This is a genomic window from Singulisphaera sp. GP187 (genome assembly GCF_900129635.1).
Lineage (GTDB): Bacteria > Planctomycetota > Planctomycetia > Isosphaerales > Isosphaeraceae > Singulisphaera.
This window is the reverse complement of sequence record NZ_FSRB01000001.1, coordinates 1-57,671: the sequence shown is the minus strand read 5'-3', so window position 1 is coordinate 57,671 and position 57,671 is coordinate 1. Positions and strand designations below refer to the sequence as shown.

Here is a 57,671-nt window from a genome sequence, read left to right as displayed (position 1 = left end):
TTGAACTCGAAGTTCAGCCGGAGGCTGCGCGGGTCGAGGTTCGCCGAGCCGATGAACGCCCAGCTCTGGTCCACGATCATCAGCTTCGTGTGGTCGAACGGGGGCGGCGAGGACCAGACGCGGCACCCGCCCTCGACGACCTGCCAGAGCTGCGCGGTGGAGGCCCACTGGACGAGCTTGTGGTTGTTCGCGCTCGGCAGGAGGATGTCCACCTGCACGCCCCGAAGGGCGGCGACCTCCAGAGCCGAGCTCAAGCGGGCATCGGGCAAGAAGTAGGGGGTCGCAATCTCCACGGAAGCTTTCGCGCAGGCCAGGCCGCCGAGAATCACGTTGAGCAGGTTATCCCGATCATCATCGGGGCCGTCGATCACACCGCGGGCGAGAACCTCGCCCGCGGCTTCGATCGGCAGGAACCAGCGATCGCCTTCGAGGATCTCCCCTTTGCAGAAGGCCCAATCGTCCGCGAAGACCTGCTGCAAGTAGGCGACGGCCGGGCCCTGAATCCGGAAGTGCAGGTCGCGATTCGAGTCACGCAAACACATTTCCTGATGATACTCTTCAAGAATATTCATGCCGCCCGTGAAACCGATCGTGCCGTCGACGACAAGGATTTTGCGGTGATTGCGTAGGTTGAAGTAGGGCAACCAAACGGGGACGAGCGTGGGGAGAAACTCGGCGGTGGGCACGTGCACACGTCTCAGGGAACGGGCCACCGACCGCCAGGAATGCTGGGCCCCGACGCCGTCGACCAAGACGCGAACCTCGACACCGCGGGCGACCGCTCGTGCCAGGGCGTCGATGAACAGACGCCCGGTCCGGTCGTTGTCGAAGATGTAGGTACACAGCGCGACCGACCGCGTGGACGCCTCGATCGCATCAATCATGGCGGGGTAGGCCTGGTTGCCACCGTCGAGGATCGCGAACTCGTTCCCGGCCAGCAACGGCCACTGGGTCACGCGATCGCCGAGCTCGACCAGCGAACTGAGCGGCGAACCTTCCAGCGATGGGATCGGGTCAAGGATGTCGGGGAGATACGGCCCCACGGCATGAGTGACGAGATGCCCGGTGCCCCGGAGCATGTATTGGGCCCGGCGATTGATCCGGTTGATCCCGAGCAACACATAAACGACCGTGCCGAGAATCGGCGAAAGCCAGATGAGCCCGATCCAGCCGATCGCCGATTTCGTGTCGCGTTTGTAAAGGATCACGTGCACCGAAGCCAGCACACTGACAACGAGATCGAACACGGTGATCAGGAACGGGAGCAGAGCGGAGCGGAAGTCGAGCATGGTCCTGACGGCCCCAAAAAGAAGGGTGGAGACCAGACTGTCGGGATACAATCGAGGCCAGTCGCCGGCTTGACAGGCGGTTTCGGTCGTAAGGCAGAGGGAGTCGGAAGGATCGCGATTCGTATTGCAACATCGATGCCGACCGTTGTGGAGTCGTATGATAACGAAAGCGCCTCCCTGCTTGGACCCGAAAGCTTGGCCAACGGCGTCCGGATGAGGGATGATGCGGTGAAGTCTCACCCGCGGGGAGCCGACATGACGGAAGAGGAATTGAAGGGGCCCGGTGTCGTGCCGAACCTGGTCGTCCTGCAATCGCGACGTCAGCCGCTCGATGCCATCTTCGCGCCGAGGACGATCGCGGTGGTCGGCGCCACCGAGCAGGCCGGAAGCGTCGGCCGGACGATCCTCGAGAACCTGTTCCGCAACCCGTTCGGGAGGACCGTCTTTCCGGTCAACCCGCATCGGGCCGAGGTCTTGGGGGTCCAGGCCTATCCACGGCTATCGGACGTGCCCACGCCGATCGATCTCGCGATCGTCGCGACGCCGGCGGCGGCGGTGCCGGAGGTGATCGGCGACTGCGCCTCGGCCGGGGTTCGGGGGGCGATCGTGGTCTCGGCCGGCTTCAAGGAAGTCGGGGCCGCGGGCGCGGAACTCGAGCAGCGGGTCCTCGAGCAGGCGAGGCGCGGGCGGGTCCGGCTGATCGGACCGAACTGCCTCGGCGTGATGCGGCCGTTTAACGGGCTCAATGCCACATTCACCAAGCGGATGGCGTTGCCGGGAGGCGTCGGGTTCCTCAGCCAGAGCGGCGCCCTGTGCGACGCGATCCTCGACTGGAGCCTGCGTGAAAACGTCGGCTTCAGCGCGTTCGTCTCGGTCGGCTCGATGATCGACGTCGGCTGGGGCGACTTGATCGACTACCTCGGCGACGACCCGCACACCCAGTGCATCGTGATCTACATGGAGTCGATCGGCGATGCCCGCGCGTTCCTCTCGGCGGCCCGTGAGGTGGCCCTGACCAAGCCGATCATCGTGCTCAAGGCGGGGCGGAGCGAGGCGGCGGCCCGGGCCGCCGCCTCGCACACCGGGTCCATGGCCGGGAGCAACGACGTCCTCGACGCCGCGTTCCGCCGCTGTGGCGTGCTCCGCGTCGACACCCTGGCGGAGATGTTCGCGGTCGCGGAAATTCTCTCCAAGCAACCGCGCCCCCGTGGCCCTCGCCTGGCGATCGTCACCAACGCCGGGGCTCCCGGGGTGCTCGCCACCGACGCCCTGCTCAAAGCCGGGGGCGAGCTCGCCCCGCTTGCGCTCGAGACGATGGCGACCCTGGACGCGTGCCTGCCGGCCCCCTGGAGCCATGGCAACCCGATCGACATCCTCGGCGATGCCGATGCCGACCGCTACGCCAAGGCCGTGGAAGCCGCGGTTCAGGACCCGGCCACCGACGGCCTGCTCGTGATCCTGACGCCCCAGGCGCTGAGCCAGCCGACGCAGACCGCCGAGTCGTTAAAATCTTACGCCCGCGTGGAAGGAAAGCCGGTCCTGGCGAGCTGGATGGGCGGAGCCGACGTCGCGGCGGGGGTCGAAATCCTCAACCGGGTGGGGATTCCCACCTTCGCCACCCCCGACACCGCCGCTCGTGTGTTCCACGCGATGTGGCAGTCGAATTACAACCTCCGCGGACTCTACGAAACGCCGACCTCGACCGACGATTCCCACGATAATGCCGTGGCCCGTGCCGCCGTCGAGGCGATCGGCACCGCGGTGCGCGGAGGCGACCGGACGATTCTCACGGAGCTCGAGTCGAAGACGCTACTCACCGCTTACGGGATCCCCACGGTCGAGACCCGATTCGCGCACGACGAGGACGAGGCAGTCGCGACGGCCGACGCCCTGGGCTATCCCGTGGCGCTCAAACTCGCCTCGGAGACGGTCACCCACAAGTCCGAGGTCGGCGGGGTCCGTTTGGACCTCCCCGACGCCGACGCGGTCCGGCACGCCTTCGCCGAGATCGAAGCCTCGGTGCGCGAGCGGGTCGGCGTGGGCCCTGGGCACTTCCGAGGTGTGACCGTCCAGCCGATGATCCGCCGCGGCGGCTACGAGTTGATCGTCGGCAGCAGCCTCGACCCCCAGTTCGGCCCGGTCCTGCTCTTTGGCTCGGGAGGCCGGCTCGTGGAAGTCTTCCACGACTGGTCGCTGGCTTTGCCGCCGCTCAACTCGACCCTGGCGCGGCGGATGATGGAACAGACCCGGGTCTACTCCGCCTTGAAGGCCCAGGAAGGCCGGGACGCGATCGATACCGCTCGCCTGGAGCAACTGCTGGTGCGGTTCAGCCGGCTCGTCGTCGAGCAACCTTGGATCAAAGAAATCGACATTAATCCCCTGCTCGCTTCGAACGAAGGTTTCCTGGCTCTCGACGCCCGAGTGATCGCGCACGGCCCCGAAGTCCGTGACGGCCAATGGCCCAGGCTCGCGATCCGCCCCTACCCAACGCAGTACGCCGTCCCCTGGACCGCCCCGGACGGAACCGCCTTGCTGATTCGCCCGATCCGTCCTGAGGATGAACCTTCGTTTATTCAATTCCATGAGAGACTCTCCGAGCAGAGCGTCTCGTTCCGCTACTTCCATGCGATGAAGCTTGGCCGGCGCGTCGCGCACGACCGCCTGATCCGGATCTGCTTCAACGACTACGACCGCGAGATGGCGCTGGTGGCCGAGTTTCAAGACCCGGCGACCGGAGCGAGCGAGATCCTCGGCGTCAGTCGCCTGATGAAGCTGCACGGCCGCAACGAGGCCGAGTTCGCCCTCCTCGTCGTCGACCGGTTCCAGGGCCGAGGGCTCGGCACCGAACTGCTCCGCCGACTGGTGAAGGTCGGTCGCGACGAAGGACTCGACCGGCTCAGCGCCGATATTCTCCCTCAGAACCGCCCCATGCAACTGCTCTGCAAGCGACTTGGCTTCCACCTGGCCCGGAAACCAGGCGACGACGTCGTGAAGGCCACCCTGGACTTGCGTGCGACCGATCCGGGCGGCAGTCTGCCCCTGGCGTAGACCACGGATTGAGGAAGCCCGCCCCTTCGCGTTCCTCGGGCGAGCGAAAAAAAAGATGCCCGAGGATGAGCGGGGGGGTCCTATTTCGTCGTTCCGGTTGAGCGCACCAGTTCGACGCCGGTGGCCCGAATCGAGACCTCGGCGGGGAGATAACGGAGATCGGTGTAGCTCAAGGTCAAAGAGTGGAGACTCCCTTTTGAAAAGAAGAGCAAGCCGCCCGCGTCATCCAACCGGCCCGGCTTGGCTTCCCAGCCGTCCTTGACGAACTGCGCTCGCCACATCTCGGCAACCGGCTTGGCCCGCTTGGCGGCGACCTGGAACTCGATCTTGGTCTTCGTCTGTTTCACATTTTTCGCCTCTTCAGGCAGAATCAAAACCAACTTCGGCAAGGGCTTCTTCTTCTCGATCTCGAGTTGCTCGGCCTCGGCCTGGATTCGCCGGTCGATCTCCGCAACCTCGGCGGCGGATTGATGCTTGAGGATGATCCGGTTCTTCCCCGTCCCCTTGATTGCGTCCAGCTCCAGAGTCAGCAAGTCCTTTTGCGGATTCCTAAATATCATCACGTTTTTGAATCCCGCTTGAAACGGTGCCTCCGTGGTGGCCTCCCAAGCCGACTTGGCGAGCGTCCGGCGATAATAGTCGACCACGTCGTTCCCGGTCGCCTGGGTATCGAACAGGAGTTGCTTGGTCACGTCGGCGTATTGCAGGCCGTCGGTCTCGACGGGGGCGGGGAGGTCCACCGACATCAGCAAGGTGCTGTAATCGATGACGGTCTTCCCCCCTTGGGCGGGCGCGGAGCTGACTCGGGCGGCGAGCCGGACGGCGTTCTGCTTGAAGAACCGGGTGTCGCCCGCCTCTCCGTAGGGTTCCCAACCGCTTCCGAGGAGCAACTTGCGACACGCTTCGACCGTCTCCGCCACCGGGGAATCGGTCAGGTACGAGGTGCTCACCGGTCCGCCGTAGAACGGCTTCACACCGGGAGGAACAGGAAGCTTGCCGAGTTCGACATTCCCATGGTTGAGGAGCGAGACATTGACCATCCCTGGCTTCCCGGGAGGATAGATCATCAACGAGAGCGAAAAGCCGTCCCGGGTGAAGGTTGCGCTGGCCGACTGGTCCGAGACATAACGGTTCGGCAGCTCGGTCCAGCTCCGATCGGCGAGCTGTTTTTGTTGGACCTCGAAAACGCGCTTCACCGAGCCCGGAACGTTGTAGGAGAGACCGGCCAGCCTGCGACTCGTCAGGGGTTCCGCCTGATCCATGAGGGGGAACGTCGCCAGATCGAGCGTCTTGGCCGCCTCGACCACGGTCGCCGGGGGACGCGGCGGTTTGTCGGCCCCTTGAGTCGACCCGGCCGAGAGCATCAGCCCCACCACGACCGTGAAGCCGCGGGCGAACGCTCGACCCGACCCGAGCCGGTGAGTCAGCCAATCCTGAACGGAATTTTCTATCTTCATGTTTTGGTTTCCTGGCATCGCCCACCCCCTCAGATCCGCCTCAGAACGCCGACAAGGGGAGCACCGGCGGGATGCTGCTTCTTTCGGTGAGAGCATGCCATGAGCGTGACACATTCTTGCCTGAGCCCTGATCCCGTCGATCCGATTGCAGTCCGTGGCCAAACCTTGCGTCGAGTTGACCTCTGTGCGATCAATTGAGCCGCGTGACCGCGGATCAGACCCCAACCGTGGGAAACGCAGTCGACGTTGCCGGGAATCGCCCTGGTCGTCTGCTTCGGACTTGTTCCGGTTAAGACGAATCTCAGAGCGGTTTGTGACCGGTGGGCACGCGGACACGCGGAGGATTCTGATCCCATGACCAACGTTCGTGATTTCGGGGCCGTCGGCGACGGCCGGGCCGACGATACCAAGGCGCTTCGGCATGCGGTCGAGCAAGGCGGAGGCCAGCTCGACTTCCCCCGCGGGACGTATCGCCTGACCGCCCCCTTGGAGATCGACCTCGACCGCTCCGGGCCAATCGCGCTGGCCGGCCAGGGGGGGACCGCCCGCCTGCTGATGGATGGCCCTGGGCCGGCCGTCCGGCTCGTCGGCACGCACGGCAAGTCGGCCGATCCGACAACCTTCGAGCCTCGGGTCTGGCAGCACCAACGGATGCCGACCGTCAGCGGCCTGGAGATCGTCGGCAATCATGACCAGGCCGACGGGATCGAGATCGAAGGGACGATGCAGCCGACGATCAGCGGAGTCTTGATCCGCCGCTGCCGCTACGGCGTCCACGTGGTCAAGCGGAACCGCAACGTCCTGCTCGCCGACTTGCATATCTATGACGGCCGAGGCCCGGCCATCGGTGTCTACTTCGACGGCGTCAACCTCCACCAGGCGATCATCACCGGCAGCCATATCAGTTACTGCAAACATGCCGGGATCAAGATTGCCCGAAGTGAGATTCGCAACATCCAGATCACGGGCTGCGACATCGAATACAACTTCGATACGGGCAACCCCGAGTCGGCCGACGTCTGGGTCGACGCCCGCGAGGCCACGGTGCGGGAAGGTACGATCGCCTCGAACACGATTCAGGCCAAGGGAAGTCCGCGGGGGGCCAATATCCGGATCGAAGGCGCGGAACGCGACGATTCCGGCGGCGCCGGGCTCTGGAACATCACGGGCAACGTCCTCCAAGACCAGCAGATCAACGTCTGGCTCCGCTATTGCCGAGGAATCACCCTGACGGGCAACACATTCGCAAGCGCCTACGAACGATCGATCGTGATCGAGCACTGTCGCGACATCGTCGTCGGGTCGAACGTCATCGACCACAACCCCGACTACAAAGGCCCGTCACTCGGCGGCATCCGGGTCGTCAACTCCGCCGGCATCAACCTCCAAAACCTGATCATCGACGGCTCGCGGGCGGGAGGCCCCGACGAGGGAGGAGCGATCGAAGTCGTGGATTCGAGCGAGATCCTGATCCTCGGCTGCCAACTGCTCGACTCCGAGTTCCGCGGCGTCGACCTCCGGAACTGCCGTAATGCCAAGGTGAGTGAATGCGTGATCGTCGACCGCCGCCCCCAGCCAACCATGCGCGAGCCGGTTCGGCACGTCTGACTTTCCTGACCGACCATAGGCGCCTCTAGTCGCATCGGGACCAGACACGTACGATAGAGCTCGAATCCGCTTGAGGGGCGACCGCCTTGTGCGTGGGGAGGGGCGTCCTTGGATGAGTGATACCGACATTGAGCATGACCCGCTCGGCGGCCTTGCCGACGAATTCCTGGACCGTTATCGCCGGGGCGAGCGGCCTGCGCTCAGTGAATACACCCGGCGCCATCCTGATCTGGCGGAGCGGATCGAGGATCTCTTCCCTGCCTTGGTGATGTTGGAGGAGGTGCGCCCCGACGCCGACTCGCCGGCGCCTCCGCTCGAGCTGATCCGCGGCGGCAAGCCGCTCGAACAACTGGGCGAATATCGGATCGTCCGCCGAATCGGTCGCGGCGGCATGGGGATCGTCTACGAGGCCGAGCAGGAATCCCTCGGCCGGCGCGTGGCGCTCAAGGTCCTTCCGCCGGAATCGCATCGAAACCCTCATCAGATCGAGCGGTTCCGGCGCGAGGCCCGCGCCGCGGCCCAGTTGCACCATACGAACATCGTGCCCGTCTTCGGGGTCGGACAGGATGGCGAGACACTCTACTATGTGATGCAGTACATTGAGGGAAGCCCTCTCGACGTCGTCCTGGACGAGTTGCGGCAAATCCGCGGCGAGTCCGGCGCGACCTCACGGTCCTCCCGGAACTCGGCGCGGCCGCGGAAAAACGAAGGTGAGTCGAAAAGCGACTCAAACGCGCAGCGGCGGGAGCTCCATGATCCGCTCTCCCCCCACTCCCTCCCCCCGACCGACGTCGCTCGTTCGCTCTGGGAGGGCCGGTTTCGGCTGGGGAGCCGGCACGAGGGTTCCGAGCCGTCGGGGCGGGGCGTTGAGGAACGAAACGAGGAAGACGAGGCCCTGCGGTCGCGTGCGCCGAGCCCGCTGACGGGATCTTCGGCCAGCGTCTCGGCGATGAACGCGTCTTCGGGATCGCTTTCGGACCCGCGAAAGCCATACGCCTGGAGCGTGGCCCATATCGGCGTGCAAGTGGCCGACGCCCTGGAGCACGCCGACGGCCAGGGGATCTTGCACCGCGACATCAAGCCGTCAAACCTGCTCTTGGACTTGTCGGGAACCGTCTGGCTGACCGACTTCGGCCTTGCCAAGACGAACGGCTCGGCCGACTTGACCCACACGGGCGACTTGCTGGGGACGCTACGTTACCTCGCCCCCGAACGATTCCAGGGGCGGACCGACGTCCGGGGCGATATCTACGCGCTCGGCTTGACGCTCTACGAGCTCCTGGCCTTGCGCCCCGCGTTCACCGACCATGGCGAGGAACGGCTGATCCGACAGATCACCTCGGGCGACCCGCCGCGGTTGGACCTGGTCGACCCCGACCTGCCCCGGGATATCGTCACGATTGTTCATAAGGCGATCGCCAAGGACCCTTGCGATCGCTACCAGACCCCGGGCGCCTTGGCGGAAGACCTGCGGCGGTTCCTTGAGGACCGGCCGATCGTGGCCCGTCAGACCGGCGCAATCGAGCGAGCCTGGCGGTGGTGCCGGCGAAATCCGGGGATCGCGATCTCGGCCGGCTCGGCGGCGATCGCGCTCATGACGGCGGCCTTTTTGGCCTTGCTCTACGCCAACTCACAGGCGAAGGCGACGGCGAAAATCACCGGCCTGGCGCACCAGATCAGTCATTCGCTCAACGAATCGAATCATCGCCTGGCCGTCCTCGACCTCGAACGCGGTCAGATCGCCTGCGAGCGGGGCGAGATCGATCGCGGACTGCTCCTGATGGTCGAAAGCCTCCGCGCGGCCACCGCGGTCAACGACTCGGCCTTGCGGCATGCCGCGCGGGCGAACCTCTCCGCCTGGAGCCGGTACCTCCCCAAGCTGATCGAAACCTTCTCGCATAGCGGCCTCGTCACCCAGGTCGCCTTCAGCCCCGACGGCGCAACGGTCGTCACGGGCTGTGGCGACGGCAAGGCGCGGTTCTGGGACGTCGCCACCGGCCAACCCACCGAGATCAGCCTGACTCATCAAGGGGCGATTCGCGCCTTGATCTTCAGCCCGGACGGCAAGCGAATCCTGACCCTCAGCCAGGACGGCGCGGCCCAGCTCTGGGACGTCGCCACCGGTCGCCCCACCGGCCCCTCCTTGGCTCAATACGGATTCGTCGAGGCCATCGCCCTCAGCCCCGACGGCAAAACGATCCTGACCGGAACGGAAGACAACACCGTGCGACTCTGGAGTGTGGCCACCGGCCAGCTCGCCGGCCCCCCGCTGACTCATTCTAAAGTCGTCCGGGCGTTGGCCTTCAGCCCCGACGGCAAAACGATCCTGACCGGAAGCCAGGAGGGCGTGGCCAGTCTCTGGAACGTGGCGACCGGCCAGCTCGCCTGCCCCCTGCTCCGCCATCAAGGGTCGATCGACGTCGTCGCCTTCAGCCCCGACGGAAACACGGTTTTGACCGCGGGACAGGACAGCACCGCCCGGCTCTGGAGCGCGGAGACCGGTAAACCGCTCGGCGCTCCCCTCCGCCATCAGAACTGGGTCGAGGCCGCGGCCTTCAGCCCGGACGGCAAGACCGTCCTCACCGGCAGTCAAGATAGCACGGCCCGACTCTGGGACGCCCGCTCGTCCGACCCGATCGGCCAGCCCCTCCTGCATCAAGGCCCGGTGCGGTCGGTCGGTTTCAGCCCCAACGGCAAGACCGCGCTCACGGGGAGCGGCGATGGCTCGGCACGGCTCTGGGACGTCGCCACCGGGCGCCCCGCCGGTCCCCTGCTCCGCCACCAAGGACCCGTGGAAACCCTTGCGTTCAGCCCCGACGGCAAAACCGTCCTCACCGGAAGCCACGATCGCACCGCTCGGCTCTGGGACACGACCGTCAAGGAACCGGTCGGTCTCCCCCTTCAGCATCAGGAACCGGTCAGCGCCGTGGCGTTTCGCCCCGACGGCCAAACCGCCCTGACCGGAAGCGGGGACGGCACGGCTCGACTCTGGAACGTCGCCACCGGCCGACCCGCCGCCCCCCCGTTCCAACACCGGAGCTCGGTCACAGCCTTGGCCTTTAGCCCCGACGGCACGACCGTCCTCACCGGGACCGGCGACGGCTCAGCGCAACTCTGGGACGCCGCCACCGCAAAACCACTCCTTCCTCCGTTCCAACACTTCGGGCCGGTCCAAGCCGTCGCCTTCAGCCCCGACGGGAAGCGCGTGCTCACCGGAAGCCAAGATCGCACGGGCCGGCTCTGGGAGGTGGCGTCGGGCCGGGCCGTCGGCGAGCCGCTCTGCCATCAAGGCCCCGTCGTCGCCGTCGCCTTCAGCCCCGACGGCAAAACCGTCCTCACCGGCAGCGAAGACAACTCGGCCAGGCTCTGGGACGTGCCGACGGGCCGACCGGTCGGCTCCCCCCTGCTCCATCAACGCGGGGTCAGGGCGGTCGCCTTCAGCCCCGACGGCAAAACCGTCCTCACCGGCAGCGACGACACCACCGCCAGGCTCTGGAACGTGTCCACGGCCGAACCAGTCGGGGGCCCGTTCCGCCACCAAACCTGGATCAGGGCGGTCGCCTTCAGCCCCGACGGCAAAACCGTCCTCACCGGCAGCGACGACACCACCGCCAGGCTCTGGAACCGGGCCACGGGCGAATCGGTCGGCCCCCCGCTCCGCCATGAAGGCCTCGTGCGGTCCCTCGCTTTCAGCCCCGATGGCGCGAGGATCGTGACCGGAAGCGGGGACGGTGCGGCTCGCCTTTGGGACACGGCCACGGGCCGACCGATCGGCCCCCCACTTCGCCACCAGAAATGGGTGGTGGCCATCGCCTTCAGCCCCGACGGCAAGACCGTCCTCACCGGAGCCCAGGACCACGTCGGGAGACTCTGGGGGGTCGCGGAGTGGCCGGATGATTTTTCGTGGATCGAGGCCTCGATCCAGGTCATGACGGGCCTCAAGATCGATGACCAAGGAATCATCCACCTCCTCGACGACGCCACCCTGCGACTCGCCAAGGAACGGCTCGAATCCTCGGGCAATCCGTCCGCGGCCGCCACCGATCGCAGCCAGGCCCCCCCCAGCCTCGCCGTATTGGCCGCGGCCCCAAGGGCTGGCGGCGGCAGCACAGCCGACGCCGACCGAGGCCACGACCCGATTCTCTTCGGCCCCGATCCAACCGCGGCCGCCCGGGTCTGGATCGAACGGAAGCGGTGGGACGACGCCGAAGCCGCGTTCGCCGCGGCCATCGAAGCGCGGCCGCTGAACGGCTCGATCCGGGTGGAACGCGCCCGCTTCTTCGCCTCACGGCTTCGGGCGGACGAGGCGGACGCCGATTTTACCCGCGCTTACCTCCTCGGTTCCCGCAATCCCGAGCTCGTGGCCGAGGTCTGCAATCGCGAGCCCACCTTCCGGCGCCTCGTGGCCCTCCAACCCGAAGGGGCGGCGGAACTCTGGCGGAAACGTGGCGAGTTGCTCGTGAAACAGAAGCGCTGGGCCGAGGCCGAGGCGATCACCACCGAAGCCCTGGTCACTTTTCCCGACGACCCCTGGTCCCGAATCAGTCGAGGACGAGCGTACCTCGGACTCGGTCGTCGGGACCTCGCCGACGCGGACTTTTCGCGGGCCGCCCCACCAACCTCAGCCAGCCCAAGCGACTATCGAAGTCTGATCGGTGAATTCGCACGTCAGGCGCTCTGGGAAAAGACCGCCCTGACCGCCGCCAAGCTGATCGAGCTCAATCCCGCGGATCACGACACCACCTATTACAGTACGCCGCTCTATCTCCAACGGGGCGACCTGCCCGGCTACCAACAGCACTGTGCCCGAATGCTCGACCGGTTTGCCGCGACGACCGACACCTCGATCGCCGAGCGAACCGCCAAAGCCTGTCTGCTCGCCCCGTTACCCGAAGCCGAGCGCGAACTCGCCTGCCGGTTGGCCGAACGATCGGTCGCAGCCGCCGAGGCCAACGGCTTATCGCTTCTCCCCTACTGCCGGTTGGCCCAGGCGCTGGCCTACTATCGCTCCGGCCGCTTCGCGGACGCACTCACCGAGGCCGAGAAGTGCCCGGCGCAGAGCACCGGATCGTGGAACCGCGATATCCCGGCCAACCTGGTCCGAGCGATGTCGCTCGCTCGGCTTCGCCAAACTCCGCGGGCCCAGGCGGCCATGAAGCAAACCACCGAGCTCATCAAAGCGAAACTGCCACGCTCCGACCTCGAGACCGGTTGGCATGACTGGCTCATCTGCACCTTGCTCCAGCGCGAAGCCGAGCAACTGATCCTCGACGCGACCTTCCCTACCAACCCAATCGCTAAGTAGGGGGGCAAGGAAAACCGTCACTTCCAGTCGATCGTCAACAACTCGCCCCCACAGCCTCCGATTCCCAACTTGGCAAAGAACAGCCAAACGCACCGGATTCGATTGCGCGGCCATCTGAGACCGAAACGCTCTGCGAGGGGGGCAATACCCAAAATTCTTGGCCTCCCTCCACTTTTGGCTTTCGAATTCCGCGGGTGAGCCGTACCCGCCATTCCCCCCAACATCACATACCAAGATTACGATTTCCAAAATCACATTTACTTTGCAAGCTCGACGTCGTATGTCGACTCTCCTACCGGAGCGTTGTAGACAAACGATGCCGAGGCAACACTGAAATCTTTCTTCGAAAGTTCGGGGAGGGTGAAACTGATTGTGTTCTCCCCCTGAAGGGTCTTGATGGTGTATGTGCCGTCCGGCCCGATCGGCGCACTCACAGCCTTGGCATCCTTGCGTTGAATGTTGGCGGGGTCGAACCGGATGCTCCCGTCCTTGACGGGTTGTCCCTTATACTTAACGGTTCCATGGACAGCCACCTCGGTAGTCGACGAGGAAACCGAGGGAGCCCCCTCACCGCAGCCAACCAAAGCCAGTACGGTCATCAATGCCGTAACCTTCACCGCAATTCCATCGCGCCACACGAATCGCTTCATCTCTAGCAACCCTCGACCGGAGAAACTGGGCAACAGTCAATTCACAAGGATGATGACCCGAGTGTGTAGGGCCGCAAACGGGCCCCTCGCGTTATGGACTTCTGCAAGGGGCGTAGACGATCGACCTTCAAAGCCCGGGAACCTGGGACGCGGGACTCGCGTGTGAGACCCGCGCCAGGGACATGAAACTCAGTACGCGTCAGCCGAGATCACTTCACCAGTAGCCATCGTACCGACCGCCCACCAGGTAGGGGGAGAGATGGTATTCTTGACGGCGCGGACGGTGCCGTCCAGGAATAGAACGTTGACAACCCCCGAATGCCGACTCGTAGCGGTCAAGGCACCCTGGGGATGGTTCCTGTCAGTACCGGCCGGATAGACACAAGTCATGGCGTTCGGCGTCATAACGTGGGTATAGCAGGTGTCTCCCATCAGCACCTGGTGCCACATCCCGCCAGGGATTCCTGTGTTGGAGATGTTGGCAGCAATCGGCGCAATGGCCTTACAGCTATTATAGTACGTTTGCGCAGTACCGTCGCTGGACGCATCATTCGGCCCAGTCACCGTGAATGGAGTGGCCGAAGGTTTCGTCGGGTCAAGGTCCATTGTTAGCTGGAGCGCACCGCCGTTGCCGATGCCTTTGACTCGCTCGCTGAAACCCGCCGTGTTGCTCGTCCCGTCCAAGATCGAAGCGAGAGAGATTGGCTTCGGAATCCCACCTGGCTGGCCACCGAGACTGGTGAAGTTGGTTGTAAAGAACGGGCCATTGGGATTCGAGGTATAACGATACGGCTTCGACCCCCAATTGGCGCAATAATTGAAATGCCCTTCGACGTTCGTGAGCCGGTCGACATCAGAGGGGCAGTTAAACACATTGACTGACGAACGGAAGCCCGTCGTATTCGCAGCACTCTGAGAGCATGCCCCGCCAATGTTGTAGTAGTTCATCGAGTTGTAGATGGCGGTTTGCTCCAAGTAGGGCAACATCATCGCCAACGGCGACCATTGCTGGCAGCCGCGAGTCATATCGAATGCCCCCATCGGCAGGCTGCCCACGGTGTCATGGTAGTTATGAAGAGCAATGCCGAGCTGCTTCAAGTTATTGACGCACTGCGACCGCCGGGCCGCCTCACGCGCTGCCTGCACGGCCGGCAGCAAGAGGGCGATGAGAACCGCGATGATGGCGATCACCACCAAAAGCTCGATCAACGTGAAACCAGGACGAGTTCGACGCACCATGGCACACTCCTCAACTCTGATGAACGTAACAATCAAGAACGAGGAAGGAGAATCGGCAGCGGCCTCAATCGAGGCCGAGATTCGGGAATAACGCCATCGATTCAGCGAGCCAGAAAGCGCCGTCGCCAACAATAAGCGTTGACTGTGAACCCCAAACACTCCAGCAACACTAAACACTTATTTTCCACAATTGTCAAATTTTGCGATCTTTTAAAACCAGCCCATTTGCACGGTATTCCTATAAGGGATAGAGCGAAATGAAGAAACCCGCCTCCCATCAGACTTGTGGCCCACGTCAAAGGGGATATCAAATCGTCAATTTCCAGAAGGACCGACCCCGATGCCTCGGTTTGAATGGGACGGATCAGCGCAAGCTGCCACGCGATTCGTCCGTTGAGCGAACGTTCCGCGAAGCGACGGTCTCGCCTGGCCAAGGTGTCGCACGAATCCGCATTGAACGACGTTTACAGACCCCACTAAAGAATAGATCCGTCGAGCCAGGCCTCGCCAACACCGGTCACTCCCAAAATAATTCCCGATTCGTTCGAGACACCGCGGTTCTCTTGGTTTAGACTTGTCGAAAACGACCAACCATTCGATTCATCATGTCCGCAAAAGCCAGCGGACTGCCGGACATGCCGTCGTCCCCGAGGCCAAACGCCTGTTTGCTTGATTCCGTGCTGACCGCCTCGACACTCAGACTTCATCGCGATTCGTCACGGCCCCAACGATCCATCGATCGCGGGAGAGGGAGATGCCTGTATCGATCTCGAACTCGAGTGAAACCGATCGGCTCCTGGCATTGGCGGCGGCCGGGGACAATCGGGCGTTGGCCGAGCTGTTCGAGCAATACCGGGGACGACTCGAGCAGATGGTCCGACTCCGGCTCGACCGACGGCTCCAAGGTCGGCTCGACCCGGCCGACGTGCTTCAGGAAGCGTATCTCGAACTGGCCAAGCGCTACCCGGAATACGCGGCGGATTCCACGCTGCCGTTCTATCTCTGGCTCCGTCTGCTCACCGGCCAGAAGCTCGTCGACCAGCACAGACGCCATCTGGGAACGAAGATGCGCGACGCGTGCATGGAGGTCTCCCTCCATCGCGCCGGGATGCCCCAGGCCTCCTCGGCGTCACTGGCCGAGATGCTGCTCGGACGTCTGACCTCCGCAAGCCGGGCCGCGATTCGGACCGAGACGCGGCTCCGCGTTCAGGAGGCGCTCAACACGATGGATCCGATCGACCGGGAGGTCCTGGTCCTCCGCCACTTCGAGATGCTGAGCAACGAGGAGACCGCACAGGTGCTCAACCTAAAAACCTCGGCCGCCAGTAACCGCCATCTCCGGGCCTTGAAACGGCTCAAGGAGATCTTGGCCGAGACCACCTTGGTCGATGACCAATCTCCCGCCTGATAAGCGGCACCCGGGCAATTTCGCTCTCCCGGCCCGCAAGGGAACAGGCGGCCCGCGGGCAGAACATCGCCAAGTGACGCCCAAGGCGGCCCGACGCGTGTCACTCGTCCAGCAACCGCGTCGAGGCCCAGCGCCGAAGCCGCGACAGAACGAGAAAAAGGAGCGAGAGGCTGGCCAGCACCCCGGCCGACTCCGAGACGTCGGCAGGCCCGCGAGCCAAGGCGAAGACGAGCGCCAGGAAGACCAACGCTTCGACCACCACGATCGAAGCAACCATCACACGCCTGGTTGAGCTCAAACTCAAGCTCGCCGCATCCTCCCCGTTCCGATCCAGCCCCCACACAGCCTGCGCGGGTCGCACGGAAACGCGGGCCGAAATGCCCTGCGGTGCCTTGAGCCGACCGAAAGGTACGACGTGAGGGCGAGGCAGCATCAGAAGCTCCGTCGTCAGGGCACAGCGAGCCCAACGCAAGGACCTGTTACATCGCCGGTTTTCCATCAACTCATTTAATATTTTTCAATCAAAAAAATCAATTGATCAACAAAAACCAGTCTGTCCAAAACCATCCCAAAGAGCCGGACCCGAGCCAATCGCAAAAACGCAACAGTCAACCCAGGAGTTTAACACGTCTTTTTTTAACAACGCGGACACATCGGCTCGTTTATAAGAACGGCTACTAAAGCTTATAGAGCGACGAATCGGCTCGGAAGTTCCAAGGAAAAAGAAAAAAGAGACACTGTCACCACGTGACCGGGTTTTCCGCCCGGGTCCGCCAACCCGGTGGCGTTGCCATGGTGTCAAACCAGCCAGTCCATGCGAAGGCCCAAAACCAGGGAGCGATCAGCTCCCCGCTCACCTTTGCAAGGCGAGCGAAGACCAACGACCAGGGACAGCACCGATCGTGGTGCAATGGATTTCGCTCGCCTGAAAGGCGAACCGGGAGCTGATCGCTCCCTGGCTTCCGACGGACGAAGCGCCCCCGGTCACGTGGCGATCGTCTCGAAAAAAACCTCGGACCCGGGAAGGGACTCCCGGGCCCGAGGCCCAAGTCATCCTGGCGTGGACGGTGAACCACGACCAAGAGGGCTTAAAACGGGGACAATACGATCGCCGACCGCCGCCAGCGTACAGCTCACGAGTCATCCCTGCCTCATGAGTACGAACCGCATGACCTCAATCTAACAGGTGCCGTCGACGCAGGTCAAAAATGCGAACGCTCACCCCCGTGGCGGGAGAACCCCGGCGTGAGCTCCGTCGCCAGGATCAGGCCTGTCGAAGCCGATCAAGGGCGAGAAGCACACCGCTTCGCCCGGAACTCCCCGGCGCATCAGCCGACGTCCGCGTCATCCAAGCTCCGTCCACCAGATGCTCAAATGTTCCGTAAAAGGCATAACGAAACCCGGCGGCACGGGAGCCGATCTCAGCGCACGATCATGCCTCGTTCGCTCCATTTAATATTGCACAAGAAAGCCCTCCTCGCTCAGACCGGCGATGCGAAGGGCATGCGGCTTGGGGTTCCGCCGGAGTTGAGAGGGAGAGAAAAAAAAGGGGGGGGGAAATCGATCGACCTGAGCGATCGTCGAGCCTTGCCGAGGTGTTGAAGTGAACCCAAGGGTGTGGGGAAGTCCGGCCGCCGAGGCAACCTGAGCATTGGGGTAAATCGACCGCGAGGGAGCACGGCCTACGCAAGCCGCTCAGTAACAAATCGACGTGCTCCTCAGGCGGCCCAATTCGAGCCCCGTGCTCGGACAAGCTGCCGCTCGTAGCGAGCGTCCATGCTCAAATCCGCGAACGGCTTCGCCCGAGTCCTGGGAATACCTAGAGAGCAGCATTACTTCACCCATCAACCCATTCAAGAGGTCATGGACCGAACGACTTTGGCCAGAATTTCACCGGTTTCGGTCAGGCTGTAGTAGTTATTCTTCCCCTGGCGGCGTGGAACGACGATTCCCCCGTGCCGCATCAAGGCAAGGTGGTGGCTGACGGCGGGTTGGCTCTGATTCAGGGATTCGCTCAGGTCGCCCACATGTCGCTCTCCCTCGGCGAGGAGCAAGATGACCTGAAGCCGGGTCGCATCGCTGACATGTTTCAGGAGAATCGAGGCGCGCTGGGCCCGTTTGAACCGCTGCTCGGCCTCTTTTTTGCCCCGGGCCACCGCGGCGGTGGAACGAGTCTTCGGCATCAGAACTTCCGCACGAGTATCAGTCGCTGCCATCGGAGGTGCCTCCCCATTCGTGGCCCGACCTCGGCGAGACCGCGGATACGTCTCCGCTTTAGCCCCATCTCGAAGGTTCAGGGCCAAACTCAAGGTCCCTTCCACGCAGTCGAAGCCAGGACACCGGGAATGGATCCCCGGAACCTTGGCCCCCCGACCTGACGTTGGCTCGCAGCGCACCGGCCGGAGTTTCCGCTCGCGTGAAACCTTAATCTATCATGACCTCGTCAGATAACACGATCATTTTTTTCAAGAGTCTATGAATTGCAACACCTTTATTACGCGTCTTTCCTGGCATATTCTAAGTTTTGCCAGCGCGTGGCCTGGGTCCGACTCGCAACCGGAGGGGTACTTCAGAGCCGCCAAGCCGGACAATTCGAGAACCGACAAAAAACTGTCAAGCTCCCATCCGAGCGAGCCGAGCCTGCCATAGATTGCAGAGATCATGGCTTTCCGGAACCTCTCCGCTCAACTCTTACGGTCGACTGTTCCGATCATAACGGCAGGATTTGCTCGCTGCGTGACTCCCGACGTTCCAGCGGGCTCGCGCATCAAGGTCGACGTCAGGAGCCGTTTCATGGGAGCGACAGTGCCCCGTCACGCCTTGATTTTTCGAGTGCACCGGCTTGCCCTGGCCGGAACGACGGGAGCCTGGCTCATGGCCGGGATGCTCGGGACCGGATCGGCCCGAGCCGGGGAACCTGTCGGAGCACGCCCAAAGCGTACCGAGGCGAACGCGTCCGCACCGGTCCCCACGGCCCGCGGAGCGCATCAGGCCTATCGCTTTTTTCCCGGTGACCGACGCGCCACCCCGCTCCCGGAGGCGACGGGCGCACGAGCCAACGCCACGCCCACCTCCTCCCGTCCCGCTGTCCAGCCCGGTCGCTCCTACCTCTTCTTCAGTCCCCAAAAAACGAGCGGCCCCAAAACGTCGGCACCCGCGGCCAGACCAGCCCCTTCGGTTCCGAAATCGCCGATCGTGAGCGCCAAGGTCGCCGACGAAGAAGGCCTCTCTCTTGCGCCGAGCCGACCGAGCCTGATCTTCTTCTCGCCAAAGCGCGTGGAGGCGAATTCGGGACCTTCACCCGTACTTGTAACGAATCTTAAAACGCGGACCGAGGGCCGCAATTTGACCGCGCTGGCGTCGATGGAACGAGTCCCGGTGCGACTGCCCGGCCCCCCGACGCGGCGACCACCGCCTTATCTCATCTTCCAGCCGAAGCAAGTCCGCGACCGGCTCTCCCCAGCCCCAAGCGCAGCCCCGAGAGCCCGTGGAACGCCCCCCTCGGTCACCACGCCGCCGATCCGGGACGTGACCACGATGGTCCCCAAGCCTGGTTCTCGGTGGTTTGCCGACCTGTCTCCGCTCCCGGCATCCGCGGGAAAACTCGCCCCCACAATCATGGTCTGGCCTCCCTCCCAACTGAGCGGAACACCCGGCACGATCTTCCAGGACGCGTCGGGGGGCGGCGGTTCCCGTCAACCGCTGCGCAGGAGAGCAACACCAGGCACCACGGGGATCGCCATGGATCTCTCCCCTTGATTGCGATTTTCGGAGGTCTGGAACCAAGTCACAGCCCAGTAATGAGCATAGGATTGGGTCGGTAGCGGTCCCCATGGAACGCAACCGATCCCGAATCCGCTCGAGACAACAGACCATACAGGCCAATGACTCCGAGGCGAATATGTACAGGTTGATGGGAATTCTGTTGGTGGTTCTCTGGCCGGCCCTGTCACTCGGGGGTGAGCGGACGACCGAAGGGACGGCCGCGATCTTGATCCCCGACCCGGATTACGTGCCGAAGGTCGGCGATCGCGCGGTGCTTTACTCGCTCGATACCGAGAAGTTCCCGGCCGATCTCTGGTGTGCCACGACGAGTCAGGACTGCCGCAACTTCATCAAGAACCTGTTTGCCACGGAGGGTGATGAGGCCAAAAAGGCCAACGATCCCGCCACCGACGCGACAATCGTCCACCTGGCCCTGAGAACCGACGTTCAACTGCTGTCCGTCGAGACCGTCGAGATTGAGGGGGCCAAGGAGGAACCCCCCTTAAAATGCACCTACTTCGCGATCCGAGTGCTTTCCGGACCATTCCAGGGGCAGACCCTCTACACCCTCAACTTCCATATCACCCGCCTGATCGCACCGCAGGCGTCCCTTGCCCTTGAAGCCGCACCTGAGACCGGAGCCCTCGAAATTCCCGACTCCGCTCCCGCACCGGCCCAGATCGCGCTCGAAACCACGAACGCTCCCAAAACGGATGGAGCTAAGGCCCAGCTCCCGGAACCCCCAGCTCCCACTCCCGCGCCGACTCGCATCGAGCTGGAAAGCCCGGACATTCCTGCCACGTATCAAGCAGAGTCCAAGCCCATTGAGCCCTCCGCTCCCGTTCCCGCTCCCTTGCCGACCCGAATCGAGCTGGAAACTCCGGACGCTCCCCCCGAGCCCAACCGTGACACGCCGGGCGCGGCGGCCGTTGCTCCGGCGCCACTCTCCGAGGCGTCGTCACCACCTGAACCGGTGGGGCTCGAGCCGGCGGCTCCCGTCCAGGATGCCCCCACACCCTTACCGGCCGCCGCCCCGGCGCCGACACCACGGGCCGACGTCACGCCGGAGGAGAGTGCCAAGCCAGTGGTATCGACCGGCCCGTCCCGAGCAGCGGCCAGCACCTCCCCCGCTCCTCGGCCAGAGAGCCAGGTGAAGGAGACGCTCGTCTCGAACTCGTCCGAGAGTCCGGCGAATCTCGATCCGCCCGCTCCACTCGCGCTTCCGCTGGCGCCCTTGCCCGAGTCCAAGCCCAAGCGTGAATCCCCCGATCTCAGGTCCGAGATCCCGACGCACCGGCCCCCCGCGATCTCATCGCCCGCCGCGCAAGCGACCGGCAGTCGGCCCCAGGGCACCCTGCAAACACTGCCGAAGCAAGCGCGGGCACTGGTCTCGGCTCCGGTGAAACCACTCTCCGCGCTGGAGATGCTCACCGCGGCCCGCGAGCGGGATACGGCCGGCAAAGCGATCGAAGCCCTGGTCGCGTATCGGGTGCTCGAGCGTACGCATCCGGGATCGCCGCAAGCCCGAATCGCCGTCGAGCGAATCCAAGGGCTGACCGAACGGCTGGAAGTCGACGGCCAAGAGGTTCGCGCGGCCCTGGTGATGAAGCAAGCGCGCGCCATCGAAGCATCGGGAAACCGAAGCCTGGCGTTGGGCTACTTCCAGCAGATCGTGAAGGTCTATCCGAAAACCCCCACGGCTCGACTCGCGGCCGAGAGAATCAAGACCATCGGGACGAGCCGTCCCACCGTTGTGCGTTGACCCGGTTCCACATCGAACCGATTTCAGGACAAGGCCGGTCGGGCCGCTTCCCGGCCCTCGCTTCCACGGGGGCCGATCGGACCGGTCCGTCGGCCCGCTCTTGGCCAGCCGGGCCTCTATCCGACCATTGAAGAGAAGTCGATTTGTTCCCGCACGCGTGCGACCGCCTTCCGCAAGGCCTTCCGCGCGGCGACCGGCGAGTACCCAAGCCTTCGTCCCATCTCCTCGAAGGTGCACTGCTCCCGGAACCTCATCACCAGCAACTGGCGATCCCGATCCGAGAGTCGCGTCAGAGCCCGTTGGATCTCCTCGCCCAATTCCTGCTTCATCACCACCGAACTCGGCGAGGAACCGGGGAGGACCAGGCCTCCATCATCGACCCCTGCCGCCTTCACCTGGTCGAGGGAAACCTCCACGCTGAGGTTGCGCTTGATGGTTTTCCGATAGGTCCGAACCAGCAATTTCAGGTTGTTGAGGAAGATTTGCCGTAACCACGACTGCCATTCGGAGCCCGTCCGGCCGGTGAACTTGCCGAAGTCGCGCGCTGCCTCGAGAAACGTTTCCTGCACCAAATCCGAAACGTCCCCCTTGGGACGAAGGTCGGGGGCCAACTCATTGGTGGCGATTCGAACCAGATACGGCCGGTAGGCTTCGAGCGCGTTCCCCAAAGAATTCGGAGCGCCGCCCCGGGCATCCTCGATCAAGGTCTCAACGGGGAGATCAATCATCACCTTGATTTCGTATGTCTTCTCGTTGCGCATCACGCCTCCCGAGTGCCGCCCGACCTGGATGACCAAAGATTCCCCGATCAGCGCGAATCTGAAACCCGCGAACTCCGGAACGCCCAATTCTTACTGATCGAAATCCCCCCCCAACCCTGGGAGAATCCTTTACAATTCTTAATCCTACAAGACGCTCACAGCGTGATGAAGTCAACGGAATTCTTCATCGAACCCCAGAGGCGAGCGACGCGAGCGGCGACGCAAATCGAGCCGGCACCGAGTCCCGGCACAACCAAATCGTGATTCAGAAAACAAAAGCGGGGATGATATGGCAATCAAGCCACACCATCCCCACTCGGAACTCCAGTCCCATTCGCTGAACTCAAGCTCAGAAGATACCAAGGACCCGGAAGATCGGCAGTCGCTGCAAGAAGTTATTGGCGGCGACCGGGGTGTAGGGTGTGCCTACCGGAGGCGTGAAGAAGACGCCACCCGCAACGCTGCTGATCTTCAAGAGCGCCCGTTCGCGGAAAACTTCCAAGGCGAAGGCACGACGCGCGTTCGCGTTGGCCGAGTTGGGATCGGCCCGCAAGCTCGCCGGGATCCGGGGATTGGGATTACTGAAATAGTTCCGCAGGAACTGATTCACCTGCCTCTGGTTGAGCGGCAGGGGAACCGACCCAAATCCCAAGTCGGGGCTCAGGCTCGCGGTCTGGCGGGCGCTCACCATCGCGTGAAGCGCCTGGTTCTTTGCGTGGGGACGAGTCTTCGCCTCGGCGAAGGTGGGAGATAGGATCGACCACCCTCCAACGAGGACAGCCAAGCTCAAGACTTTGCGAGAAACAGTCATCGGCAGCCTCCTACAGAAAGTGATCGTTACGTCAAGCCGGATTGAGTCGCACCGTGATCTGGTATCACGGCATCATGTTTATCGTCGAACCCAAGACGAGAATCAAGCCCCTTGTTTGCTTGTCGCTCCGGCCTTCCCTGAAAGACTCCAACAAAAAACAATCGTCAAGGTCGCGGCAGTCCGGCAATTCTTCACAACCTACCAACACTGACCGAACCCTCCCAACCTTCCACGACTTAAAAAGTTTACGCTCTCCCAATGGCTTGTCAAGTCACTCAGACCGGTTTTTCCAGGGTCTTTTCGGAACAACCCCGAAATATTACGCCCGCGATGATTTTGGTTCATTCCGATTCCGGCGAATTATTTCCCTGGCGAATCATCCAATGCCCATCGGAATCGACCTTGGCAAGAGCCGTCAACCGAATCAAAAAGTGCCGAAGCGGGATGATGTCTTTCGAGGACATTGGGATGGATAAATCGGACGTCGGAGGAACACAACTGACCCTCGGGAGAGACGATTCAATCAATCCGGCTCAACCGAGCGGAGCTTGTTTGAGCGGTCCCCGCCCCGGTTCCTGGTCCCGCGCGGTTCCGGTGAGCACTCGGAGAATCCGGGCCCAGTGCCCTTCCTGATTTCGCTCGTAGGAAGCGAGGAAATGGCTGGCGATCGCCAGGCACTCCTTGGGATCACGAGGCCCACTGCCGGCCACATCGCCTCGGTTCGGTTCTCGCATGACTGTATCTTCGTTTCGGGCGGCTTCCGTCGCCGGTTCGGGACAAACGGGTTCGGCAGACACCGCCTCTGCAACCGACGCCGGCACGGACGACGCCCTGGGATCGGCGATCGGGGCAAGCGCTGCGACCGGGCGTTGACCGATCTCCACGCGCAAGGCGTGCATCTCCTCGGCGAGCCGACGGATTTCCGTCAGTTCATCCTTGACCAAACTCATGTGATCCCGATGCATGGCACCAAGCATCTGCGCCAACATCATCATCGCCTGCTGGGAGGGATCGAGCCCCGGCTCCGGCGGATTCCAAGCGGGGCGGAGCGCCGACTCGTCGCCGGCGAGATTCGCCAACCAGGTTGATGCCGGAGCGACCGGTGACTCCGCTGCCGTGGAAGCCGCCAAGAGCACTTGACGCCCCTCGGAATTGGCACTTTGCGGGATCAGGGGTGTCGTTACGGGTGCCGGTGCCGGCACTGGCGCTGTTGCGGATTGAGGCGCATCAGACCGGCGGGGCGGAGCGGGTGCCATGGTCCCGCGACAGAGCCGAAGCGTGAACGATCCCAACTGGCAGACCGATCCCTCTTCGAGCCGCGCGGCACGCACGTGCGCCCCATCGACCACGATCCCCTCGCGGGAGAGCAGATCGACAATCCAGACACCCAAGGGGGTCCGGATCATGGCGGCATGATATTTCGAGACCGACGGGTTCATCAGGCGAACCTGGCAGGCGGTTGAGCGTCCGATCAGGGCGAGGGCTCGGCTCATCCGCCAGCCATAGGTGTGCCCCGCGACTCCGTCGATCTCCAGGGCCGCCGACGGCAGTTGCCGCGCATACTGGGTCGAGAGGGGATGCAATTGTGGCCCGCGCCCCCCGTCGCCGCCACGTTCGACTCCCGCCGCCTGCCCCTGAAGCCGTAACGTGACCGGACCAATTTGAAGCCGATTCGCCGGGGTGACCCAACCAAACCGCTGAGGCGTTCCATCAAGGAGTACGCCGCCTAGGCTGTCGAGGTCGATCGAGACGACTCGGCCCCCGATCACCTGTAAATAGCAATGCCGTGAGTTCACCAGGTCGCGGTCGAGCTGCAGGTCGGAGTCGGCACTGCGACCGATGACCAGGAAGGGCTGATCGAAGGGACGTTGCGTCCCGAAACTCCCGTCATCCTCGAGGATATTCAGGCGCAATGATCCCACGCCGCACGACTCGGAAAAGGTCGATAGGGTCTCGATCGAGGTCGGGTTCACCAACTCCTCCTGGCGACAGCCGCGCCTGCCCTTACCTTTAGGCCTACCGAGGAAATCGCCTGGGACGCTCCCCTCTGAACCGATCGGATCTCAAGGACCCGAAAACGCCCCTGCGGACGATCCATTGTAACGCGTAAAACCTCACGAACGTGTCAACGAGAACGACTCCTTCGAAAGAATTGACGGATCCGACGACACTTTCGCCCCACTCTGCGCATCCGGTCCCCGCAAAAAAAGGGACCCCTTGCCCCGAAAGGGCCGATCGCGTGCACGGGACCAGCGACATCCGCCAGAAAAGCACGCAGAAGCCAGGATCCGCGACTGCGGGCTCGCTCCCTCATCAAGCGGGCCGAGCGATCGTGAGCAAGAAACCAGACGCGCGCCGGAAAAGAATCACGCCAAGGCAACCTCTAAACAGGAGCATTCCTAACGATCGAGTTTTACAGAAGCCCTCGGGAATCGCAACGCCTCGCCCCCCACCGAGGTTCGCCGGATGGGCACGGCCCACCCGACTCCTCGGGTTTCGGGTCGAACGAGCCAGGGTGCGGCGAGGGAACGCAAACCCGCTCGCTCTTTACCGCTCAGGAAAACGGATGGTAGGATCGCGCTTTGGGTTCGGCATCGAAACCACGACCAGCCGACGATCCCACGCGGTTTCGCTCGAGTGGCCCGAACCGTGACCAGCAAACGGCGATTGCCAAGGGTGATAAAATGGAGATTCTTTGGTGACCGGCGAGCTCGAGCCTCAGTCCTCACACAATCCGTCGTGGCGGTCCTCCTCGCGATTCGAGCGTCCCTCGGTTCCGGGGGGGCAACCCGCCGTCTTCCTCGACCGCGACGGAACGATTATCGAACACGTCCACTACCTCTCCGACGTCCTACAAGTCCGCCTCCTGCCTGGTGCGGCACAGGCGATCGAGCGGCTCCGGGCCGCCGGCTACGCATGCGTGGTGGTCACGAACCAGTCGGCGATCGGCCGGGGAATGATCACCGAGGCGCAGCTCGGCTTGATCCACGACGAGATGAATCGGCAACTCGCCGCCGCGGGAACCGCCGTGGACGCCATCGAATTCTGCCCCGCGACTCCCGGCAGCGCCGACCGGAGCCTGATCGAACACATCGATCGCAAGCCAGGCCCCGGCATGCTCTTCCGCGCTACCGCCGCGCTCGGGCTCGACCTGGACGCTTCATGGATGATTGGGGATATGCTCAGCGATGTCCTGGCTGGGGTCAACGCCGGATGCCGCGGCAGTATCCTCGTGCAAACGGGCAAGGGCCTCGACCAAGCGGAAAAGGAAAACGAAACGGTCGCCGCCTACCATGTCACGGAGGATCTGACTACCGCTGCCGACTTGATCCTCAACTCCGACGCCCCCTAAAAACCAACAACCTCCGAACCCCTGGTGCCTCCCCCCCCGACTCGGCCTGTTCGGTGCCCTCCGAGCAGCGAGGTGGACAATCGGAGCGCAAAGCCAAGCAGGCCGTTGCGTTCTCAATCCAGGCGTGAGATTCCTTCTCATCGCACCACCTCCTGGAAATCGAAACTTCGCTCGCCCGTAAAGGCGAGCGAAATCTTCTGGCCCAACCCTGGAACCCCACGGTCAACGGGCCGGGCGTCAGAGACCATGATACTCCCGATACCAGGCCACGAACCGCTCAACCCCGACTTCCAGGGGGGTGGCGGGCCGAAAGCCCACGTCGCGGATCAGGTCATCGACGTCCGCATAGGTCGACGGCACGTCGCCAGGCTGCATCGGCGCGAATTGTTTCACCGCCTCACGGCCGATCGTGCGTTCCAGAATCGTCACGAGGTCCAACAACTCCACGGGTTGGTTGTTGCCGATATTGTAGATCCGATAAGGGGCGGAGCTCGACCCCGGATCGGGCGACTCCGCCGACCACGTCGGGTCCGGCCCCGGCACGTGGTCGAGCAACCGCACGATCCCCTCCACAATGTCATCAACGTAGGTGAAGTCGCGTCTCATCCTGCCGTCGTTGAACAGGGTGATCGGTTCACCGGCGAGGATCGCCTTCGTGAAGATGGACGTCGCCATGTCGGGCCGTCCCCAGGGCCCGTAGACCGTGAAAAACCGCAGGCCCGTGCAAGGAAGGCCGAACAGGTGGGCGTAGCTGTGGGCCATCACCTCGTTGGCCTTCTTGGTGGCCGCATAGAGCGACACCGGATGGTCGACGTTATCGTGGACCGAAAAGGGCACGCGCGTGTTCCCGCCATAAACCGAGCTCGACGAAGCATAGATCAGATGTTCAACACGCGCATGGCGACAACACTCAAGAATGTGAAGGAAACCGGTAATGTTACTTTCCGTATAAGCATGCGGATTGTTCAAGGAGTAGCGGACCCCCGCCTGGCCCGCGAGGTGGATCACGCGTCCGATCGAGTGCTGGGCAAAAAGCCGTTCCATCCCCGCACGATCGGCCAGATCGACCGCTTCGAATCGGAAGCCTGAAAAGCGATTCAATTGCGCCAGCCGCGCTTCCTTGAGCCGGACGTCATAGTAAGGATTCAGATTGTCGAGGGCGAGCACCTCCTCCCCATCCTTCAAGAGCCGGTGAGCCACGTGATAGCCGATAAAACCGGCCGCCCCAGTGACCAGCGTGATGCCTTGATTGGTTTGCAAGAATATGTCCCGACAAATAGTAATGATGGTTTTCGAACTTGAATCACTTGGGTTTTATTGGTGGAACCGGTCGCTCGATTTTCAGGAGAACCTGGTCTGGTTCCGATCCGAGTCGCCGCCCTTTTGAGGGATTCGCCGGAGCGCCTTTCGAGCCGAGGTCGCCGCGAGTGTCACGAGGCGACGAAGCAGTCACGGAACCGCAATCCTCGGTCGTGTCGCAACGAGGCCACGCTCGACCGATTCGATTCAGCAACCGCTCGCGACGGCCGAACCCCAGGGAGTTTACGTTTCCGTGTAGGGAACGATTGGAATATCAGTGCGCGACCACAGTGATTTCCTTGGTCCCGAAAAGCCTGTGATCGCAGGATCGCCCGATTTTGGAATGACCTACCGTCGTCACGCGGCTGGCGGGCGAGAACCTCCGATCAGAGGTACCGAGTTCCCTCCGATTTCGTTCCTCACATGGTTCTTTATCATCGACTCTGGACCCTGGAATTTCAACTGTTGCGGCAAGACCACATGCCGTCGAGTCAATGGGGTAGGGAACCGCTCGGGCTCGGACGAATACCGCCCCGCCCCCAACCGAGGGTATCACTCACATTAAGCTTCCCCACGGCTAAAGAGGAAATTGCAAATACGAAGTAAGGCTTTGACTTGAAAGGAGTTCGCGTCCGTGGTGCGCTGAAGGTAGGGGACTTTCTCACCGCCGATGCCAGGACCAGTGAACAGCGCGGACACTTTGGGCGGCCAAGGCGGCCCGAGGAGCCGAAGCAAGGCTCTGCCGGAGAAGGACTTCCGCGCCATCTACTGTCTACGCGACCACTGCTGAAACTGTCCGCGCTTGTCCACCCTCGCTGAGAAAGTCCCCAGGCAGGTGGCTAATCACTACCGGGAGGCGACCAGGGAACGCGAACTCTGGCCCCGATTGTACCACCTCAGTGATGAAGGCGGGGGAATCGTTTCGGTTGATCGACGTGACCTATCAACCTCACATTATCCTTCTGGTGTTGCTCTGGGCGCCACTGCACGACCGCCCCATGTGTTGGGCCTGCGATGAGCGGAATTGGTCGATGACCACCTTGCGACCGGCGACGATCCCCAGCGCCTCGACGCTCAGTCGTCGTCTTCGTCGGGTGGATACCGCGATGCTCATGCGAGATTTGGTGGCGCAACTGCGCCAGGAGCAAGACGTGCCGTTGCTTTACGATCGTCGATGGCAAGCCACTGCCCGTCGGCGGCGCGTCCGGTGCCCCGGAGGCCCGTTGCGGCCGAGGTGCAGGGATGTGGGCCAAAGGCTACAAGCTCTTCGCCATCTGGGGCAATCGCCCTGCCCCGGAGGCGTATCGCATCGATTCGATGAACACAAGTGAGGACGAGGTCGCCGCGGAGTTGGCGTCCGAGGACAGGGGCGGGGGCGACATGCGGGGCGATGACGAGTTCGACACCAACTCGGTGTACGACGCGGCCGGGACCGCGGGCTACCAGATCCTGGCCCCACGAGAAGATCCCGACGCGGGACTGGGGCATCACGACCAGAGTCCCTATCGGTTGCGGTGCATCGATCTGATGCGGACAAACTTTGGCCATGACCTCTATCATCTGCGCGGTGGGATTGAACGCACGTTCGCGAACCTTACCTCCTTCGGCGGTGGACTCGCCCCCCTGCCCGCCTGGGTGCGGCACGAGAACCGCGTAAGGATGTGGGTCAGCGCCAAGATCCTGATTAACGCGGAGCGAATCATGAGAAACAAACGACTTGCGGCATAAATGCAATTTCCTCTGAAGGGCGGGGACTCCTCGCTAGTTTCGTTGAGTGAGGCTGAGTACGCACCGAATCAACGGTCGGTCTCATTCCACCTGAGCTTGACGATCAGGCCCTGGACGTCGAGACCGGAATGATGGCCACCGCCAAACGTTGCTCCGTACCGCGCATGTCGCGCAGGGTAACGCGGAGATTGCAAGCCCGTTGTGTGCAGAATCAACAACGACCAATTTTCGAGGTCGTCACGGTTTTCGAAAAGGGTTTGCCGGCCACGAGAAACGCCAAGTCTGGCCATTGATCGCCAAGGCTGGCTTGGCGTTAACATCAACCTTGCACTTCTCAGCGTCATCGCACAAGAAGGCGCATGGCAACAGCCACGGATCATGCCAGCGATTCTGGCCATACCCTGCGGTCCCAGGCACAGGATTCCGCCTGTTTCTGGCAAACATTGACGACAACCACTCAACAGTCGGACAATTTTTAGCTTAAATCCGACTAATTAAGATTTCCGCAATATGTTCCCGTTCTTGAACGATGATGGAAAATCAGAACATCCTATGAGATTGCTTGCAGTCCTCATCGCACTTAGTAATATTGTGACTCCACTCGACTCTCCGCGAGGGACCTACTTCACTAGGAACCTGGAGTAGCCGTCGGTCCGATGCTGGACCCTTTTAAGCCTGAGATTAAAAACGCCCATGGACCCGACCTGGAGCCAGTCAGCGTATGCATACTCCTCTCAAATCCATATTGACCCACTCTTTTAATTCCGATAAAGCTGAAGGCGATGGTGCCCCTGTTCACGAGGCCTACCTCGATCGGTCCCTTGCCCATGGAGAGTCGGTCCTCGACGTACTGGACTCCGAGATCGATTCGCAGGACGTCTGGGATGACCGCCAGCGGCCCGGATCAGGATCGCAGGTTATCCTGAGCTTCGATGTCGAGGAGCATTTCCGGATCGAAGCGGCAGCAGGCCTGAAGCTGGCTCCTGGCTTGAAAGCGGCGTGCCGTGAACGGCTTGCACCCTCGACGCGGTGGATCCTCGATCAGTTGGAAGCTCACGACCAGAAGGCGACCTTCTTTATCCTCGGGCAGATTGCGCAGCTTGATCCCACGCTGGTTCGCGACATCCACGAGGCGGGGCACGAGGTGGCCAGCCACGGCTGGGACCATCGCCGTGTTCTCGAACTGAATCCCGCATCGTTCCGCGAGGACGTGCGAAAAAGCAAGGATGCTCTTGAGCAAGTCATCGGTGAGGCCGTGGTGGGCTATCGCGCCCCGACGTTCAGCATCGTACGGCGGACCGACTGGGCCCTCGACGTGCTGGCGGAACTCGGGATGCTCTATGACTCCTCGATCTACCCGGTGCGGCACGACCGCTATGGCGTCCCTCGCGCGCCTCGATCACCGTTTCTCGCCCGAGGGCGGGAGCGGCAGATCCTCGAGCTCCCCCCGGCGACACTGCGGCTCGGGGGTGTCAACGCCCCGATTGGCGGCGGAGGGTATTTCCGCTTGCTGCCCTTGTTCCTGATGGAATGGGGGCTCGCGCAGATACGCCGCGACGTCCGGCCAGCCGTTGCAATGCTTTACTTCCACCCTTGGGAGTTCGATCCGGGGCAACCGCGCCTGCCGCTTCAACGCGCAAGCCGATTTCGTACCTACGTGGGGATCTCACGGAGCCAGGCCCGCCTGGTCTCCCTGCTGTCGCGCTATCGATTTGCACGAGCAGTCGATGTCGCTTGTCGGCTCGACCGCCAAAAATACGAGCTTTCCGGGTACAGCGTGGCCGAGTGAGTGTCACGGATCTGCTTGGCAACCGTTCTTCTCATCCAGCCAACATGGCTAGAGAAGTTTACGATGGGCCGACGACTCGCCCCATCCGTCTCGTGACCACAGATGTTCATCAAGGAGGTGAACACGCGGCACAGGGCATCATTTGGTCTGGTGAATCGGCCCGCTCGTCCCTGAGAGGGGCTCCAGACGTAACCAATTTCGTTCATGCCCCTGAGGGCGGTGTCCAATCCGGCCGGGTGATTCCAAGTGATCCTGTTTCAGGAGCGATGGAAGGCCTATCAGGACGCCTCGAAGGGATTACACATGAGCGAGGCTAACGGAGTTGTGCATCCCATGGGTACAGCTCATCAATTCCATGAAGATGCAGGCGGGCATCGCCCATTCTCACGGCAATTTCTTCCTTCGTTCGGACCGACCATTCAGGAGTAAACTGCATGAGTAAGTTCACGTTAGTCATGGCCGCAGTAATCGGTGTTTTCGCCGGTACACACGCTGATGCGGGGATCACCCTCGGAATCGGTGGTTCCATGGGAGGGGGCTCCGCGGCGCAGATGGTGATCGACCATGGCGAGGTCAAATTCCTTGCTGACGGTGCCGGAAACCATTTTACCATCCAAACGGTGACCGGCGGCGTGGGAGCGGGCATTGGCTCGGCTTTCAATGCACGGGGCCAAATCGACGGAAGTTTCAAGTACACTTCGGTCACGCCGGGGCCTGGCCCGGGAGATGAGGTCGCGACCCTCCAGAACACCAGTGGGGGCATCAACACGCTGAGTTTTACGGATGTCGCCGGTAATACACTCACCGCCAACATCTCGGGAATCAACCTCACGAAAATCGGATCGACGGGCGGGATCAACTTCACCAGTACGATCAACCTCTCGGCGTTCTCGTACTCTGGCGCGGCAAACACGGACCTCCTCCGATTCAAAACCGAGGCAGAAGCCGGTGGTGGCTTTGCCACGTTCACCTTCCAGATCCTTCCCACCGGCAGCAGCCTGGAATCGTTGTTGACCTCGGTTGGGGAACCCGCGACGTTCTCAGGAACGCTGAAGACGGTCCCCGAGCCAGGGTCGATGGCACTCGCGTTCTCGGGTGTTGTGATGTTGGGATTGGGCTATTATCGCAAGCACCGACGCCCTCTGGCCTGATGTCCATTCTCGTTGTGCACACGGTCGCAGCCATCTGACCTCGACCTTCCGGGGTAGCCCGTAATGGGCTGCCCCGTAATCTGACAACCTTGGTCTTCGTCGCGGATTTGCCCCTTAAATCGCTCCTCGCAACGGGGAAAGTCAACGGGGCCTGTACATTCCGTTCGCTTCGCCGCCGAGTGGGTCGCCGTCGTCGTGGAATGGGTCTAATCCCAGAAGCCTCGCGACTTCGACCTCCTCCGTAGCCGCTGGTGCTGCTGATGCACCGGGAATTTGACATGGAGGTCTCTCGCGAGACCGTTCGTCGTTGGCTGCAACAGGGGGGGACTGGTCTACCGCCCAGAGTGCAATCCGATCGCGCGGGTGTGGTGGAATCTTCATGACCAGATCACCCGCAACCAACCGTGTCAGTCCATGGCGGAGCTGCTGGAACGGCCCTTCACCAGGCTCGGCAGCCGCAACCCATTCAAGGTCGAGAGCCGCTCGGCCGATCAGCAGGCCGCTTGAAATCCTTTCCCTGCTGAGTGGAGCGCTTTCGAACGGACGCGAACTTGCTCACAGTCCTCGGAAATCTGAGCAGCAACTCCCGCAAGTGAACGCAACCAACGTTTTCTTCCCAAGGCGTTTATCGCAACCTCAGGGGCACCGAGGCTTGGGCGACTTTGAAAGGCCGCTTGGCTCACCGATGTCGTTGACATCGCACGTCTTCGCACACCGACGGGTTGTTTGCTGTTTTATTTCCACATCGAGCGTTTTCGACTTCACCCCAATAGAGACTCTAATCATGATAGATTCAGAATCGTGCATGAGGTTTAGTTCTTGGAAATTGGCTGACAAAATGAAACTAGGTTTTCGCTTTCTTGGTGTCAAATGATTGCCCAGAAAATACCTGGTATCCGAGGTAAAACCGCCGCGGGCGATGCTTCGGTCCCCCGATCCGTCGCCCTTCATCATGCCTCAGCAATCGAGTTGCTCCCCCAAGCCTGCCATTCAAGCTCAAAGAGCGTCCAAGGGGGCAGTGGGTTCACGAAACTGAGATGAGATCCTCCGGTCCGAGACGACTCTCGGATCAGCGCGTGACGTGCTGAATGGAACTGGCCCGGACGCGTTGCTGTTTTCGGCGCCGTAATGCCGACGGTGTGATAACTCACACTTCTCATCAGCACCATGTGTGTGCTCGACATTAAGCTATCCGAGGAATGCCATGTTCCCTACTTCCCGGACTCTCGAGAACGGCCTCTCGTATCGCAGGCCGTTCCCTTCGGTGTCAACGGCGACATCGAGCTGGTATGCTCCTTGCAAGATGACACTCGACCTCAGCTTAGCTCTCCTTCTTCTGGCCGTGCTTGGTCCGTTGATTCTGATACTGATGGCGCTGGTTAAGCTTACCTCGCGTGGCCCTGCCCTCTACCAGCAAGTCAGGTTGGGTCTTGAGGGCCGCCCGTACACGATCATCAAGATCCGGACAATGGTCCAGGACTGCGAGCAGCTCTCGGGACCGCAATGGTCGAAGGCTGGCGATCCGCGGATAACCAGGCTGGGCCGATTCCTGCGGCGTTGCCACCTTGATGAGTTGCCTCAGCTCTGGAATGTGATCCGTGGCGAGATGAGCCTGGTCGGCCCACGTCCTGAGCGTCCCGTGTTCATCGACCAACTGGAAAAGCAGATTCCCAACTACCACGATCGGCTCCAGGTTCGCCCGGGGATCACCGGCCTGGCGCAGATCCAATTGCCGGCGGACTCAGACCTCGAAGGGGTCCGCCGCAAAGTGGCCTATGACCTCTGCTATCTTCAGCGGATGGGATTGTGGCTCGACCTGCGAATCCTGGTCGGGACGATCCTCAAGTCGGCGGGGGTCCCGTTCGACCTGACACGCCGTTTGCTGTGGCTTCCGTGCGCCCTCGCGGAAGAGATCGATCGACTCAGTCCGGACGAGTCGGACCGCGATCAGGATGAGGAGAGAGGACGGCACGTCGAGCCGGAACGAACGCCCCATTTGCAGACGATCTGACGCTCCGAATTCGCCGGACGACTCGAACGGGCGATGGCCCCCACGCTTTCGAATCGCGCCTCCAAGTTGATTGCGAGAGGCGCACGGGCGAACGGGTCGGTCTTCCGGCTCCGCGGCAATCCCAGGGGACGCTCCGCCGCTCGCGTCCGACCCGACCGTCCCGCGACGAGTCCACGAGCTCAGACGGCGAGGTTTCATCCGGCAGAGCTCGATTGGAGGCGGTGTCGCAGTCCCCGAACCGACCTCCTTCCATTGGACTTCTCAGGGTTGCAGCCGGTTTCGAGGTTTGTCGGCCGCTGCAACGACTTCGAATCGGCCACGCTGGTTTTGACCATAGCCCAGGGCTTGTTCCCTCTGGCAAAACACTTCGGCGAGCGTTGTCGGACGGCTGCTGGCGAACCATCTGGGAGATCTCGAAGCAAGCGACGTTAGCCAGAGTGTTCCGAACGAGACAAGGGACCCGTTCTCGGCTGTTCGCGAAACCGCAGTTCAAAGCAAGGGTTATCGAAGCAATCCTGGAAACGTTCTAATCCATAAGACTCCGAACAGATTAAACTTACGGAAAGTTTTCTCCTTGCAATATGTCGAGAAGAGCACCATAGTAACCCCTCGCAAGACGACGACACCTTCCGGCATACAGGTCGATGAAGACCGAAGCGGAGCAGGCTTTCATGCGCTGGCGGGTTGCTGGAACGCGGTTTGAGAGGGCGCTTGGCTCAACCGATGGAATCAGCGGGGCCCAGTGCGTTCGGCTCCTGACTCGCCCCCCCATTACGTGATCCCCGCGTGGCATCAACCTCGCCAAATGCTGAGCCGGGCGCGGTCTTCGCGTCCGTGAGTCACCCGAGCCGATGAACCACGTAATGAGCAGGTTCTCATAGAAAGTCGTGGTTTTTGCGGGCTGTTGATTTTGCGACACATTCGGGGTGAGAGCCTAAAACAGGATGCTCAAGGCTGATTGCATGGCGTATGCTAGTCGAACGGCCGGAGCAACCTCCTCATAAACGGGGGAGGGAACGGGGGAAGGCCAGACCAGTTTTCCCCAAGGATCTTTGGCCAATCGCACGGAGGCGACCCGCTGGACTCGCCCTTGGGGTGTAACCCACGGGCACGAAGTGCGCGCAGGCGGACTTGGATCTCGCAATAAGTCGGATCGCTCTCAGAATTCGCAATTGTTATTGCGGAGATGAAAACAAAATTATGAGCTGTGAACCCAATACTATGAGCCGGGCGAAACGATGGGATCGCCACGTCGTCCTGGCGACACTACTTGGCATGGGCTTGACCTGGTTCTACTGGGCCACCTTGGGCGAAATGGTCAAACGGTGGTCGACTGATCCGCGTTATGCCCACGGTTATCTCGTTCCGATCTTCGCGCTCGCTCTCCTCTGGATCCGCCGCGATCGATTCGCAGCACTCGCCACGCGCTCGAACTGGGGTGGGGTGTTGTTAATCGGGGCTGCGGTTGCCCTGCGAATGGCGGGGGCTTACATCTATTTGAGTTGGCTGGAGACGGTGTCACTGCTCCCCGCGATTGCCGGTCTCTTTGTCCTGGTCTGGGGTTGGCCATCGCTCCGCTGGTCGTGGCCCGCGATCGCGTTCCTGATCTTCATGGTCCCGCTGCCCTATCGGTTGGAAGGGGCCATGGCTCATCCCCTGCAGCGCGTGGCCACCAAGGTCAGCACCTACGCATTGCAGACCATGGGTTTCCCTGCCTTGGCCGCAGGAAACGTCATTCACTTGAATGAGGTCGAACTTGGCGTCGTTGAGGCCTGCAGTGGACTGAGCATGTTGTTCACATTCTTCGCCCTGGCGTCCGGCGTGGTGATGGTGATCCGACGGCCTTGGCTTGATAAGGTATTGATCATAGCGAGTGCCATTCCCATTGCTCTCATCGTCAATATGATTCGCATCACGGTCACGGGTGTTCTTCATGAGACGGTGGGCAGCCGGCTGGCCAATCTCGTTTTCCATGACCTGGCTGGCTGGTTGATGATGCCGATGGCCATGGGCCTGCTCTGGCTCGAGCTCGAACTCCTGACACGGCTGTTCCTCGAGCCGGCCCCAGCGGTTGCCCGCCTCAGTCCGCTTGATCTGATGGGAAACGCGCCGGGACGGACAAGAGCCTCAAGATCTCGGTGATGCGAATCGACGCCATGGAAACGCCGGCGGATATTGCCGGCTGAAGATATTGTGAGACTTCTATCGAAATCTGTTCGGATGGGATTGCAGGGAGACCCTCCAGGATGATGTCGAATTCCAACTCCGGACCGCGATCCGACTCGGCCAACCTGCCCGCGGTCGTCCCGCCCTACCGCACCGCCGAAGTCTTTTCGATCGCGCCAGCCCCTGTCGGGACGGCGGCCGGCCTCGATCCGATCGCGCTCCTCAAAGCCCTGCGCCGCCGTTGGCCATTGGCGGTTGGCGCCGGTCTGCTGGGCGGGGTCGTCCTCGCCGTCGTCACCTACTTCGTGGTGCCTCCGGCGAAGTACACCGCGCGGTCGATGCTCCACGTCAACTCAACCCAGCCGCGAATCCTCCTGAAGGTCGGCGAGAATGAGTCGGATTACGTCGCCTACCAGCGGACCCAGTTGGCTTTACTCAAAAGTCGGCTCGTACTCAGTACGGCACTGAAGGATCCTGAAGTCGCCAAGCTCGAAGTGATCGCCAAGGTGGTTGACCCCATCGAGTGGCTCGAGAAGGAGCTTCAGGTTGACTTCGCTTCCGGTTCCGAGATCCTTCGCATCAGTATCAACGGCGAGAAACCTCAAGTCCCCATGCTGTTGGTTAATGCGATCACTCAGGCTTACATCGATGAAATCGTCGATGTTGAAACGAAGCAACGCCGCCAACGCTACGATCTGCTCAAAGAGACTTGGAATCGCTATCAGGAAAACCTCAGGGAAAAGCGCAAGGAGCTCAAGCGGTTGACGGAGCTCGCGGGTTCGGATGACAAGAAGACGATTGCAAACATCCACCAGCACGAGCTCGACCGTCTCGGGAGAGCCGAGGACGAATTGGCGCGAGTTCAGTCGGAGCTGAGGAGTCTGCGAATCGAGCATGAGGTTTCGCAGGAGAAAGTGACCCAAACCGCTTCAATGATCACTCCGGTGATGATCGAAGACGCAATCAGTCGGGACCGCTCCATCGAGTTGCTCAAGGCCCGGGAGTCAGCGGCGATTAAGGCCATCGAACGGGTCTACCACATCGCCCGCAACAGGAGTGATCCCTCGCTCAAGAAGTATCGGGACGAATTGGAGGCCGCTCGCGCCGAGTTGGTCGCCCAGCGCCGGAAGCTGTATCCGATCATTCAGCAACAGTTGCAAGACATGGGTCGCGACGACGATGACTCGAGCGAGGCCTTGCTCCCGCATCGGATCAGTATTCTCGCGAAGCTCGAAACACTACTCGCCAGCGATGTCAAGCGGCTCTCCGAACGGAGCGCCTCGATCACCCAAAACTCGGTGGACCTCTTCTCGGTCCAGGAGGAGATCGCCAACGCCGACGAGATCGCACGGACGATCGGGAAGGAAGTGGAGGCCTTGACCGTCGAACTCCAGGCCCCTCCCCGAATTCGACTGCTCGAGAAGGCTGAGTTGCCGCGCACCAAGGACGAGATCCGCCAGATTAAGATGGCGGGAATGGCAGGTTGCGGCGCCTTTGCACTCGCGTTGGTCGGCGTCTCCTTCTGGGAGTTTCGGTCCCGGCGGGTCGATTCGGCGGCCGACGTCATCAAGAGCCTGGGAATGAATCTCTTTGGGACGTTACCGAGCCTTCCGCAGCGGAGTCGTGGGTTCCGATCAGGAGAAGCGGAAAACGTCCGGTGGAAGAGCATGCTGGTGGAATCGGTTGACGCCGCACGGACAACCCTCCTGCATGTCTCGCGGACCGAGTCGGTCCGCGTGGTGATGGTCGCGAGTGCGCTGAGTGGCGAGGGCAAGACATCGCTTTCAAGTCACCTGGCGACCAGCCTCGCACGCGCCGGCCGCCGGACCCTACTCATTGATGGCGACATGCGCCGGCCCTCGGCCCATGAGCTGTTCGACCAACCTTGTGTGCCCGGGCTCAGCGAGGTGCTCAGAGATGAGGTGGACGTTGCCGACGCCATCCAGCCAACGGCGGCCGGCGGGCTGTGGCTCCTCCCCGCCGGTCTCTGCGACAGCGACTCGATCCAGGCCCTCGCCTGCCGCGACCTGCGAGCCATGTTCGATCAGCTCAAGGAACAGTACGACTTCATTGTGGTCGACTCCTCTCCCGTATTACCGGTGGCCGACGCGATGCTGATTGGCCAGCACGTCGACGCAGTACTGTTCTCGATCATGCGCGACGTCAGCCGCATCCCCAAGGTCCAGGAAGCCTACGAGCGGTTGGCGAAACTGGGGATCCGGATGCTCGGCGCCATCGTCACGGGCGAAAAGAGTGACCATTACGGAAGCAAGTATGAATACTCTGCCCGGACCCGGGAATCGGTCTGAAACACTCGCGTCGAGCAATCCCATGCTTCGATCCTTGCCCATGGTAGCCGCCCTGATCCTGGTGATCGCCGCCGGGATCGTCCACGGCCGGTGGACTCAGCGCTGGACGGTGTCTCACGCGATCGAGGAGGCCGCGGCCAAGATCGATCGCCTCCCCACCACCTTGGGGGATTGGCAAGGGGAAGCGTTCGAACTCGATCGCAAGCAATTGGAGTTGGCGGAGATCGCGGGATACGTTGCACGACGCTATACGGATCGAATCCAGGGAGACGTGGTAACGATCCTCCTGGTGTGTGGAGCGCCTGGGCCGATCTCGGTCCATACGCCGGACATCTGCTACTCGGGTGCCGGCTTCGAGCCGATCGGAGCGCCGAGGGAATTCTCGCTCCCAAGCGAGCCTTCGAGTCCACCGGCCCAGTTCCGCAATGGCCTGATGGTTAAGACCAGCACGCCAGTGCCCGCGTATCTCCGGATTCTCTGGTCCTGGTCCGCCAGTGGAAACTGGGAAGCCCCACAAAATCCACGCCTCACGTTTGCATCGAAAGACGTCCTGTACAAACTCTACGTGATCCGCGAACAGACTTCGGCCGACGAGCGGGCCGAAGCGGATCCCAGCCCGAGGTTCTTGCGACTCCTGCTGCCCGAGTTGCAGCAGATCCTCTTCGATCACCCGGCCGTGAAAAGGGAGAGCATTGGAGCGGAACGTACACCCACCGCAACACAAGGCCCCCTTCGAGCAAGGCCGGCAGAATCCTTGACCAACGTCCTTCAAGCAGTCAATCGCTCTGAAGTTACGATTTAGAGCGATCCGAGCTCGACGACCAAATCCCTTGGAACAGATACCGACCTGACCGAACAACGTTCGGTACGTCCTTGATCACTTCCAAGATTTCCTTTCTCGGTCGTCCCCCGAATCCCAATGAGCCCGATCCGTTTCGTGTCAGACCGATTGCGACGTATCCTCCCAGGGGAGGGAAGCCATCGGAATCGGGGCGAGATCAGGGTTGCGGCCTGGAGTCCCCAGGCACGTCCAATGCGATCACAAGTACGGGCGCACCGTCACACGAGATCCGCTTTCTGAAGGCCCAAATGATGCTCTTGCAGGAAACTCCTCACCTTTTGCCTGATCTCGAGATCTGTGAGCTGGGATGCGACGAACTCGCTGGGCTGACGCCACAACTCGAGGCTTTCCTTATACGTCACGGCACAGCTCCGCTCAGCTATCATCCCGCCTGGTTGACAGTCCTCAATCGAGGGCTTAAGCACCACCCATTTTGTTTGGTGGCCCGACAAGACGGGCAGGTGCGTGGTTACCTAAGTTTGGCTCATCTTCGCAGCCGCCTGTTCGGGCGCTTTCTGGTGAGCCTTCCTTACCTGAACTACGGCGGGGTCGTATCCGACAGCAAGCATGTGTCATGCCTATTGATTGACCGCGCCGTCGAGTTAGCGAAACGATTCGACGTGCGTTACCTCGAACTTCGCAATGAAACGGCCGTCGAACACCCGCAGCTCACCCACCAGACAACACAGAAGGTCCATATGCGGTTGGACTTGCCGATGTCCCCCGAGGAACTCTGGAGCCGCCTCCCGTCGAAGGTCCGGAATCAGATCCGAAAAGGCCAGAAGTGTGGTCTAACGGTCGCCTGGGGAGGTGAACCACTCCTTCCCGAATTCTATGATGTCTTTAGCCGCAACATGCGAGACCTCGGCACGCCAGTTTATAGCCGTTCTCTGTTCCTCGAAATGCTCCGTCAATTCCCCGACCGCGTGGAGATTTGCGTCATCCGTGATGAGGCTCAGACTCTGGCCACGGCGATTCTCCTCCACGGTTGGGGGGTAAGCGAAGTCCCTAGCGCCAGTTCCTTACGTCGCTACAATCACACCAATGCCAACATGCTTCTTTACTGGAATCTTCTGGAACGCTCGATCCAACGGGGTCAGACCGAGTTTGACTTCGGCCGGTCCACGCCGGACAGCAACACTTTTCGCTTCAAGAAGCAGTGGGGAGCGAACCCAGCCTCGGCGGTGTGGCAATACCACGTCCGTGACGGGAATATGACGGACATGCGACCGGACAACCCCCGCTATCAGCGTCTGATTCGGCTCTGGCAGCGGATGCCAGTTAACCTGACTCGTCTGATCGGTCCTCTCATCGTACGAGGCATACCATGACATTCCAATTTGCCGACATTTGAATTCATTAATCCGATTACTCTTGGGGAAAAATGCCTGGGTTCACTTGGACTGACGGAATCCGCCGCGTTGCTCCGAGGCCGATCGACTTCGGGGCTGTCCTTGCTTCGGCTTTCCACACGACTGGCCATACCTGACCGGAATGGCGTCGGGCAAATTCTTCCTCAAGGCGTTTGTTGAAGTCGTCGTGGCGGTAGGATTGGGTGTACGGATCGGTTGAGACAACAACCAAAGCGAGCGCGACCTGATTCGCCTGTATCACCGCTTTCGGTTGGGTCCCGAGACGGGTTGCTGAGGAGGAAGCGTGGGGACCCTGAAAGTTTTTGACTTTTCACCAGAAACGGTGGACGTGATCGGCAAACGCGTGTGGTAGCGAGCACCGTCGTATTTTGAGTCGGAGTGCGGCCGATCCAACACTTTCTCGCATCATATGAACTTGAACCGCGATGCCACCCTACGACAAATCAGATCGCGATACTCGGCCCATCAGGACGAAACGATCGTCCTGCTGGTCGCGGTATGCGCCGGTCGGGCTGATTCTGATCGGGACGCTGACCACGTGGGTGTTGGGCGGCTTGGCAATGCTGAGGTATCCTGGACTCCCCTACAACCTTCGTGAGTTGATGGAATCAAGCGTACCGGGAGTTACGCTCGGTATCCTCGGTCTGTGCCTGCTGATCACCGGTGCGACCCCGCTGCTTCTGGCCTGGCTCTGGGACCGACGTCCTGGCGAGTTTACCTGGATCGGTCCTCTGGATGCGATTTCCATCGCAGCGTTGATTTACTCCCTACTGCGAACGGCGGTCCCTTACGAGTCGATCAGCGACATTATTGGAAGCCCGGTCCTGAAACTGCCGGCCGAGTTGGAGAATTTAGGGCGATTCGTGGGGCTTTACCTGGGAATCCTGATGGGGCTGACGATCGGGACCCGACTCACGATCGGGAATGCACCACGCCGGCGCGATCTGGCCGGATTGCTCAGCATGTCCGTTATGGCAGCATTCTCTTATACGATCGTCGTCGGCTATGCTTGTACGGATAACATCGTCGAACTGCTCCGCGACGGAGGGAGTTGGTTATCGGCCGGCGCTGTCTTGGCCTTCGTCGCGCTGCTCGGACTGGTTGCCGGCGCCCTATCCCTGGCGACCATCAGGGCGGCCGAGGGACACTGGAGACCGCTGGCGGGCGCAATCGTGCTACTGCTGATTTCGATCCCGGTGGGATGGCTACTGCTGTGCGCGGCCACCAACCCCTCGTTGACAAAGTACGGCCGGACGTTCGCCGCCCGCGAGTTCCTGTTCAGCCCAGACCGAGAGCACCCTCTCGGAGAGCGGGCGATCTTCCTTCGCTTCGCCATCGCCGAGCTCTCGACAATGGCCCTCCTCAGCGTCGGCATGCTGGTCGGACGATTGATGGTCCGCGCGAGGGAGGCGCCCCCGTCAAGGATTCGGCCGCAGCCGACGAGGACTCGGCCGCAGCCGAGGGAGGGCATGCCCGCAGCGCCGCCGCGACGCATTCATTATGCCCTGTTGTCGGCGTTGTATGCCGGGTTTGCCATCTATGGTTCACTGGTGCCGTTGCAATTTCGGGCGGTACCCCTGGATCAGGCCTGGGAACGGTTCCGCCAAATTCCTTACCTCCAACTCAGCATCGAATCGCGGAGCGACTGGGTCGCGAACATTCTCCTCTTCGTGCCGCTGGGATTCTTGCTGGCCGGAGTCCATCGCGTAGATCGCCCGGGTGGAAGGTACCGGGATCTCGCCGCCGCCGCGTGGATCGTCCCCGGTTGTGCGCTCCTAAGTATCGCCATCGAGTTCACTCAGATCTGGTTCCCGCCTCGGACGGTCTCCCAAAACGACGTAGCCGCCGAGGTGATTGGCGCGATGGCAGGAGTCGGGATTTGGAGTCTGGCCGGGCGACGGGCGACCATGATCGCTCGCGAGTATCTTGGCACCTCCTCCTCCGGTCGGAAGCTGGACTTGATTCTCAAGATCTACCTGGTCGGCCTGCTCATCTACTCGGTCTTGCCGCTCGACCTGACACTCAGCCCAGCCGATCTTTGGAGAAAGTATCGCGATGGAAAGATGCTCCTCTTCACGATCGGTGGTACGAATCCGTTGCAGTCGGCTTACGTCATCCTCGCCACGACGGCTACATTCGTACCCGTTGGACTGCTCGTCGCATCGCTGTTCACTCCGCTCCCGACGCGGTTCGGCAATCTCGTCCGCAGTCTGACGATCGGTGCCGCTCTGGCGGCACTGATCGAGATCGCCCAGATTCTGGTCTACAGCCGGGTCTCCAACGGCGCGGATCTTCTCTGGGGCGCCCTCGGCGTCAGTCTCGGCGTGGCTTGCATGAGGCCTGAGACGACACCCAACGCGGCTCGTCAACGGACCTGGCCCGATCGCCCATGGGTCTGGCTTTGCCTGACCCTCGGTTATGCCGGAGTCCTGGCCGCCATCTTCTGGTTTCCCTTCGAGTTCACAGCGCAGAAGGGTCTCGTTCTCGAGCGGTTGGCCGGGATGGCTCGCGTGCCGTACTCAGCCCTGTATCGTGGATCGGATTGGAACGCGATGACGCAGATCACCCGAAAGGTGCTCTGGTTCATCCCGCTCGGGAGCCTGATGGCACGCGGAATTGCCCTGGTTTCGTCCCGATCCCCTGCGCATCGTCGAGTCTGGATCGTGAGTGGCCTCCTGGCTTGCCTCACTCTGGCCGTGACCATCGAGGTGGGCCAAACCCTGTTACCCGAGAAGGTCGCCGACCTGACCGACATCCTTCTCTATCAGTCCGGGGCGACTCTCGGACTGATGATGACATTAAGCTTACTCGACCTTCGAGCAAAGTCCGAGGGAGGAGGTTCACCTCCCTTTTGACCGCGTACCAATCTTTTGAGGTCAATGCCCCCGTACGAAGTTCCTCAGATCGCAAGTTGGTGAGCTTGAAACCAACGTCCTCGCAGCTCCAGAGGTTTGACGAAGTATCCCGCTGACAGCGATTCCCTCCGCGTGCACAGAGACCACCAAGGTTCGAGACTCCTTCTCACGGCACCCCTTATCGGCTTCCAGACAGTCAATACCCCGGGACCGGAGATTGGTCGACCAGACAATCCATTCCCTATAAGCGAACATTTTCCGAATGAACGAAGCCATGCTATGGACCATACTATTCGTCACGTCGGCCACTGTCATTTACGTTTATGCCGGCTATCCTCTTGCCTTAACGTTGCTCCAACCCCTCGCGGCAAAGAGTTCGCGGCGTGAGGACACCTATGCTCCATCGGTCACATTAATCATCCCGGCGTATAATGAAGCCCTGGTTATCCAGAAGAAGATCGAAAACAGCTTGGGACTCGATTACCCTCGTGAACGTTTGGAAATCATCGTCTCCTCCGATGGGAGTAACGACGGAACGAATGAAATCGTTCGGCAGTATGAAGCGTCAGGCGTGATCCTGCGAGCCTTCACACCCCGGGCTGGCAAGATATCCGTGCTGAACCTTTCGATCCCCGAGGCGATCGGTGATATCATCGTACTCTGCGACGCCAACGTGATGTTCCGCCCCGACGTTCTGCGTCGCCTCATGCCGCATTTCGCCGATCCCGAAGTCGGAGCCGTCACCGGCGATGTCCGAATCCAGAGCGAGGATGCCCCATTTGGCGAAGGCGAAGGTCTCTACTACAAATACGAGCGGCTCATCCAACTGCAGGAATCGCGGCTGGGTTCCACTGTGACCGTCGATGGAGGCCTTTACGCACTCCGCAGAGAACTCTTCCACCAGCTCCCCACGGACACCATTCTCGACGACTTCGTGATCGGGATGAACGTTGCCATCGCCGGCCGGCGCGTGCTTTACGACCCGTCGGCGGTTGCTACCGAAAATGCGACGATTGACGTCTGGCAAGAATTTCACCGCAAGGTTCGGATTGTCGCGGGTGCGTTTCGCGAGTTACTCAGGGGACATGGTGTCCCCCGCCCCCGACAAATCCAATTGTTCTGGTCCTATCTCTCCCACAAGTTGTTGCGATGGCTGGTGCCTTGGTGCCTGTTGGTCATCTTCGGCTGCACTCTGTCACTGGCTTGGCTTCGGGGATTTGCGGACGTCGCGACAGCCTTCCTCACGATCCAACTCGTGTTTTACGCTTGCGCACTCATCGGCTGCACTCGGCCCAACGCCCGTTGGCCAGCCATCATCGGAGTACCGTTTTACTTTTGTATGATCAACACGGCGGCTTGGATCGGCTCACTTCGCGGACTGACAGGGATCGAGAAGGTGACTTGGAACAAGGCGAGCCGATGAGCGATCCAACCCGTTGCCTGTTCTGCAAATGGATCCTAGGGCTCTTCAGCGAGCATGTGTCAATTTGATCAGATTCCAGCGACGACTCCTCAAGCCCTCCGAAATCAATCGCAGGTGACACGTCGACGTTCCTTCAAGCGTGGCCCCTCGCTTCGATCCTCAACGAATGGGAGCGATTCTGACGTTGCTGGAGCGACTTACGGGATTCACCTTCATGTCCTTCCTGATTTTGAAGTCCAGTCCATTTTACACCAATTTTGCCGCCGTGATCAGATACTGATTTATCGTCTCCAAGTATCCTACGATTGATGACTTCGGCGGCTGGCGACACGTCGTTTGGCGAATCGTGGGGCGCCTGGAAACCGACACCGACCCACTCGTTCCAACCATCCCCTCGCAATTCTTCAAGGATTGTGATTGACAGGCGGCGGACTGGATCGTCGCCACCCCCAAAAATTGGCTCGAACGAGGTGTGAACGACTCGTGCCCATCATGACCCAGGTATCTCCGATCGAGCACCAAGGCGACGGCCTCCCCATCCCCCGGCGCATCCTCCATGTCCTCGATCACTCACTGCCGCAGCTCGATGGTTACGCCATTCGATCGAATTCCATCCTCCAATTCCAGCGGCGGCTCGGGTTCGAGCCAGTCGTCCTCACTTCGAAGAAACACGGACGAGCACCTCACAAGTGGGAATCGATCGGCGACATCATTCACCACCGCACTGATCCTGTGACGGAAGGCCTCGAAGGGCAGTTGGAGAAAATTCCGTTCCTCAGGGAGCGGCGGCAGATCCGCACCATGAGGCATCGCATTGCGGACGTGGCGAGGGCCGAGCGTGCCGAACTCATCCATGCCCATTCCCCGTCGCTCAATGGAATCCCAGCGGGCACCGTGGCCAGACGGTTAGGACTGCCGTTTGTGTACGAAGTGCGTGCTTTCTGGGAAGATGCCGCAGTGGACCAAGGAACGCTCAAGCAAGATTCATTTAAGTACAAATTGAGCCGAATGCTTGAGACTCGCGTATTTTGGGATGCTGACGCGGTTACGGTCATCTGCGAAGGGCTCCGCGACGAACTGGTTGCCCGCGGTATCGAAGCGAAGAAGATTTTCGTCATCCCGAACGGAGTTGATCTCGAGGGGTTCCCTCCGCGTGAACCCAATGCGAAGCTGATTGAGCAATACGGTCTCCTTGGGAACGACGTCATCGGTTTTATCGGTTCGTTCTATCGGTTCGAGGGGCTTTCCCTGCTACTCGACGCCTTCGCCGAACTGCGGCGGAGCGCCCCGAATGCGAGACTATTGCTAGTGGGCGGCGGAGAGGAGGCCGCGGACCTGCGTGCCAAGGCCGTAACACTGAGCTTGGGCGAGTCCGTGATCTTTACAGGACCTGTTCCGCCGGAGCAAGTGCTTGACCTTTACTCGATTGTGGACATTGTCGTGTATCCCCGCCAATCGATGCGACTGACCAATACGGTGACTCCGCTGAAACCACTTGAGGCGATGTCCATGAAAAAGGTCGTCATCGCCAGTGATGTTGGGGGACTGAAGGAATTAGTCCGCGATGGCGAGTCGGGTCTGCTATTTCCGGCCGGCGATAAGTCGGCGCTGGTTCAAACCCTGCAATCCGCGATTGCGAACCGAACTCAGTGGGCAGCGATGGGCGAGCGAGCTCGACAATACGTGATGGAAACTCGTCGCTGGGAAGAGATTGTGGCTCGCTACCAGTCAGTTTATGGAGCGGCCTATGCGTCCGCCGCTCTCGCCGGACGCTTGGTCCGACAAAGCGGGAACGGACAGTAAAAGGGATTCCCAAAGGATCCGTCCGAGAGACGCACGATGCACATTCTCACACTGTCCACGCTCTTTCCGAATGCACTCCAGCCCGTCCACGCCCTTTTCGTGCGGGCACGAATGGAGCATTTTTCGCGACAATACGGTCATCGATGGACCGTGGTGGCTCCCGTCCCCTTTTTCCCGAAGCTCCCCTTCCGAACCTTTAAGACCTACGATACCTACGCCCAAGTTCCCCGGCATGAGAACGCTCGGGGATACCCAGTCCATCACCCGCGTTATCTCGTGACCCCAAAGGTGGGGATGCGCTTCTATGGCGCCTGGTTGACCGCCGGGGTCCGTCGTCTGGTCAAGAAATTGCACGCAAGCGATCCATTCGATGTCATCGACGGGCATTTCGTTTACCCTGACGGAACTGCGGCCGCGCGGCTCGGGAAGGAACTGAACATTCCCGTAGTACTTTCCGCGCGGGGCACGGACCTGAACCTCTACCCAAAGCTCCCCGGTATCGCCAATCTGATCCGTTCGAATCTCAATTCGGTCCGGCATTTGATCTGCGTCTGCGAAGGGTTGAAACAAGAGGCGTTGAAGCTCGGGATCCCCCAGGAAAAGGTGAGTGTCATCGGGAACGGGATCGACTCGAACCGCTTTCGTCGTGGAGATCCGCTGAAAGCCCGAAAGTCCCTTGGCCTACCTTTGGATGCAAACATCATCCTGTCAGTAGGCCATCTCATTGAAAGAAAAGGTTTTCATTTTATTATGGATGCCGTTTCGCGACTTGGGCGGGATAAAGTCGTGCTCGCGATCGTCGGTGACGGGCCTGAGAGAGGACCGCTAGAGCAGCACGCAAAAACGCTCCAAATCGAGGACCAAGTTCGCTTTGCGGGAGCCGTTTCGAACGACAACCTACCCGTTTGGTACCAAGCCGCCGACGTTTTTGCGCTCGCGAGTTCACGCGAGGGGTGGCCCAACGTCCTTTGTGAGGCTCAAGCCTGTGGACTGCCGGTTGTTGCAACCAAAGTCTGGGGCATCCCTGAAATTATCCACAGCGAGGGTTTGGGTATCATGGTGGAGCAGCGGAGTGCGGATGGGTTGCACGCGGGACTGGAGCAGGCGCTGCTCAAGGACTGGGATCGCTCGCAGATTGCGACGGTGGGAAGTTTGAGGACTTGGGATCGTGTGTCTGAAGAGTTGGCTATCGTCTTCGATACGATCAATAATCCACGTTGACTTGACTTGTACAGAGCGGGACTCATCAGAAAAATCGCGACCGGAAATGAACGTGCCAGCCGGTCAGTAACCTCGGTACACCGATGTCAGGGATGGACTGGAACGTGGTGTGCCAAGGGCTGTAGCCCTGGTGGAGATGGGTACGATGGGTCTCAAGGGATCTTCTTCATTGGTCTTTTTGGCATCTGCAGCCTCTATGCGTTGGCTGAGCCATTTGCGGGTGTGGTCGCGTATGTCGTCCACTATCATACCTATCCCGAGAATTCGTGGTGGGGAAGCGGGTTATCGAACTCGGGCGTCCGCTACAGCGTCATCATTTCGGCATCGTTGGCGGCCGGTACCCTCCTGAATTTCAAGCGATTGCCCTACGGTAAACTCGTCAGTCGACAGGAAATTCTCTACCTGACATTCCTTGCCTGGATGCTCGTGATCCGCCTGATTCAGGGCCAAGAGACACCTGAAGACGCGGTCGACAAGATGTTTAAGATCGCCGTCTTTTTGCTCGCACTGACCCACGTTGTTGTCACACCACGGCGGTTTAATCAATTTCTTTGGGTGTTAGTGTGCTGTGGCCTTTACCTCGGATACGACTGCTTCACGGCCCCCAGAAGCATGTACATTCAGGGACGGCTTGAAGGGATGGGAGGGCCGGACTTCAGCGACTCGAATGCCATGGCGGCTCACATGGTGGCGCTGCTCTCGATCATTGGGATCCGATTCCTTCGTGGCGGCTGGAAAAGTAAGGCTGTCAGCTTCGTGGCGGGAGGGTTCGTCGCCAATACGATTGTGCTCACTCGATCCCGTGGCGGCTATCTGGCCTCTCTGGTCACAGTCTTCGTCATGCTGACCTTCACACCCAAGGGCCGGCGGAAGCAAATTCTGGCCTTGGTGGCCCTGGGTGCAATGGGAGCCTTGACAGTGGTAGACGCCGGCTTTCTTGAGCGAATGGGAACACTTAAGGCGGGAGAGCGAGAGAAGGATGAGTCGGCCATGTCACGGCTCAGGTTTTGGAAGGCAGGCTTTCACATGGCTGTCGACAATCCACTGGGAGTTGGCCCGGGCAATTTCTATATGCACATTGGCGAATACCTTCCGGAGGACGCCGGGCGAGACACCCACAACACCTATGTCCGTTGCGTGGCAGAGCTCGGTTGGCCTGGCCTGGGCCTACTCATCGCACTCATCTCCAACGCCTACATCGTGCTTGCGCGAGTTCGCAGGTTAGCGGCCAAGGCCCCCGAATTGGAGGAGTGTGCGTGGAACGCCTTCGGCCTCCAGATGAGTCTCTCGGGGTACCTGGCCGCCTCGATGTTCATTTCAGCAACTTACATTCAAATGCTCTGGTGGCTGCTTCTGCTGCCCACCGCGCTGGAGCGGGTCATCGCAAACGCCGTCATCGGTGAGAGTGGCTGAATCCTAAGGTTGGCCAGCCTCGACGACACCCCCTTCTCATCAGAGCATTTCCACGGATTCAGAGGCTGTGGCCAACTGACCGACGCGTTCGACCTGGTTCTCATTCGTTGAGAAAGGGTTCTGATTCCGGTCGCGATGGCTTCGAGGTCGGCGATCGTACCGGCGGAGCTTGAAGAGTCGAGCTAGCATGCTTGCAAGGCACGGCCACAGTACCAGAACATAATTATGCAATCGTCTTCACTTATTCAAGATCCTCACCCCTCGGTGTCCATGCCTGAGAGCCGTCAACCCCGGATTCTCCACGTCGTAACCCGACTCGGGTTTGGCGGACTGGAGGTCGAGATCCTCAACCTGGTTCATGCACTCGAGCGGCTTGGATTCGAGCAGGGCCTTTGCTGTCTCCAAGACCTCGGCGAGCTAGCCGACCAGCTCCCGAAAACAGTGCCGGTTTGGTTATCTGCCGGAGGATCCGGGCCTGGTTCGGTTCCAAGGCGCACCGCGCGGATCATCCGCGAATGGCGCCCCGACATTATCCATGTACGCAATGGCTGGGGCTGGCCCGATGCGGCGTTGGCCTGGCTCCTGGCGCTGCGACGGGGCCGGTTGGTCTTCAGTTTTCACGGCTGGGACAGCATGAACCGATTGCCTTGGCGCCGCGCATTCATCTACAGGCAATTGGCGCGGCTCACGCCCGCCTTAGTCAGCATTTCGGCCGAGACCGCCGATCGGTTCGCCTACGAGGCCGGAATCGCGCCAAGCCGATTCACCGTGCTCGATAGCGGCATCGACGTCGATCGGTTTCTTCCAGCCGAACGCCGGGAGCGAAGTGGGCGACTTGTGATAGGCTGTGTCAGCCGACTCGACCCGATCAAGGCGCATGACGTGCTGATCGACGCCTTCGCACGCGCGGTTGACGGCGGCGCACGTGATCTGGAGCTACGTTTGGTGGGAGACGGGCCCACCAGGGGCTCTCTCGAGCGCCTGGTCGCGGAACGCGGGCTTGGGGACCGGGTCCGATTCCTGGGGATGTGTCGCGACATCCCTGATCAACTTCGCGCGATGGACCTTTTCGTGTTACCCAGCCACCGTGAGGGCCGTCCGATCTCGATCATGGAAGCCATGGCATCAGGCCTGCCGGTGATCGCCACGCGGGTGGGGAGCGTGCCTGGTCTGGTTGAGAATGGCCGGACCGGACTACTGGTGGAGCCGGGCGATGTGGCAGCCCTGGCCCGCGCGATCACTGACCTCGCGGACGACCCAGAGGTTCGCTCGCGGCTCGCTGAGGCGTCACGTCGTTTCGCGGTCGCTGGATTGTCAGTGGGCCGGATGGCCGAACAGTACGCGGCCTTCTACAAGAAAACCGCTCGGGCGTTTTGACGCAGACAGCCGTCGCCTCCGTCCCCTGCGTTAGGGGCATGGCGTGCCGGGTAAGATTGGGGGTTGCAGACGTGTGCGGCATCACGGGTATTGTGGACATCGGCGGTCGATCCGAGGCGGATGGCGCGGCAATCGGGCGGATGACCGCTGCGCTGCACCACCGCGGACCCGACGACTCGGGCTCATTTATCGATAGCCACGCCGCCCTCGGACACGCGCGTCTGAGCATCATCGACCTCGCTGCGGGCCATCAGCCGATGTGCAACGAGGACGAGTCGATCTGGATCGTCTTCAACGGCGAAATTTATAATTTTCCGGAGCTTCACGAAACGCTCGAGGGCCGTGGGCACTGTTTCCGTAGCCGATGCGACACCGAGGCGATCATTCATCTCTACGAGGATTACGGTGATCGCTGCGTCGACTTCCTCCGCGGAATGTTTGCCTTTGCGATCTGGGACCAGAAACGGCGTCGACTCCTGCTTGCCCGTGACCGGCTGGGGATCAAACCGCTTTACTACTGGCAGGACGGCACACGGCTGGCCTTCGGTTCCGAGATCAAGGCGATCCTTCAGGCGCCTCATGTGCCCAGGCGGATCAATCCTGAGGCACTTCAGGACTTTCTGACCTACCACTGGGTGCCGGCGCCGAAATCGATGTTTGAGGGGATCTTCAAACTCCCGGCCGGCCATACGGCCATTCTCGACGAGCATGGCCTCCGGTTCCGCCAATACTGGGATCTCCACTTCCCGGATCCCCACCGCGAAAGCGAGGAAGTCCTCCGCGAGCGGTTCTTGGCCGAGTTCGAAGAGTCGGTTCGCATCCATCTGTTGTCGGATGTGCCGCTCGGAGCGTTTCTCAGTGGCGGAGTCGATTCCAGCGCGGTCGTTGCCACGATGGCCAAGCTCGTGCAAGGCCCAGTTGTTACCAACTCGATTGGATTCGAGGAATCGGGATTCAATGAACTGGAGTATGCCAATGCCGTGGCACAGAAATTCGGCACCGACCATCACCGCCAGATCGTCCGCCCCGACGTGATCGACCTCGTCGAACGGCTTGCTTGGCACTACGACGAGCCATTCGCCGACAGCTCAGCGATCCCGACTTATTGTGTCTCGCGGATGACTCGCGGGAACGTCACGGTCGCCCTCTCGGGCGATGGCGGCGACGAGAACATGGCCGGCTACCGCAAATACAAAATCCATCAGCGAGAGCGGGCACTCCGACGACGGATCCCGAGCGCGATCCGCCGGCTCGCGTTCGGACCAATGGCAAGGCTCTACCCGAAGGCGGACTGGTTGCCTCGCCCGCTCCGTGCGAAATCGACCTTCAGGAACCTCGCCTCGAGCGACGCCGAAGCAATCTACTTGAGCCGGGCCGCACACGCCCCAGAGTTGGCATTGGCCCTCATCAGGCCGGAGGCTCGAGCACGCGGCTACGACCCATTCACAACAATCGAGGACCACTATCGCCGGTGTGACGCCGACGATCCGCTCTCGAAAGAGTTGTATTCCGACATTAAAACGTACTTGTGCGACGACATTCTCGTTAAGGTGGACCGAGCGTCAATGGCGGTCGGCTTGGAAGTCCGCGTTCCGATCCTCGATCATAAATTCATGGAGTTCATGGCCGCGGTCCCCTCCGATTTGAAGTTGCGAGCGGGAGAAGGCAAATACCTGTTCAAACAGGCGGTCCGGCCATTCCTTGGACCAGAGGTCGTCGACCGTCCTAAAATGGGCTTCTCGGTGCCACTTGGGGAGTGGTTTCGAGGGCCACTCCGTGAACTGACCGAAGACACTCTGTTCGCGCCCGACGCTTTCATTCGCTCAATACTCGACATGGACGAAATTCGCCGGATATGGCGGGCGCACCAGGCTGGGATCAGCAGCATGGAGTCGATGATTTGGGCCGTGTTCATGCTCGAGCAATGGGGACGAAACTTCCTCAGAGCGGATGTTAGCTCCCCCGAGCCTGTTTCGGCACCGCCGTACGGGGACAGGGCTCAGTCCAACGGCTTCGACCTTCAATCCTGAGCTTCTCCCGTGTGTTCCAGGCCTTTATACTGGTGGCTCAGCTGCAATTCCCGCACTAGGCTTCCGCCAAGAACGGAAGGAGCCCCGCAACACCAGTCGTCTGCTTTTGCCTGTTTCGAAACCGCGTCCGATGTTCGCCTCTCTCCTCCAAACGATCACTTACTCCGCCTTCAGAATCACAATTCAATCAGCGATGCACCCAAATCTACGGTATTGTGCGGTCATTCCGGTTTACAACGGCGCAGACACGATCGCGCACGCAATCGAAAGCGTCTTGGCCCAGACCAACCCTCCTGACGAGGTCGTCGTCGTCGATGACGGCTCAGACGACGACTCAGCCATCGTCGCCTCGCGATACTCGTCGTCCGTGCATGTCGTACGGCAGCCAAATGCCGGCCCTGGCGCCGCACGGAACCGGGGAGTGCGTGACTCCTCGGCAGAGTGGGTGGCCTTCCTTGACGCCGACGATACATGGCTACCGGAGAAGATGGAACGCCAGATGGCGTTATTGGGTGATTCACGCGTCGGCGTTGTCCATGCCCGCGGGACACTCTCCCCTTCGCCCGCGCCACCGATCGTCACTTTTGAGAATCTTTGGGCGGAAAACTGCATCAGGCTTTCATCGACAATCGTGCGTAGAACTGCCTGGGAATCGGTCGGCGGATTCGACGAAAGTCCTGGCCTTATTAGTGTCGAAGACCACAATTTGTGGCTTCGATTGGCCGTGGCGGGTTGGACGATCGTTACCTGTCCAGAGGACTTGATCCAATACAACCAAGCCACCGGCGGGCTCTCGTATCGCACCGAAAGTTTTGCTCGCGCGGAATTTACGAACTATGACAAAATCGGCGAACTCCTCAAACTCGAACGCGAGGTCGTCCGGAGTAAGATTCTTAAGCTTCACGTTAAGCATGGCCGCAGCCTTCTCCACCGACGTGAGATGAGCTCCGCGAGGCGTCTCCTCGGCGTTCCTCTGCGCGAAAGCCCATGTCGAGAGACACTCCGTTTGTGGCTCGCCACCTTCGTCCCGGCTCGACTTCTGGACCTGAGGCGTAATTTCAGGGAGCTCTCACGCGGCACCGAACTACCATCCCGATCTTCGTAGTTGCGTTGCCGACCGCGGAGGTCCTCGAGTGGTAGGATCGTCGCGACGATCCAGAATCCACGGAACGTGGCGGTCTTGGCCCGGGGACCACACAGAGAATTCTCGAATTCCCACGGGTAAGTCCAAGGTTCTCGGGAGTTTGCCCGCCTCCATTGAGCTTCGGAGTGAGCCGTCTTCAAGTCCTAAATAGCTCCTCGCAACTGGGAAAGTCCTACGTTCCAGCCTCTTACGGCAAGTGACGAAATTTCGTCACCCCGCTGCTTTCCCTGTTGCGAGGAGCTATTTAGGTAGGCAACGACTTAGACGGAGCCTACCTCGATCAGACCGCTGAATGTTGGCCGAAGCCCGATGAAGAAACGTTAGCGCCTGCTGACTGCCAAACTTCGCATGAAATGCATATCAAAATGCAACATTTGTAAGTTTCTGGATTTGAACTCATTGCCTTCCAGAACTTGAGATAGAGAGAAAGACGGGGAGCAGAGATGAGAGTCGCCATCGCTTGCAGCGGATTGGGCCATATTGCCCGAGGAAATGAGGCCTGGGCTGAAGACACAGCCCGCGAGATGGCCAATCTAGGCATAGCGGTGACGCTGTACAAAGGAGCCGGGAAGGCAGAGGCCCCCTACGAGCGAGTCATTCCCTGTTGGCGCCGAGAGTCGCCGCAAACCGCCTGGGTCGGGCGTTGGATCACCCGGAGCGGGCGTTGGCGAGTTGGGCTGGGCAGTCCCTACGACATCGAACAGACAACGTTTGCGATGCGACTCCTGGGGCACCTCCGTCGCGAACCGGCCGATGTCTTCCATACCCAGGACCCCTGGATCGCCAGCATTGTGCAGAGGGCTGCCCAATTCGGCCTAGTACGAACGCGTGTGATCATCGGCAACGGCACCGATATGCGGTTAGCCTGGCTCAACAAGTTTGACTACGTTCAGCAGCTAGCCCCTTGGCACCTGGAGGAGGCACGCGCCGCCGGCACCTGGAAGCCGACGTGGACGGCGATCCCGCATTTCACGAACATCCGCCTCTATCATCCGGGGCGAGCCGACGCAGTTCGGTCCGAGCTGGGCATCCCCGCGGACGCGCTGGTCGTGCTTACCGCGGCGGCGATCAAGCGCCATCATAAGCGAATTGATTATCTTCTGGAGGAATTTGCCCAACTACGAACATCGACGCCAGATCTGCCCGCTTGGCTTGTCGTGGCAGGCGGATGGGAGCAGGATACCGACGAGCTAATCGCTCGGGGGCGTGCGCTGCTCGGTGACAGAGTCCGCTTTCTGGTTCGCTATCCACGCCTTCAAATGCCCGAATTATACCGTACGGCCGACGCCTTCGTCCTGTGCAGCCAGATGGAGATGCTGGGAATCGTTCTCTTGGAAGCGGCGGCCAGCGGATTGCCCTGCCTCGTCGGCCAGCACCCTGTTGTCAAGTGGGTCGTCGGCCCTGGCGGCGAATCGATCGATATGGAGACTCCCGGGGTCCTAAGCGCATCGTTGGCCAACTTACTTGGAGACACGAGTCGCCGCCATCAACTCGCTGCGCTCGCCAGACGGCATTGCGAAGACCACTTCAGCCAAGAGCGAGTCATCAGCCAGACACTGGATTACTACGATTTCGTTCTCAACCACGACCGGCCTAAGGTTCAGTCGAACACGACAGCAGCGGCGGGCGAGCCTTTGAGCTGAATTGTCAATTGACTTTCTGATCTTTCTTCAGACAAACCGGACCGCCTCTCGCTCACCTCCGAAGCCTCCCCTCAAGGGGGGGCCTCTGAGCGGAACGCTTCGTTCGAGTCGATGGCTCAATCCCGAACAAGCTCCCGCATCGCGCAATCGTAGCTGTGTAAGAAGCGGGGAAGGCTGAAAGCAAGAAGTGTCGGGGACGTTCCTAGCCAGCAACAGTCCACTTGAGTGTCCGATGTTGTCGCAAACTTCTTGCTTCCTGGGCCTTCAAGGCCAGAAGGATTGGCAAACAAATTCCAAATCTTCGCTAATGTTAATTATCTTAAGAGTAACGCTCACTGCAGCATCATTTGGTAAACGTTTTCGATAATGGACAATGAATGGTTCGATGATGCCCAGTCACATCAAGCCGCGGTAAGCATCGGAAAACCGACCGAAAGAGCTTAAAACTCCTTGAAAGTTCAACCGGCAATCTCCATAATCGAAAAGCGAGGAGAGCCGATTTGGCCGGATCTTAAACGGTCAAACGGGTCTCATCAGGACGATCGCTGATTGCCATCACGTTGGAATTGCGATCCTGTTGCGCCACCGCGGAGCAATGAATTATCGTGAACCTCCTAGTTGAGGCGTCTGACTCCCCGATTTCGGCGCCGGACATCACAGAGCCGCATGCCGAAGCGCCTGTCACCGTTATCGAGCCGCCGAGTGGTTGGCAACTGATTAATGTTCGTGAGCTTTGGCAATTCCGTGAGCTACTGGGATTTCTCATTTGGCGTGATGTGAAAGTCCGCTACAAGCAAACGATTCTGGGGGCCGGTTGGACCGTACTCCAACCTTTAATGATGATGGTGGTATTCACGATCTTTTTTGGCCGAATGGCCAAGGTTCCGTCCGCGGGGCTCCCGTATCCGCTGTTCGCCTATGCGGGTCTACTACCTTGGACATTTTTTGCAACGGCCATAACCAACGCCGGAAACAGCGTGGTTGCCTCTGAGCGGCTGATTACCAAAATCTACTTTCCCCGGCTTTCTGTACCGTTCGCGGCCGTTGGTGCAGCGGTGGTGGATTTGGTCGTCGCGTTTGGTCTCCTCCTTGTCATGATGGTTTACTATCGCGTGGTTCCCGGTGTCCAGCTATTATTCCTCCCGGTGATTGCCGCTCTGATCACGTTAACAGCAATGGGAATCGGGACCGGGCTATCGGCACTCAATGTCGCTTACCGCGATTTTCGCTACATGATTCCATTCCTGGTGCAACTTGGCATGTTCGCCACTCCGTCGGTCTACATGCAGCCCGAGTCAAAGCCGTCAGCCTGGCTCCAGTCTGTGATGGCTCTCAATCCGATGACGGCGTTCATTGACGCTTTTCGTGCCACGGCTCTCGGTGGCCCAATTCCTTGGGGTTCACTGGGGATCGCCGTTGTGGTGGCTGCTGTCGTCTTCGTCGTCGGTTGTTTTTACTTTCGTAAGGTGGAGGATAGCTTCGCGGACATCATCTGAACGTTCCGCCCACCACTCCGGTTAGCACACCTTTGCCCCGAGTTTATCCCACGATGACTGTCGCCATCAGTATTGCAAACCTCAGCAAGAGGTATCACGTCCCGCACGATCGCCGTCACGCCAAGTATCGGACCCTCCGCGAGA

At 60.9% G+C, this 57,671-nt stretch carries 35 protein-coding genes (1 of these 35 running past the window's edge); 25 read left to right on the top strand and 10 right to left on the bottom strand.

What is annotated here, in order from left to right; translation table 11 throughout:
- Positions 1 to 1,289: the 5' portion of a phospholipase D-like domain-containing protein gene (locus BUS42_RS00180; protein ID WP_074310530.1), read on the bottom strand. It extends 160 nt beyond the left edge of the window; 1,289 of the gene's 1,449 nt are visible here — the first part of the coding sequence; its start codon is at positions 1,287 to 1,289; its stop codon lies off the left edge, out of view.
- 255 nt (positions 1,290 to 1,544) lie between these two features.
- Between BUS42_RS00180 and BUS42_RS00175 the strand changes: the two genes are divergently transcribed.
- Positions 1,545 to 4,337, top strand: a complete 2,793-nt coding sequence (locus BUS42_RS00175) for a bifunctional acetate--CoA ligase family protein/GNAT family N-acetyltransferase (RefSeq protein ID WP_074310528.1) — start codon at positions 1,545 to 1,547, stop codon at positions 4,335 to 4,337.
- Between the two features lie 80 nt (positions 4,338 to 4,417).
- On the opposite strand, the gene BUS42_RS00170 is transcribed toward BUS42_RS00175, so the two are convergent.
- Entirely contained in the window at positions 4,418 to 5,794 is a 1,377-nt protein-coding gene (locus tag BUS42_RS00170) for a hypothetical protein (RefSeq protein ID WP_074304391.1), read from the bottom strand.
- 354 nt (positions 5,795 to 6,148) lie between these two features.
- Here BUS42_RS00170 and BUS42_RS00165 point away from each other — a divergent pair, with 354 nt between their 5' ends.
- A complete protein-coding gene (locus tag BUS42_RS00165) occupies positions 6,149 to 7,402 on the top strand; it encodes a right-handed parallel beta-helix repeat-containing protein (RefSeq protein ID WP_074304390.1) in 1,254 nt (417 codons plus the stop codon).
- A 112-nt stretch (positions 7,403 to 7,514) separates the two neighbouring features.
- Positions 7,515 to 12,707 carry a serine/threonine-protein kinase gene (locus BUS42_RS00160; RefSeq protein WP_074304389.1) on the top strand — a complete coding sequence of 1,731 codons (5,193 nt, stop codon included), beginning with the start codon at positions 7,515 to 7,517 and terminating at the stop codon, positions 12,705 to 12,707.
- A 257-nt stretch (positions 12,708 to 12,964) separates the two neighbouring features.
- Here the strand turns inward: BUS42_RS00160 and BUS42_RS00155 are convergent, their stop codons facing one another.
- The gene (locus tag BUS42_RS00155) at positions 12,965 to 13,357 is read right to left on the bottom strand and encodes a hypothetical protein (RefSeq protein ID WP_074304388.1); all 393 of its coding nucleotides are present in this window, start codon (positions 13,355 to 13,357) and stop codon (positions 12,965 to 12,967) included.
- Positions 13,358 to 13,546: 189 nt separating this feature from the next.
- Positions 13,547 to 14,596 carry a DUF1559 domain-containing protein gene (locus BUS42_RS00150; protein WP_074304387.1) on the bottom strand — a complete coding sequence of 350 codons (1,050 nt, stop codon included), beginning with the start codon at positions 14,594 to 14,596 and terminating at the stop codon, positions 13,547 to 13,549.
- Between the two features lie 754 nt (positions 14,597 to 15,350).
- Here BUS42_RS00150 and BUS42_RS00145 point away from each other — a divergent pair.
- Complete coding sequence (locus BUS42_RS00145) at positions 15,351 to 16,004, top strand: sigma-70 family RNA polymerase sigma factor (protein WP_074304386.1); 654 nt, start codon at positions 15,351 to 15,353, stop codon at positions 16,002 to 16,004.
- A gap of 100 nt (positions 16,005 to 16,104) precedes the next feature.
- Here BUS42_RS00145 and BUS42_RS42405 read toward each other — a convergent pair whose 3' ends face one another.
- Together BUS42_RS42405 and BUS42_RS00135 are read right to left on the bottom strand one after the other, a co-directional pair.
- The gene (locus BUS42_RS42405) at positions 16,105 to 16,308 is read right to left on the bottom strand and encodes a hypothetical protein (RefSeq protein WP_143206181.1); all 204 of its coding nucleotides are present in this window, start codon (positions 16,306 to 16,308) and stop codon (positions 16,105 to 16,107) included.
- A gap of 1,549 nt (positions 16,309 to 17,857) precedes the next feature.
- The gene (locus BUS42_RS00135; RefSeq protein ID WP_074304384.1) at positions 17,858 to 18,187 is read right to left on the bottom strand and encodes an ArsR/SmtB family transcription factor; all 330 of its coding nucleotides are present in this window, start codon (positions 18,185 to 18,187) and stop codon (positions 17,858 to 17,860) included.
- Between the two features lie 610 nt (positions 18,188 to 18,797).
- Here BUS42_RS00135 and BUS42_RS00125 point away from each other — a divergent pair.
- Both BUS42_RS00125 and BUS42_RS00120 read left to right on the top strand, forming a co-directional pair.
- Positions 18,798 to 19,763, top strand: coding sequence for a hypothetical protein (locus tag BUS42_RS00125; RefSeq protein ID WP_074304382.1), 966 nt, complete (start codon positions 18,798 to 18,800; stop codon positions 19,761 to 19,763).
- Between the two features lie 142 nt (positions 19,764 to 19,905).
- On the top strand, positions 19,906 to 21,531 hold the full coding sequence (locus tag BUS42_RS00120; protein WP_074304381.1) for a tetratricopeptide repeat protein: 1,626 nt from the start codon (positions 19,906 to 19,908) through the stop codon (positions 21,529 to 21,531).
- 116 nt (positions 21,532 to 21,647) lie between these two features.
- Here the strand turns inward: BUS42_RS00120 and BUS42_RS00115 are convergent, their stop codons facing one another.
- The 3 genes from BUS42_RS00115 to BUS42_RS00105 all read right to left on the bottom strand — a co-directional run bounded on the left by BUS42_RS00115 (position 21,648) and on the right by BUS42_RS00105 (position 25,076).
- Complete coding sequence (locus BUS42_RS00115) at positions 21,648 to 22,292, bottom strand: sigma-70 family RNA polymerase sigma factor (RefSeq protein WP_074310526.1); 645 nt, start codon at positions 22,290 to 22,292, stop codon at positions 21,648 to 21,650.
- Between the two features lie 349 nt (positions 22,293 to 22,641).
- Entirely contained in the window at positions 22,642 to 23,103 is a 462-nt protein-coding gene (locus tag BUS42_RS00110; RefSeq protein ID WP_074304380.1) for a hypothetical protein, read from the bottom strand.
- Between the two features lie 533 nt (positions 23,104 to 23,636).
- Positions 23,637 to 25,076 carry an FHA domain-containing protein gene (locus BUS42_RS00105; RefSeq protein WP_074304379.1) on the bottom strand — a complete coding sequence of 480 codons (1,440 nt, stop codon included), beginning with the start codon at positions 25,074 to 25,076 and terminating at the stop codon, positions 23,637 to 23,639.
- Between the two features lie 725 nt (positions 25,077 to 25,801).
- Between BUS42_RS00105 and BUS42_RS00100 the strand changes: the two genes are divergently transcribed.
- Positions 25,802 to 26,455 carry a D-glycero-alpha-D-manno-heptose-1,7-bisphosphate 7-phosphatase gene (locus tag BUS42_RS00100; RefSeq protein WP_074304378.1) on the top strand — a complete coding sequence of 218 codons (654 nt, stop codon included), beginning with the start codon at positions 25,802 to 25,804 and terminating at the stop codon, positions 26,453 to 26,455.
- Positions 26,456 to 26,692: 237 nt separating this feature from the next.
- On the opposite strand, the gene BUS42_RS00095 is transcribed toward BUS42_RS00100, so the two are convergent.
- Positions 26,693 to 27,715: an NAD-dependent epimerase gene (locus BUS42_RS00095; RefSeq protein ID WP_074304377.1), complete on the bottom strand. Its 1,023-nt coding sequence runs from the start codon at positions 27,713 to 27,715 to the stop codon at positions 26,693 to 26,695.
- Between the two features lie 1,137 nt (positions 27,716 to 28,852).
- Here BUS42_RS00095 and BUS42_RS00090 point away from each other — a divergent pair.
- The 18 genes from BUS42_RS00090 to BUS42_RS00005 all read left to right on the top strand — a co-directional run bounded on the left by BUS42_RS00090 (position 28,853) and on the right by BUS42_RS00005 (position 57,527).
- Positions 28,853 to 29,482, top strand: coding sequence for a transposase (locus tag BUS42_RS00090; RefSeq protein WP_083669997.1), 630 nt, complete (start codon positions 28,853 to 28,855; stop codon positions 29,480 to 29,482).
- 721 nt (positions 29,483 to 30,203) lie between these two features.
- On the top strand, positions 30,204 to 31,271 hold the full coding sequence (locus tag BUS42_RS00085; protein ID WP_254053215.1) for an XrtA system polysaccharide deacetylase: 1,068 nt from the start codon (positions 30,204 to 30,206) through the stop codon (positions 31,269 to 31,271).
- A gap of 434 nt (positions 31,272 to 31,705) precedes the next feature.
- A complete protein-coding gene (locus BUS42_RS00080; protein ID WP_074304375.1) occupies positions 31,706 to 32,422 on the top strand; it encodes a hypothetical protein in 717 nt (238 codons plus the stop codon).
- 1,204 nt (positions 32,423 to 33,626) lie between these two features.
- Entirely contained in the window at positions 33,627 to 34,433 is an 807-nt protein-coding gene (locus BUS42_RS00075; RefSeq protein ID WP_074304374.1) for a sugar transferase, read from the top strand.
- Positions 34,434 to 35,654: 1,221 nt separating this feature from the next.
- Complete coding sequence (locus BUS42_RS00070) at positions 35,655 to 36,575, top strand: exosortase/archaeosortase family protein (protein WP_254053214.1); 921 nt, start codon at positions 35,655 to 35,657, stop codon at positions 36,573 to 36,575.
- Positions 36,576 to 36,679: 104 nt separating this feature from the next.
- Positions 36,680 to 38,908: a polysaccharide biosynthesis tyrosine autokinase gene (locus BUS42_RS00065; RefSeq protein ID WP_074304372.1), complete on the top strand. Its 2,229-nt coding sequence runs from the start codon at positions 36,680 to 36,682 to the stop codon at positions 38,906 to 38,908.
- 22 nt (positions 38,909 to 38,930) lie between these two features.
- Positions 38,931 to 39,710, top strand: a complete 780-nt coding sequence (locus BUS42_RS00060; protein ID WP_083669995.1) for an exosortase-associated EpsI family protein — start codon at positions 38,931 to 38,933, stop codon at positions 39,708 to 39,710.
- A 287-nt stretch (positions 39,711 to 39,997) separates the two neighbouring features.
- Complete coding sequence (locus BUS42_RS00055; protein WP_216820993.1) at positions 39,998 to 41,080, top strand: FemAB family XrtA/PEP-CTERM system-associated protein; 1,083 nt, start codon at positions 39,998 to 40,000, stop codon at positions 41,078 to 41,080.
- A gap of 467 nt (positions 41,081 to 41,547) precedes the next feature.
- Positions 41,548 to 43,977: a VanZ family protein gene (locus BUS42_RS00050; protein WP_074304371.1), complete on the top strand. Its 2,430-nt coding sequence runs from the start codon at positions 41,548 to 41,550 to the stop codon at positions 43,975 to 43,977.
- 274 nt (positions 43,978 to 44,251) lie between these two features.
- Complete coding sequence (locus tag BUS42_RS00045) at positions 44,252 to 45,400, top strand: glycosyltransferase family 2 protein (protein ID WP_159452142.1); 1,149 nt, start codon at positions 44,252 to 44,254, stop codon at positions 45,398 to 45,400.
- 492 nt (positions 45,401 to 45,892) lie between these two features.
- Positions 45,893 to 47,203 (top strand): TIGR04063 family PEP-CTERM/XrtA system glycosyltransferase, encoded by a 1,311-nt coding sequence (locus BUS42_RS00040; protein ID WP_074304369.1) that lies wholly within the window; start codon positions 45,893 to 45,895, stop codon positions 47,201 to 47,203.
- A gap of 36 nt (positions 47,204 to 47,239) precedes the next feature.
- The gene (locus tag BUS42_RS00035) at positions 47,240 to 48,424 is read left to right on the top strand and encodes a glycosyltransferase family 4 protein (protein WP_074304368.1); all 1,185 of its coding nucleotides are present in this window, start codon (positions 47,240 to 47,242) and stop codon (positions 48,422 to 48,424) included.
- A gap of 201 nt (positions 48,425 to 48,625) precedes the next feature.
- Positions 48,626 to 49,837, top strand: a complete 1,212-nt coding sequence (locus tag BUS42_RS00030) for an O-antigen ligase family protein (RefSeq protein ID WP_254053213.1) — start codon at positions 48,626 to 48,628, stop codon at positions 49,835 to 49,837.
- 270 nt (positions 49,838 to 50,107) lie between these two features.
- Positions 50,108 to 51,214 carry a glycosyltransferase gene (locus tag BUS42_RS00025; RefSeq protein WP_074304367.1) on the top strand — a complete coding sequence of 369 codons (1,107 nt, stop codon included), beginning with the start codon at positions 50,108 to 50,110 and terminating at the stop codon, positions 51,212 to 51,214.
- Between the two features lie 71 nt (positions 51,215 to 51,285).
- Positions 51,286 to 53,244, top strand: coding sequence for an asparagine synthase (glutamine-hydrolyzing) (gene asnB, locus BUS42_RS00020; protein WP_083669994.1), 1,959 nt, complete (start codon positions 51,286 to 51,288; stop codon positions 53,242 to 53,244).
- Positions 53,165 to 54,349 (top strand): glycosyltransferase family 2 protein, encoded by a 1,185-nt coding sequence (locus BUS42_RS00015; RefSeq protein WP_083669993.1) that lies wholly within the window; start codon positions 53,165 to 53,167, stop codon positions 54,347 to 54,349. Before asnB ends, BUS42_RS00015 begins: the two co-directional genes overlap by 80 nt.
- A 482-nt stretch (positions 54,350 to 54,831) precedes the next feature.
- On the top strand, positions 54,832 to 56,031 hold the full coding sequence (locus tag BUS42_RS00010; RefSeq protein WP_074304365.1) for a glycosyltransferase family 4 protein: 1,200 nt from the start codon (positions 54,832 to 54,834) through the stop codon (positions 56,029 to 56,031).
- A gap of 605 nt (positions 56,032 to 56,636) precedes the next feature.
- Positions 56,637 to 57,527, top strand: a complete 891-nt coding sequence (locus tag BUS42_RS00005) for an ABC transporter permease (RefSeq protein ID WP_143206180.1) — start codon at positions 56,637 to 56,639, stop codon at positions 57,525 to 57,527.
- The last annotated feature ends 144 nt before the right edge of the window (positions 57,528 to 57,671 follow it).

Coding starts and splice junctions, on each gene's coding strand:
- BUS42_RS00125 (WP_074304382.1), top strand. CDS start 18,798: ATGGGAGCGACAGTGCCCCGTCACGCCTTGATTTTTCGAGTGCACCGG.
- BUS42_RS00115 (WP_074310526.1), bottom strand. CDS start 22,292: ATGCGCAACGAGAAGACATACGAAATCAAGGTGATGATTGATCTCCCC.
- BUS42_RS00050 (WP_074304371.1), top strand. CDS start 41,548: ATGCCACCCTACGACAAATCAGATCGCGATACTCGGCCCATCAGGACG.
- BUS42_RS00065 (WP_074304372.1), top strand. CDS start 36,680: ATGATGTCGAATTCCAACTCCGGACCGCGATCCGACTCGGCCAACCTG.
- BUS42_RS00015 (WP_083669993.1), top strand. CDS start 53,165: ATGTTAGCTCCCCCGAGCCTGTTTCGGCACCGCCGTACGGGGACAGGG.
- BUS42_RS00040 (WP_074304369.1), top strand. CDS start 45,893: ATGACCCAGGTATCTCCGATCGAGCACCAAGGCGACGGCCTCCCCATC.
- BUS42_RS00055 (WP_216820993.1), top strand. CDS start 39,998: ATGATGCTCTTGCAGGAAACTCCTCACCTTTTGCCTGATCTCGAGATC.
- BUS42_RS00155 (WP_074304388.1), bottom strand. CDS start 13,357: ATGAAGCGATTCGTGTGGCGCGATGGAATTGCGGTGAAGGTTACGGCA.
- BUS42_RS00150 (WP_074304387.1), bottom strand. CDS start 14,596: ATGGTGCGTCGAACTCGTCCTGGTTTCACGTTGATCGAGCTTTTGGTG.
- BUS42_RS00175 (WP_074310528.1), top strand. CDS start 1,545: ATGACGGAAGAGGAATTGAAGGGGCCCGGTGTCGTGCCGAACCTGGTC.
- BUS42_RS00160 (WP_074304389.1), top strand. CDS start 7,515: ATGAGTGATACCGACATTGAGCATGACCCGCTCGGCGGCCTTGCCGAC.
- BUS42_RS00060 (WP_083669995.1), top strand. CDS start 38,931: ATGCTTCGATCCTTGCCCATGGTAGCCGCCCTGATCCTGGTGATCGCC.
- BUS42_RS00045 (WP_159452142.1), top strand. CDS start 44,252: ATGCTATGGACCATACTATTCGTCACGTCGGCCACTGTCATTTACGTT.
- BUS42_RS00120 (WP_074304381.1), top strand. CDS start 19,906: ATGTACAGGTTGATGGGAATTCTGTTGGTGGTTCTCTGGCCGGCCCTG.
- BUS42_RS00110 (WP_074304380.1), bottom strand. CDS start 23,103: ATGACTGTTTCTCGCAAAGTCTTGAGCTTGGCTGTCCTCGTTGGAGGG.
- BUS42_RS00070 (WP_254053214.1), top strand. CDS start 35,655: ATGAGCCGGGCGAAACGATGGGATCGCCACGTCGTCCTGGCGACACTA.
- BUS42_RS00170 (WP_074304391.1), bottom strand. CDS start 5,794: ATGAAGATAGAAAATTCCGTTCAGGATTGGCTGACTCACCGGCTCGGG.
- BUS42_RS00035 (WP_074304368.1), top strand. CDS start 47,240: ATGCACATTCTCACACTGTCCACGCTCTTTCCGAATGCACTCCAGCCC.
- BUS42_RS00145 (WP_074304386.1), top strand. CDS start 15,351: ATGCCTGTATCGATCTCGAACTCGAGTGAAACCGATCGGCTCCTGGCA.
- BUS42_RS00010 (WP_074304365.1), top strand. CDS start 54,832: ATGAGAGTCGCCATCGCTTGCAGCGGATTGGGCCATATTGCCCGAGGA.
- BUS42_RS00025 (WP_074304367.1), top strand. CDS start 50,108: ATGCCTGAGAGCCGTCAACCCCGGATTCTCCACGTCGTAACCCGACTC.
- BUS42_RS00075 (WP_074304374.1), top strand. CDS start 33,627: ATGTTCCCTACTTCCCGGACTCTCGAGAACGGCCTCTCGTATCGCAGG.
- BUS42_RS00165 (WP_074304390.1), top strand. CDS start 6,149: ATGACCAACGTTCGTGATTTCGGGGCCGTCGGCGACGGCCGGGCCGAC.
- BUS42_RS00085 (WP_254053215.1), top strand. CDS start 30,204: ATGCATACTCCTCTCAAATCCATATTGACCCACTCTTTTAATTCCGAT.
- BUS42_RS00080 (WP_074304375.1), top strand. CDS start 31,706: ATGAGTAAGTTCACGTTAGTCATGGCCGCAGTAATCGGTGTTTTCGCC.
- BUS42_RS00135 (WP_074304384.1), bottom strand. CDS start 18,187: ATGCCGAAGACTCGTTCCACCGCCGCGGTGGCCCGGGGCAAAAAAGAG.